At 66.0% G+C, this 56,976-nt stretch carries 47 protein-coding genes and 2 pseudogenes (1 of these 49 only partly in view); 26 read left to right on the forward strand and 23 right to left on the reverse strand.

The genetic code is table 11. The features are described 5' to 3' along the window. Positions 1-231: 231 nt before the first annotated feature. Positions 232-1,416: an acyltransferase family protein gene (locus AB3X99_RS19000; protein ID WP_368617776.1), complete on the reverse strand. Its 1,185-nt coding sequence runs from the start codon at positions 1,414-1,416 to the stop codon at positions 232-234. Between the two features lie 199 nt (positions 1,417-1,615). Here AB3X99_RS19000 and AB3X99_RS19005 point away from each other — a divergent pair, with 199 nt between their 5' ends. From AB3X99_RS19005 to AB3X99_RS19020, 4 genes are all read left to right on the forward strand, one after another. After that, complete coding sequence (locus AB3X99_RS19005; RefSeq protein WP_165979327.1) at positions 1,616-1,759, forward strand: hypothetical protein; 144 nt, start codon at positions 1,616-1,618, stop codon at positions 1,757-1,759. 266 nt (positions 1,760-2,025) lie between these two features. Continuing rightward, complete coding sequence (gene galU, locus AB3X99_RS19010) at positions 2,026-2,916, forward strand: UTP--glucose-1-phosphate uridylyltransferase GalU (protein ID WP_069266176.1); 891 nt, start codon at positions 2,026-2,028, stop codon at positions 2,914-2,916. A gap of 362 nt (positions 2,917-3,278) precedes the next feature. Further along, positions 3,279-4,913 (forward strand): protease pro-enzyme activation domain-containing protein, encoded by a 1,635-nt coding sequence (locus AB3X99_RS19015; protein ID WP_368617777.1) that lies wholly within the window; start codon positions 3,279-3,281, stop codon positions 4,911-4,913. A 136-nt stretch (positions 4,914-5,049) separates the two neighbouring features. Next, positions 5,050-6,723 carry a S10 family peptidase gene (locus AB3X99_RS19020; RefSeq protein ID WP_368617778.1) on the forward strand — a complete coding sequence of 558 codons (1,674 nt, stop codon included), beginning with the start codon at positions 5,050-5,052 and terminating at the stop codon, positions 6,721-6,723. A gap of 37 nt (positions 6,724-6,760) precedes the next feature. Here the strand turns inward: AB3X99_RS19020 and AB3X99_RS19025 are convergent, their stop codons facing one another. Next, positions 6,761-7,285, reverse strand: a complete 525-nt coding sequence (locus AB3X99_RS19025; RefSeq protein WP_069266034.1) for a nucleoside 2-deoxyribosyltransferase — start codon at positions 7,283-7,285, stop codon at positions 6,761-6,763. 283 nt (positions 7,286-7,568) lie between these two features. On the opposite strand from AB3X99_RS19025, the gene AB3X99_RS19030 reads away from it, so the two are divergent. The 8 genes from AB3X99_RS19030 to recD all read left to right on the forward strand — a co-directional run bounded on the left by AB3X99_RS19030 (position 7,569) and on the right by recD (position 22,922). Continuing rightward, positions 7,569-8,477: a glutamate/aspartate ABC transporter substrate-binding protein gene (locus AB3X99_RS19030; RefSeq protein WP_069266175.1), complete on the forward strand. Its 909-nt coding sequence runs from the start codon at positions 7,569-7,571 to the stop codon at positions 8,475-8,477. 164 nt (positions 8,478-8,641) lie between these two features. After that, positions 8,642-9,883, forward strand: coding sequence for an NAD(P)/FAD-dependent oxidoreductase (locus AB3X99_RS19035; protein ID WP_368617779.1), 1,242 nt, complete (start codon positions 8,642-8,644; stop codon positions 9,881-9,883). 321 nt (positions 9,884-10,204) lie between these two features. Continuing rightward, a complete protein-coding gene (gene ugpA, locus AB3X99_RS19040; RefSeq protein WP_368617780.1) occupies positions 10,205-11,086 on the forward strand; it encodes a sn-glycerol-3-phosphate ABC transporter permease UgpA in 882 nt (293 codons plus the stop codon). Beyond that, positions 11,086-11,931, forward strand: coding sequence for a sn-glycerol-3-phosphate ABC transporter permease UgpE (gene ugpE, locus AB3X99_RS19045; protein ID WP_368617781.1), 846 nt, complete (start codon positions 11,086-11,088; stop codon positions 11,929-11,931). Before ugpA ends, ugpE begins: the two co-directional genes overlap by 1 nt. Positions 11,932-11,956: 25 nt before the next feature. Continuing rightward, on the forward strand, positions 11,957-13,033 hold the full coding sequence (locus AB3X99_RS19050) for a sn-glycerol-3-phosphate import ATP-binding protein UgpC (protein ID WP_368617782.1): 1,077 nt from the start codon (positions 11,957-11,959) through the stop codon (positions 13,031-13,033). Between the two features lie 264 nt (positions 13,034-13,297). Further along, the gene (gene recC, locus AB3X99_RS19055; protein WP_368617783.1) at positions 13,298-16,882 is read left to right on the forward strand and encodes an exodeoxyribonuclease V subunit gamma; all 3,585 of its coding nucleotides are present in this window, start codon (positions 13,298-13,300) and stop codon (positions 16,880-16,882) included. Then, complete coding sequence (recB, locus tag AB3X99_RS19060; protein ID WP_368617784.1) at positions 16,879-20,715, forward strand: exodeoxyribonuclease V subunit beta; 3,837 nt, start codon at positions 16,879-16,881, stop codon at positions 20,713-20,715. The genes recC and recB overlap by 4 nt, the downstream gene beginning before the upstream one ends. Then, complete coding sequence (gene recD, locus AB3X99_RS19065; protein ID WP_368617785.1) at positions 20,712-22,922, forward strand: exodeoxyribonuclease V subunit alpha; 2,211 nt, start codon at positions 20,712-20,714, stop codon at positions 22,920-22,922. The genes recB and recD overlap by 4 nt, the downstream gene beginning before the upstream one ends. A gap of 77 nt (positions 22,923-22,999) precedes the next feature. Here recD and AB3X99_RS19070 read toward each other — a convergent pair whose 3' ends face one another. From AB3X99_RS19070 to AB3X99_RS19085, 4 genes are all read right to left on the reverse strand, one after another. After that, positions 23,000-23,425 (reverse strand): organic hydroperoxide resistance protein, encoded by a 426-nt coding sequence (locus AB3X99_RS19070; protein WP_069266029.1) that lies wholly within the window; start codon positions 23,423-23,425, stop codon positions 23,000-23,002. Between the two features lie 279 nt (positions 23,426-23,704). Next, a complete protein-coding gene (locus tag AB3X99_RS19075; RefSeq protein WP_069266028.1) occupies positions 23,705-24,271 on the reverse strand; it encodes a TetR/AcrR family transcriptional regulator in 567 nt (188 codons plus the stop codon). Between the two features lie 101 nt (positions 24,272-24,372). Beyond that, positions 24,373-25,008: a LysE family translocator gene (locus tag AB3X99_RS19080; RefSeq protein ID WP_368617786.1), complete on the reverse strand. Its 636-nt coding sequence runs from the start codon at positions 25,006-25,008 to the stop codon at positions 24,373-24,375. 112 nt (positions 25,009-25,120) lie between these two features. Further along, positions 25,121-25,843 (reverse strand): CerR family C-terminal domain-containing protein, encoded by a 723-nt coding sequence (locus AB3X99_RS19085; protein WP_069266026.1) that lies wholly within the window; start codon positions 25,841-25,843, stop codon positions 25,121-25,123. Between the two features lie 95 nt (positions 25,844-25,938). On the opposite strand from AB3X99_RS19085, the gene AB3X99_RS19090 reads away from it, so the two are divergent. Genes AB3X99_RS19090 through AB3X99_RS19100 form a run of 3 tightly spaced genes read left to right on the forward strand, consistent with a single transcriptional unit; the run spans position 25,939 to position 30,182 of the window. Beyond that, positions 25,939-27,075, forward strand: a complete 1,137-nt coding sequence (locus tag AB3X99_RS19090) for an HlyD family secretion protein (RefSeq protein WP_368604753.1) — start codon at positions 25,939-25,941, stop codon at positions 27,073-27,075. Next, complete coding sequence (locus tag AB3X99_RS19095) at positions 27,011-28,657, forward strand: MDR family MFS transporter (RefSeq protein WP_368617787.1); 1,647 nt, start codon at positions 27,011-27,013, stop codon at positions 28,655-28,657. Before AB3X99_RS19090 ends, AB3X99_RS19095 begins: the two co-directional genes overlap by 65 nt. Positions 28,658-28,673: 16 nt before the next feature. Beyond that, a complete protein-coding gene (locus AB3X99_RS19100; RefSeq protein WP_368617788.1) occupies positions 28,674-30,182 on the forward strand; it encodes an efflux transporter outer membrane subunit in 1,509 nt (502 codons plus the stop codon). Here the strand turns inward: AB3X99_RS19100 and AB3X99_RS19105 are convergent. Continuing rightward, positions 30,179-30,334 (reverse strand): annotated as a pseudogene (locus tag AB3X99_RS19105) (DNA-binding transcriptional regulator KdgR); the annotation flags it as partial. The gene AB3X99_RS19100 and the pseudogene AB3X99_RS19105 sit on opposite strands and share 4 nt — an antisense overlap. Here AB3X99_RS19105 and AB3X99_RS19110 point away from each other — a divergent pair. After that, a pseudogene (locus tag AB3X99_RS19110) lies at positions 30,335-30,508 on the forward strand (2-keto-3-deoxygluconate permease); the annotation flags it as partial. Between the two features lie 3 nt (positions 30,509-30,511). Here the strand turns inward: AB3X99_RS19110 and AB3X99_RS19115 are convergent. After that, positions 30,512-31,057: a cytochrome b gene (locus AB3X99_RS19115; protein ID WP_368617789.1), complete on the reverse strand. Its 546-nt coding sequence runs from the start codon at positions 31,055-31,057 to the stop codon at positions 30,512-30,514. Then, a complete protein-coding gene (locus tag AB3X99_RS19120) occupies positions 31,054-32,112 on the reverse strand; it encodes a catalase family peroxidase (protein WP_368617790.1) in 1,059 nt (352 codons plus the stop codon). The genes AB3X99_RS19115 and AB3X99_RS19120 overlap by 4 nt, the downstream gene beginning before the upstream one ends. A gap of 225 nt (positions 32,113-32,337) precedes the next feature. Here AB3X99_RS19120 and AB3X99_RS19125 point away from each other — a divergent pair, with 225 nt between their 5' ends. Beyond that, entirely contained in the window at positions 32,338-32,736 is a 399-nt protein-coding gene (locus AB3X99_RS19125; RefSeq protein WP_368617791.1) for a GFA family protein, read from the forward strand. A 35-nt stretch (positions 32,737-32,771) separates the two neighbouring features. Here AB3X99_RS19125 and AB3X99_RS19130 read toward each other — a convergent pair whose 3' ends face one another. The 4 genes from AB3X99_RS19130 to AB3X99_RS19145 all read right to left on the reverse strand — a co-directional run bounded on the left by AB3X99_RS19130 (position 32,772) and on the right by AB3X99_RS19145 (position 37,665). Then, positions 32,772-34,214: an NAD-dependent succinate-semialdehyde dehydrogenase gene (locus tag AB3X99_RS19130; protein ID WP_069266019.1), complete on the reverse strand. Its 1,443-nt coding sequence runs from the start codon at positions 34,212-34,214 to the stop codon at positions 32,772-32,774. Positions 34,215-34,487: 273 nt separating this feature from the next. Continuing rightward, positions 34,488-36,617, reverse strand: coding sequence for a phosphocholine-specific phospholipase C (locus tag AB3X99_RS19135; RefSeq protein ID WP_368617792.1), 2,130 nt, complete (start codon positions 36,615-36,617; stop codon positions 34,488-34,490). Positions 36,618-36,695: 78 nt separating this feature from the next. Further along, on the reverse strand, positions 36,696-37,160 hold the full coding sequence (locus tag AB3X99_RS19140) for a hypothetical protein (protein WP_368617793.1): 465 nt from the start codon (positions 37,158-37,160) through the stop codon (positions 36,696-36,698). A 139-nt stretch (positions 37,161-37,299) separates the two neighbouring features. Next, on the reverse strand, positions 37,300-37,665 hold the full coding sequence (locus tag AB3X99_RS19145) for a DUF1330 domain-containing protein (protein ID WP_368617794.1): 366 nt from the start codon (positions 37,663-37,665) through the stop codon (positions 37,300-37,302). A gap of 312 nt (positions 37,666-37,977) precedes the next feature. On the opposite strand from AB3X99_RS19145, the gene AB3X99_RS19150 reads away from it, so the two are divergent. The 4 genes from AB3X99_RS19150 (at position 37,978) to AB3X99_RS19165 (ending at position 39,666) form a co-directional block, all read left to right on the forward strand. Further along, positions 37,978-38,460, forward strand: coding sequence for a type VI secretion system tube protein TssD (locus AB3X99_RS19150; RefSeq protein ID WP_133180138.1), 483 nt, complete (start codon positions 37,978-37,980; stop codon positions 38,458-38,460). A 19-nt stretch (positions 38,461-38,479) separates the two neighbouring features. Continuing rightward, entirely contained in the window at positions 38,480-38,998 is a 519-nt protein-coding gene (locus AB3X99_RS19155) for a DUF2778 domain-containing protein (RefSeq protein WP_342950174.1), read from the forward strand. Then, the gene (locus AB3X99_RS19160) at positions 38,979-39,260 is read left to right on the forward strand and encodes a hypothetical protein (RefSeq protein ID WP_342950173.1); all 282 of its coding nucleotides are present in this window, start codon (positions 38,979-38,981) and stop codon (positions 39,258-39,260) included. Before AB3X99_RS19155 ends, AB3X99_RS19160 begins: the two co-directional genes overlap by 20 nt. A gap of 187 nt (positions 39,261-39,447) precedes the next feature. Continuing rightward, positions 39,448-39,666: a hypothetical protein gene (locus tag AB3X99_RS19165; RefSeq protein ID WP_028206128.1), complete on the forward strand. Its 219-nt coding sequence runs from the start codon at positions 39,448-39,450 to the stop codon at positions 39,664-39,666. Between the two features lie 44 nt (positions 39,667-39,710). Here AB3X99_RS19165 and AB3X99_RS19170 read toward each other — a convergent pair whose 3' ends face one another. After that, the gene (locus AB3X99_RS19170) at positions 39,711-41,840 is read right to left on the reverse strand and encodes a tetratricopeptide repeat protein (protein ID WP_368617795.1); all 2,130 of its coding nucleotides are present in this window, start codon (positions 41,838-41,840) and stop codon (positions 39,711-39,713) included. 332 nt (positions 41,841-42,172) lie between these two features. Continuing rightward, positions 42,173-43,237 carry an alcohol dehydrogenase gene (locus tag AB3X99_RS19175; RefSeq protein ID WP_069266171.1) on the reverse strand — a complete coding sequence of 355 codons (1,065 nt, stop codon included), beginning with the start codon at positions 43,235-43,237 and terminating at the stop codon, positions 42,173-42,175. Positions 43,238-43,442: 205 nt separating this feature from the next. Here AB3X99_RS19175 and AB3X99_RS19180 point away from each other — a divergent pair, with 205 nt between their 5' ends. Both AB3X99_RS19180 and AB3X99_RS19185 read left to right on the forward strand, forming a co-directional pair. Then, the gene (locus AB3X99_RS19180; protein WP_133180547.1) at positions 43,443-43,859 is read left to right on the forward strand and encodes a MarR family winged helix-turn-helix transcriptional regulator; all 417 of its coding nucleotides are present in this window, start codon (positions 43,443-43,445) and stop codon (positions 43,857-43,859) included. An 81-nt stretch (positions 43,860-43,940) separates the two neighbouring features. Beyond that, the gene (locus tag AB3X99_RS19185) at positions 43,941-44,090 is read left to right on the forward strand and encodes a hypothetical protein (protein ID WP_176732918.1); all 150 of its coding nucleotides are present in this window, start codon (positions 43,941-43,943) and stop codon (positions 44,088-44,090) included. Between the two features lie 51 nt (positions 44,091-44,141). Here the strand turns inward: AB3X99_RS19185 and zwf are convergent, their stop codons facing one another. Then, complete coding sequence (gene zwf / locus AB3X99_RS19190) at positions 44,142-45,617, reverse strand: glucose-6-phosphate dehydrogenase (protein ID WP_368617796.1); 1,476 nt, start codon at positions 45,615-45,617, stop codon at positions 44,142-44,144. A 228-nt stretch (positions 45,618-45,845) separates the two neighbouring features. Then, entirely contained in the window at positions 45,846-47,171 is a 1,326-nt protein-coding gene (locus AB3X99_RS19195; protein ID WP_368617797.1) for an Nramp family divalent metal transporter, read from the reverse strand. A 237-nt stretch (positions 47,172-47,408) separates the two neighbouring features. Here AB3X99_RS19195 and AB3X99_RS19200 point away from each other — a divergent pair, with 237 nt between their 5' ends. From AB3X99_RS19200 to AB3X99_RS19210, 3 genes are all read left to right on the forward strand, one after another. Further along, positions 47,409-48,395 (forward strand): beta-propeller fold lactonase family protein, encoded by a 987-nt coding sequence (locus tag AB3X99_RS19200; protein WP_342950169.1) that lies wholly within the window; start codon positions 47,409-47,411, stop codon positions 48,393-48,395. A gap of 13 nt (positions 48,396-48,408) precedes the next feature. Next, entirely contained in the window at positions 48,409-49,416 is a 1,008-nt protein-coding gene (locus AB3X99_RS19205; protein WP_342950168.1) for a sterol desaturase family protein, read from the forward strand. A gap of 177 nt (positions 49,417-49,593) precedes the next feature. Then, on the forward strand, positions 49,594-50,715 hold the full coding sequence (locus AB3X99_RS19210) for a 3-deoxy-7-phosphoheptulonate synthase (RefSeq protein WP_368617798.1): 1,122 nt from the start codon (positions 49,594-49,596) through the stop codon (positions 50,713-50,715). Positions 50,716-50,720: 5 nt separating this feature from the next. Here AB3X99_RS19210 and AB3X99_RS19215 read toward each other — a convergent pair whose 3' ends face one another. From AB3X99_RS19215 to dbpA, 6 genes are all read right to left on the reverse strand, one after another. Further along, positions 50,721-51,368, reverse strand: coding sequence for a DUF2894 domain-containing protein (locus AB3X99_RS19215; RefSeq protein ID WP_368617799.1), 648 nt, complete (start codon positions 51,366-51,368; stop codon positions 50,721-50,723). Then, on the reverse strand, positions 51,358-52,005 hold the full coding sequence (locus AB3X99_RS19220; protein ID WP_368617800.1) for an OmpA family protein: 648 nt from the start codon (positions 52,003-52,005) through the stop codon (positions 51,358-51,360). Before AB3X99_RS19220 ends, AB3X99_RS19215 begins: the two co-directional genes overlap by 11 nt. Continuing rightward, on the reverse strand, positions 52,002-54,620 hold the full coding sequence (locus tag AB3X99_RS19225) for a DUF802 domain-containing protein (RefSeq protein ID WP_368617801.1): 2,619 nt from the start codon (positions 54,618-54,620) through the stop codon (positions 52,002-52,004). The genes AB3X99_RS19220 and AB3X99_RS19225 overlap by 4 nt, the downstream gene beginning before the upstream one ends. Before the next feature lie 22 nt (positions 54,621-54,642). Further along, positions 54,643-55,353: a DUF3348 domain-containing protein gene (locus AB3X99_RS19230; RefSeq protein WP_368617802.1), complete on the reverse strand. Its 711-nt coding sequence runs from the start codon at positions 55,351-55,353 to the stop codon at positions 54,643-54,645. 164 nt (positions 55,354-55,517) lie between these two features. Beyond that, the gene (locus tag AB3X99_RS19235; protein ID WP_069266005.1) at positions 55,518-56,168 is read right to left on the reverse strand and encodes a DsbA family oxidoreductase; all 651 of its coding nucleotides are present in this window, start codon (positions 56,166-56,168) and stop codon (positions 55,518-55,520) included. Positions 56,169-56,263: 95 nt separating this feature from the next. Next, positions 56,264-56,976: the 3' portion of an ATP-dependent RNA helicase DbpA gene (gene dbpA / locus AB3X99_RS19240; protein ID WP_069266004.1), read on the reverse strand. 694 nt of this gene lie beyond the right edge of the window; only the last 713 of its 1,407 coding nucleotides appear in the window; its start codon lies off the right edge, out of view; it ends in the stop codon at positions 56,264-56,266.

A 56,976-nucleotide genomic window follows, 5' to 3' on the forward strand; every position in this document is an offset into this window, starting at 1 on the left:
CTCCGGAGCCATTCACCATTTACGTCGAGATGTGAACTGTGGCAGGCGCTAGCGGTTTGAGCGGCTTTCTTTGCCTACTTTCTTTGCCGCCGCAAAGAAAGTAGGTGCCGCCCCGCACAGGGGCAACCCAGGCATACCGACGCGAAAACAAGGAAAGGCCAAAGTGGCCAAAGTGGCCAAAGCGGCCAAAGTGGCCAAAGTGGCCAAAGCGGCCAAAGTGGCCAAAGAGGATCAAGCGACGACCCGCTTCCTAAGCCGAGCAGCAGCATGAAGCGCGGGCTTTTCGAAGAGCCGATAGAACACCCAGGCAACGGGAATCACGGCCAGCGTGAAGCCGAACGAAGGCCATATCGAAGTCTGCAGCTCCGAGCGGAACAATAGCGAGCCGAGCAATACGAAGAGCGGCAAGTGAATGAGATAGAGCGAGTAGCTGAAATCGCCGATCCTGGAGAACAGCGACTGCAGAAAGCCAGGGGAAGCAGGCGCAGGCCGCGCAAGCGCTTTGACGAGATAGCAGGCGAAAGCGCAGGCCCAAAGCTGAAACGCCCCAAACTGCCCGAAGTGAAACGCCACGCAACCGGCGACAGCGAAGAGCGCCGCAGCAGGATAGGCGAACCGAAAGCCAGAAGACCCGCGCAAACGCACTTCGGCGATCCAGGCGCCAAGCATCCACGAGAACCAGTACGAAGTGAAAACGATGATGTCATGCCGCTCGAGCGTCAACGCGGAAACGACATTGATGAGGGCCACGGCAACGAGCACGACGTTCAACCCAAACCGGCGGCGAGCAGCAAAGAGCAGCGGATACAGCAGGTAGAACTGCACCTCGAGCGAAAGAGTCCAGAGCGCGCCATTCGAGCCATACGTCTTACCAGCCACGCCTTGCAGCGAGAACAGGTTCACGAAGAAATCACGCACCCCGATCTCATTGATCTTGTGGCTCACAGGAAGCAGCGAGAGGCTGACCGAATCCACAGCCAGCGTGAGCAGCAACGCGGCGAGCAGCACCGGATAGATGCGCACGAAGCGGCGCAACCAGAACTGCCGCGCGTCGAGCCGGAAATCGGGGTTCGAGAAGAGCCGCGCGGCGCCGCTGCGGTGAATGCAATAGCCGCTGATGACGAAAAAAATCGGCACGCCCGCCGATCCCCACGCAATCGGGAACGTCAGCCACGCGGCCAGCGTCCCGGGGCTCGCGAGGCTTGCGTGCAGCTGGTGGAACGCGCCCATGCCGATCCAGGTGACCTGGCGGCAATGGAAATAGGCCACCAGCAAGGCCGCAAAGCCGCGCAGGGCTTCGATCAGATGCTCGCCGGCAAGCTCGCGGGCCGCAGCCACCGGCCGCGCTGCAGGAGCAGCAGCGGCGGGCAGGGCGGATGCAGGCGGCATGGCGGTTTGGAGTACGGGATCGCTCATCGGTGTCGGCCGGTCCTTGGGGAGAGTATCCGCCGATCTTAGGGGCGCGCGCGCGAGGGAAGTAAGCAAAAGATTTTCAAAATGTATTCATACGGAAACGATAAATGGAGAAATAAATGGATTGAAAAACAAAGCGGTTTATTTATCGAATTTGGAATGCTAGTTTGAGCGTGATCGACTATGGTCGCTGGAGAATCCGATGAACCTGCACTTGCTGGCCGGCGTGGCCGTGCTGTTGATACTCGTGGGGGTGTCCGCGTATCGCGAGGCGTTGCGCAACGAGCCCATCCGGCGCGCACGCACGCGCTCCGGCGCATTGCCGCCCGTTGACGAAGCGGAGTAGCCTGCGCCCCGAACAAGACGCGTCATTGACAGAAGACCCGAGCAGGAAATTCATGCCGATCTGCCTGGAATTATCCAGGATGAATGGTAATAATTTCCGGTTTATGCTGGAATCGCGTAATCCGAATTTATTAGCCTTTTTTTATTCCTTAAAAGGCGCTAAACAATCTTATTCAATACAAGAATCTGCCACGGCAGAACCTCGGGGAAGTCGGCTTGCCTCGCTGCGAGACCGAGACTCAAACGAACGATCTGGGAATGGACATCATGCTGAAAGTAACCAAAGCGGTATTTCCTGTTGCAGGCCTTGGGACGCGCTTCTTGCCCGCCACCAAGGCGAGCCCGAAGGAAATGCTGCCGATCGTCGACAAGCCGCTCATTCAGTACGCGGTGGAAGAGGCGATCGCTGCGGGGATTACCGAAATGATCTTCGTGACCGGCCGCAGCAAGCGCGCGATCGAAGACCATTTCGACAAGTCGTACGAGATCGAATGCGAACTCGAAGCCCGCAACAAGCAAAAGCTGCTCGACGTCGTTCGCAGCATCAAGCCAGCCAATGTGGACTGCTTCTACGTGCGCCAGGCCGAGGCGCTCGGTCTCGGCCACGCCGTGCTGTGCGCGGAAAAGCTCGTGGGCGGCGCGCCGTTCGCCGTGATTCTCGCGGACGACCTGCTCTACAGCCACACGCCGGTCATGAAGCAGCTTGTGAACACGTTCAATCACTATCACAGCTCGGTGGTGGGCGTCGAATCGATCGCGCGTGAAGACAGCGCGTCGTACGGCATCGTCGACGGCCGCGAGTGGGAAGAGGATGTGTTCAAGCTGTCGGGCATCGTCGAAAAGCCGGCGCCGGAAGTCGCGCCGTCGAATCTCGGCGTGGTGGGCCGCTACGTGCTGATGCCCACGATCTTCGAACATCTGCGCGCACTGAAGCCGGGCGCAGGCGGCGAGCTTCAACTCACCGATGGCTTGCAGTCGCTGCTCACCGAAGAACAGGTGCTCGCATACCGCTATATGGGCACGCGTTTCGACTGTGGCAGCAAGCTCGGCTACCTGAAGGCGACGGTGGAGTTCGCGCTGCGCCATCCGGAAGTCAAGGACGAGTTCGAAGCGTATCTGCAAGCGCATCTGCCGGCGGCGCTGCCCGCGGCGGCATAAAACTCCCGCGGCACAACCACGCTACGGGTACTTCATGCGCGCGGGCTCGACACCCGCGCGCGTTTCGCCCATCTCGCATTACCTCCCCAACATTCCTCCGCGACCTGGCCTTCCCGCGTCGCCGTGACAACTTTGCAATCGTCACCGGTGTATAACGGTTCTGGCGGGCATGCCGAATGCGTGCAACGCGTCGTTTGCGTTCGTGCCGCGTGGTGGGCCGCTCGTGCGGCGGCCATGCTGCGTGAATATTCCAACGATTTCGTACGGCATTCCGGGCCGGTTTGGCGCGCGGAACTCCCGTCGTTCAACGCGTGTCCGAAGACCAGAATCCAGGCACGCGCTTCAAGGAGGAGCAACCGGCCATGACCAGGCACCTACCCGTGGCAGGCAGTGAACATCCCGCGCCCGCCGGCGCGCAGTGCGTCGGCGCTTGCGACCCGGCGGAGCGCTTCAGGGTCGTGCTGATCCTGCGGCGTCAGGCGTCGGCAGAATTTCACGAGCTGGTGGACCGGCTCGCCGCGAACGACCCCGCCGCGCAGCCGGTTTCGCGCGAGGAATACGAGCGGCGCTTTGGCGCGAGCGCTGCCGACATCGAGCGCGTCAAGCAGTTCGCGAGCGCGCATGGACTCACTGTGGATCAGGCCGATGCCTCGGCGCGCCGCGTCGTGCTCTCGGGCACGGTGCAGCAGTACAACGCCGCCTTCGGCATCGACCTGCAGCGTTTCGAGCATCAGGTCGGCAAAACCACGCATCACTTTCACCAGCCGAGCGGCCCCCTGCATTTGCCGGAAGACATGCATGAGGTCGTCACCGCGGTGGTGGGGCTCGACAATCGTGCGAAGGCGCAGCCGCACTTTCGCATCATGCCGACGAGTCTGACCAACGCGCCGGCAGACGCGCCGGGCGCACCGGGCGCCTCTATCCGCCCGCCAATCCGCGCCGCGCGAGCGGTGACCAGATCGTTCACGCCGTTGCAGCTCGCGGAGCTCTACAGCTTTCCCGCGGGCGACGGCGGCGGCCAATGTATTGCCCTGATCGAAATGGGCGGCGGCTATGACACGGCGGACCTTAGCGCCTATTTCAGCGAGCTGGGCGTGAGCGCGCCGCGCGTGGAAGACGTGTCCGTCGATCAGGCGACGAACGCGCCGACCGGCGACCCCAACGGCCCCGACGCCGAAGTCACGCTCGATGTGGAGATCGCCGGTGCGCTGGCACCCGGGGCGCTCATCGCCGTCTATTTCGCGCCGAACAGCGAGGCGGGCTTCGTCGATGCGGTGAGCGCCGCGCTGCACGACAGCCAGCGTAAGCCTTCAGTCATCTCGATCAGCTGGGGCGCGCCGGAGTCGGCGTGGTCGCAGCAAACGCTCGGCGCGCTGAACGACGCGTTGCAAACGGCCGTCGCCCTCGGCGTGACCGTGTGCACGGCTTCGGGCGACAGCGGCTCGTCGGACGGCGTGAGCGACGGCGCCGATCATGTGGACTTCCCCGCGTCGAGCCCTTACGCACTCGGTTGCGGCGGCACGCACATCGCGGCGTCGAACGGACGCATCTCGCAGGAAACCGTGTGGAGCGAAGGTGATAACGGCGCGACCGGCGGCGGCGTGAGCGCGACGTTCGCGTTGCCGGACTGGCAAAAGGGCCTGCTCGTGCGTGGCAGCGGCGGGGCGGGGGCGCTGGTGCGGCGCGGCGTGCCCGACGTCTCAGCCGACGCCGATCCCGCCACGGGTTACGAAGTGCGCGTGGCGGGCGCGGATACGGTGGTGGGCGGCACGAGCGCCGTCGCGCCGCTGTGGGCGGCGCTGATCGCGCGCATCAACGCGGCGCGCGGCACGCCCGTCGGTTTCGCGAACGCGAAGCTCTATGCGCAGCCCGGCGCCTTCAACGACGTGACGAGCGGCAGCAATGGCGACTTCTCGGCGGCGCCGGGCTGGGACGCCTGCACGGGCCTCGGCACGCCGGTGGGCAGCAAGGTGGCAACCGCGCTCGGCTCGGCGTAGGATGAGCGCGGCACGCCGCCGCGACGCGCGCTGAGCACGAGAGGCAAGCGGCGGGCGCGATGCGGGTTGCATGAGAGGTTGCATTCGAAGTCGCATTCACTGTCTCGAACGCGAACACACAGAATGTGGAGACGACATGAACGACGAAGCGCAGTCCGCCAAGGGCAACGGCGGCGCTCAAGGGGCCAGCCCCGCGAGCGGCAACGGCAAGCATCGCTCCCAGGCCGATCAGCCTTGCTTCGATCCCACCGCTTACGGCAACGGTCCCGACGACTTCGTCACCGACATGACCGAGAACGCCGCGATCACGCATCACGCCATCCAGATCGGCAAGGAAGTCATCGCCTATACGGCCACGGCGGGTCACCTCGTGACGGTCGATCCGAGCAGTTCGCAGCCCGACGCCAAGATCTTCTACGTGGCGTTCACGAAGGACGGCGTGCAGGCGCAGGACCGTCCCGTCACGTTCTTTTACAACGGCGGGCCGGGCTCCTCTTCCGTGTTCGTGCTGCTCGGCTCGTTCGCGCCCAAGCGCATCAAGACCTCGATGCCGGGCTTCACGCCGCCCGCGCCCTATACGCTCGAAGACAATCCGGACAGCCTGCTCGACAAGAGCGACCTCATCTTCATCAATCCGGTGGGCACGGGCTATTCGGCCGCGATCGCGCCGCATCACAACCGCGACTTCTGGGGCGTGGATCAGGATGCGGATTCGCTCAAGCAGTTCATCAAGCGCTACCTCACGGCGAACGATCGCTGGAATTCGCCGAAGTTTCTCTATGGCGAGTCGTATGGCACGGCGCGCAGTTGCGTGCTGGCCTACCGGCTGCACGAGGACGGCGTGGATCTGAACGGCATCACGCTGCAGTCGTCGATTCTCGATTACACGCAAGCCGGCAATCCGGTGGGCGCGCTGCCCACGGCGGCCGCCGACGCGTGGTACCACAAGCGCCTCGGCGTGACGCCCGCGCCGAAGGACTTGCAGGCGTTCGCTGCGCAAGTCGCGCAATTCGCGCGCACCGATTATCTGCAGGCGCTGTCGAAGTTTCCCGATCCGAACGACAAGAGCATTCCGGCCACGCTCAAGACCTTGTCGCAATACACGGGCATCGACACGCAAACGCTGGAGTCGTGGAATCTCGACATCGCCTCGTACGACAGCCATGGCAATTCGCTTTTTCTGATCTCCCTCCTGAAGGACAAGGGCGTGGCGCTCGGCTCGTACGACGGCCGCGTGACCGCCATCGACACGGGCATTGCCGGCAACATCGACCCCAACTCGGGCGGCAACGATCCCACCATGACGGCGGTGAGCGGGGTCTATACGGCGATGTGGAACAGCTATCTGAACGAGCAGCTCAAGTTCCGCACGAACTCGTCGTTCACGGACCTGAACGATCAGGCATTCAAGAACTGGAACTTCGGCCATATCGACCCGACGGGTGCGCAAAAGGGCGTGGACGCGCAGGGCAATATCGTGCTTTACACGGCCGGCGATCTCGCGGCGGTGATGGCGCTGAATCCGGATTTGCGCGTGCTCTCGGCAAACGGCTACTACGACTTCGTCACGCCGTTCTACCAGACCGTGATCGACCTGCAGAAGATGCCGCTGCTCGACCAGAAGGTGCGCGATAACCTGAGCGCGCGTTTCTATCCATCGGGGCACATGGTGTATCTCGACGCCGGCTCACGCACGGCGCTCAAGGCCGATGTCGCGAAGCTCTATCAAGTCGCCGTGACGGACCGCCCCGCGGTGGCGCGCATTCGCGCGCTCCAGCGCATGAGCACGATGAGCACCATGCATCATTGAATTTTTTGCCGGCGCCGGCGCACGCATTTGCACGCGGTTATGGCGTGCGCCCCTGCGCCATGGCTTCGAGACACGCGCGCGCGTCGCCCTGCACGAGGCGCGCCGCGCACGCGATCATCAGGTTCTTCGCCAGGCCGAAATCTTCCACCAGATAGCCGCGTTCGCACACGCGCCCTTGCGCGTCGGGTACGGAGGGCACGCGTTCGATGAGCGTGCCTTCGTCGGATGAGTAAGCCCAGATTTCCTTGCCCAGCGCGGCCGCATAGCCGATCTCGAAGGCGGTGCCGGAGTCGGGCTCGCCGGGGCCACGAAAGTCGTTGACGTTTGCCATCACGATATCGGCGGCGCGGATCGATTCGACGTTCGCGCGATAGATCCACGCGGCCTGGCGCGGGCCGTCGAGGTCCGCGGGCGCTTGCGCGTCGAGCGGATAGACGCCTTCGAAGCCGAATTCCGCACACGCGGCGACGAGGCGTGCGCCGTGCTCGAGCGCGTCGCGCCGGAAGACGTCGAAGCCGGCGAGATACACGCGCGGGCGGCGGGGCAGCAGGGTCGAATTCATGGCGCGCGGTCCTCCAGTACAAGGGGGTCGTCGAGACCCCCGGTTCGACGATTCTAGCGCCGGGTCCCGGGCCGGTGAGGTTTCGTCTATCTTCCTGTTGCTTACAGACGATTGACAACATTTGTTGCCTCTCGCTACGATCATCTTCCTGATCGAAGCGCTGCCTTCGCTCGTACCCCTGGTATTTCCCGCATGTTGCGCGATGGTCGATTGTGGCGACAAATGGATGCTTCGACCGCGCAAGATGATCCCCGCAGACGAAGCGAACGACGAGGACCGACCCATGAACCGACTGAAGCGGCTGTCGCCGGCTTGCTGGGCCATCGTGCCGTGCCTCTGTCTGCTGCAGCCCGCGGCCGCGCAGGTCGCGCAGCCTACGCTCGAGAAGATCCGCTCGGCGAATATCATCGCCATTGGTCATCGCGAGACCTCGGTGCCGTTCTCGTACGTGGTCGGCGACCACCAGGTGATCGGCTTTTCGCAGGACATCTGCGACAAGGTCATCGACGCAGTCAAGCTCAGGACGAAGCGCCCGAACTTGCAGGTGCATTTCATTCCCGTCACTTCGCAAAACCGCATTCCGCTCGTGCAGAACGGCACCGTGGACCTCGAATGCGGCGTCACGACGAACCTGAAGGCGCGCCAGGCCCAGGTGAGTTTCTCCGATACGTTCTTCGTCGCGACCACGCGCCTGCTCACGCGCAAGGACTCGCGCATTCACGACTTCGCCGATCTCGCGGGCAAGACGGTGCTCACGAACCAGGGCACGACGTCCGAGCGTATCTTGCGGCGCATGAACATCGACAAGCAGATGAACATGCGCATCATCAGCGCGCGCGATTATGGCGAGGGGCGCGCCACGCTCGAGTCGGGCCGCGCAGTGGCCTACATGATGGACGACGTGCTGCTCGCCGGCACGCGCTCGCTCACGGCGAAGCCTTCCGAATGGGTGATCGTGGGCACGCCGCAATCGTCGGAGGCCTATGCCTTCATGATGCGCAACGGCGACCCTGAGTTCCGGCAACTCGTGAACGACACGATGGCGGGGCTCATGAAGAGTGGCGAAATCAATGCGATGTACGCGAAGTGGTTCGAGAAGCCGGTGCCACCCCAGCGCGTGAATTTCGAGTTTCCGATGAGCGAACAACTGCGCGCGCTCTATGCCGCGCCGAACGACCGCGCCTTCGACTGATTGCCTTGTGCAAGCGCGAACCATGAGATGATCTCGTTCCTGACGCGGCGGACGGCGCGGGCGGCCCATAGGCGCGAGGCTTCCAGCGCGCCTGTGAGTCGCGGCCGCCGCTGCGCGCAATGAATCAATTAACGGGTAGAAAGCGGAAAAAGGCGGGAGCGGACATGCAGGAAGACGGCAGCGCGGTGGTGATCGTTGGGGCAGGGCACGCGGGCGGCAACGCCGCGGCGCTGCTGCGGCAATATGGGTTTGGCGGCCGCGTGGTGCTGGTCGGCGAAGAACCGGTGCCGCCTTATCACCGGCCGCCGCTCAGCAAGGCGTATTTGAAGGGCGAGGCCGACGTCGAGCGCCTGTGGCTCAAACCGCGCGCGTTTTACGACGAGCAGCGCATAGAACTGAAGCTCGGCGCGAGCGCGCAGTCGCTCGACCGCGCGAGCCGCACGCTCACGCTCGCCGACGGCAGCCAGCTGCAATACGACCAGCTGATTTTCGCCACCGGCTCGACACCGCGCGCGTTGACGGTGCCGGGCCACGATCTCGCGGGCGTGATCGCGTTGCGCTCGCTCGCCGACGCCGACGTGCTGCGCGAGCGCGTGAAGCCGGGCGAGAAGCTCGTGGTGATCGGCGCCGGTTATATCGGCCTCGAAGCGGCCGCGGCGGCGCGCCAGCTCGGCCACGAGGTCACCGTGCTCGAAGCCGCGCCGCGCGTGCTGGGCCGCGTGACGGGCGAGACCGTTTCCACGTTCTATGCGAACGAGCATCGCGCGCAGGGCGTGGAACTGCGCCTGAACGCGAAGATCGAGGCGCTCGTGGGCGAGGACGGCAAGCTCACCGGCGTGAAGCTGGCGGACGGCGAGATCGTCCCCGCCACGCTCGCGCTAGTCGGCATCGGCATCCTGCCGAACGAGGCGCTCGCGAAAGCGGCGGGCATCACATGCGCCAACGGTATTCAGGTGGACGACGACACGCGCACGAGCGACCCGGAGGTCTTCGCGATCGGCGATTGCGCGCATCGGCCGCTTGCGCACTATGGCCGTGCGGGGCGCCTGGAAAGCGTGCACAACGCGGTGGAGCAGGCGAAGCTCGCGGCCGCCGCGATCGTCGGCAAGCCGCGTCCTGCCTGCGACGCGCCGTGGTTCTGGTCCGATCAGTACGACCTCAAGCTGCAGACGGTGGGCCTGCTCGAAGGCTATGACGAGGCCATCGTGCGCGGCGACCCGGCAGCGCGGCGCTTCGCGGTGTACTACCTGAAGGACCGTGTGCTGCTCGCGGTCGACGCCGTCAATTCAATGCCCGATTTCCTGTGCGGCAAGAAGCTCGTTGGCAAGGGCGTAAAGCTCGATCTCGACGCGCTGCGCGATCCCGCCACCGACATGGGCAAATTCGCAGCGGCGGCGCTCGCCTGAGCGGCGAGTCGAACGATGAAGTCAGGGGGCGGCGACGTCCCCGCTATTTTCGCGATCGGGAGACGCTGTGCGCCGGATCAACCTCCGCGCAGCCCGCTCGCCCCATACCTTCCCGCGTCAATCCCGCTCCCGGCGCCCGAGCGCGGCCTCCAGTCCCGTGCTTTCCCACGCGCTTTGACCCGCGCTTTGGCCCGTATTGTCACGAGTCTCGGCTAGAATGCGAACGCGGCGCCGCCCATGAAGCGGCTCAATTCGATCAACAAGCCGCGTCAACCGGTGTTCGCGCCCGTCCGAACGCCGCCACTCGAGGAGAGTGACGCAATGGAACAACGCTCCCGTTTTGGGGCGAGCCTGCTGCCGTACCTGCTCGTCGGGCCGCAACTGGCGGTGACCGTGATCTTTTTCCTGTGGCCGGCCGGGGTAGCGCTCCTGCAGTCCACCCAGGCCCAGGACGCCTTCGGCACGTCGTCGGTCTTCGTCGGCTTCGCCAACTTCACGCGGCTCCTGCACGATCCGCTCTATCTGGCCTCGGTCCAGACGACGCTCGTGTTCACGGCGCTCGTCACGTTCGGCGGCCTCGCCATTTCGCTGCTGCTGGCAGCCATGGCGCACCACGTGACGCGCGGCAAGCGCTTTTATCAAACGTTTCTGATCTGGCCGTATGCGGTCGCGCCGGTCATTGCCGCCGTGTTGTGGGGCTTTCTGTTCAACCCGAGCATCGGTCTCGTGACCTTCGCGCTCGCACGCTTCGGCGTGACGTGGAATCACGCGCTCAACCCCGGCCAGGCCATGACGCTCGTTGTGATCGCATCGGTCTGGCAGCAGATCAGCTATAACTTTCTGTTCTTCTACGCGGGCCTGCAGTCGATTCCGCAGTCCCTCTTCGAGGCGGCCGCCATCGACGGCGCGGGTCCCGTGCGGCGCTTCTTCGGCATTGCGTTCCCGCTGCTCTCGCCCACGAGCTTCTTTCTGCTCGTGGTGAACGTGGTCTACGCGCTCTTCGACACCTTCCCCGTGATCGACGCGGCAACGGGCGGCGGGCCTGGCCAGGCCACGCGCACGCTCGTCTACAAGATCTTCGACGAAGGTTTCCGGGGCCTCGACATCGGCAGTTCGGGCGCGCAGTCAGTCGTGCTGATGGTGATCGTGACCGCGCTCACGATCTTCCAGTTCCGCTTTATCGAACGACGGGTGCAGTACTGATGGTCGAGAACCGCAAATACTTCAACCTGTTCTGCCACGTCATGCTGCTGCTCGGTGTGGCGGTGGTGGCCTTTCCCGTGTACGTGGCGTTTTGCGCCGCCACGATGAACGAGAAAGAAGTCTTCTCGGTGCCGCTCTCGCTCGTGCCGGGCACCCATCTGTTCGCGAACATGGCCACCGTGTGGAACGTGGGCACGGGCAGCGCGGCGAGCCCGTTCGGCGTGATGCTCATGAACAGCGTCATCACCGCGCTCGTGATTTCGGTGGGCAAGATCGCCATATCGATCATCTCGGCCTATGCGATCGTGTTTTTCCGCTTTCCGTTCCGGCGTCTCGCGTTCTGGCTGATCTTCGTGACGCTCATGCTGCCCGTGGAAGTGCGCATTTTCCCCACGGTGCAGGTCGCGGCCACACTGCATCTCACGAACACTTACGCGGGCCTCACGCTGCCGCTCATCGCTTCGGCCACGGCCACGTTTCTGTTCCGCCAGTTCTTCCTCACGCTGCCCAACGAGCTGATCGAGGCGGCGCGTATCGACGGCGCGGGGCCGCTGCGTTTCTTCTGGGACGTCGTGCTGCCGCTTTCCAAAACGAACGTCGCGTCGCTGTTCGTCATTACGTTCATTTACGGCTGGAACCAGTATCTGTGGCCGATTCTCATGTCGAGCACGGCTTCGATGACGACCGCCGTGGTGGGCATCAAGAGCATGATTTCGAGCGGCGACGCAGCGACGCAATGGCATCTCGTGATGTGCGCGACGATGATCGCCATGCTGCCGCCGCTCGTGGTGGTGCTGGCCATGCAGCGCTGGTTCGTGCGCGGCCTCGTGGACGTGGAGAAATAAGCATGAAGGCAATTCGGGGGACGGCATGGCGGCATTGAGCATACGGGGCGTCACGAAGTCTTACGATGGCGCGCAACAGGTGTTGCACGGCATCGACGTGCAGGTGGCGGACGGCGAATTCATGGTGCTCGTCGGCCCGTCGGGCTGCGGGAAGTCCACGCTGCTGCGCATGGTCGCGGGGCTGGAAACGATCACGTCGGGCGAGATCGCCATCGGCGAGAAGGTGGTCAATCGCGTGGAGCCCAAGGATCGCGACATCGCCATGGTGTTCCAGAACTACGCGCTCTATCCGCACATGACGGTCGCGCGCAACATGGGCTACAGCCTCAAGCTGCAGGGGCTCGACCGCTCGACGATCGATTCGCGCGTGGCGGCGGCCGCCGAAATCCTCGAACTGGGCAAGCTGCTCGAGCGCAAGCCGCGCGAGCTTTCGGGCGGCCAGCGTCAGCGCGTGGCGATGGGCCGCGCGATCGTGCGCGAGCCTTCGGTGTTTCTGTTCGACGAACCGCTCTCGAACCTCGACGCGAAGCTGCGCGTGCAGATGCGCCTCGAGATCCAGCGTCTGCATGCGCGTTTGCGTACGACGAGCCTGTACGTCACGCACGACCAGATCGAGGCGATGACGCTTGCGCAGCGCGTGATGGTGCTCAACGGCGGACGCGCGGAGCAGATCGGCACGCCGAGCGACGTGTACGACCGGCCCGCTTCGATGTTCGTGGCGAGCTTCATCGGCTCGCCGGCCATGAACCTGCTGCGCGGGCGCGTGAGCGACGACGGCCGGCGCTTCGAAGTCGCGGGCAACGGGCCGCATCTGCCGCTCGGCGATGCGCCGGCCTGGCTGCCGAAGGGCGCGCAATGCGTGTTGGGCGTGCGGCCCGAGCATATGCACGCGCGCGGCGCCAACGAGCCGGTCACGCTCGAAGTCGAGACTTGTGAATTGCTCGGCGCGGACAACCTCGCGCACGGCCGCTGGGGCAGCGCGGATGTGGTGGTGCGCCTGCCGCACGAAACGCGGCCCACGCCCGGCGAGCGGCTGGCCGTGCACCTGCCGCCGGCGCGCCTGCACTTCTTCGATCCGGCTACGGGCAAGCGTCTGGGCTAGGCCGCGCCTGCCGGTGCCAACGCCGCGGCCTGCGCGCGAAAGCGGCGCTCGCCACGGCCTCGATTGTCGTAAACTGTCGCATCGCGCGGGCGCAAATGCCGCCCGCGCCATTCGTATCGGCAAGTAACGGCGCGCACCGGCATGTAGCGGTATGTACCGGCACTAAACACGAACAGGCGACATGGCCGCAATTCCTTTTCTCCGCTTCCCCGCCCCATCTGCACAACCCGCGCGTAATCTGTGTCAGGCGCGCCGGAGCCGCGCTTGAGCGCGCGCGAACTGCCCACCGGGCTGATGCTCGTTCACGGCAATCAGCCCGAGCGCATGCGCGACCTGATCGTGAGCTGGATCGGCCAGAACCCGATCGCGCCGCTCGAAAAGGAAATGTTCCTCGTGCAGAGCAACGGCATCGCGCAGTGGCTCAAGCTCGCGTTTGCCGCCGATCCCGAGGAGGGCGGCTGCGGGATCGCGGCGGCGTTCGAAATGTCGCTGCCGTCGCGCTTCCTGTGGCAGGTGTATCGCGCCGTGCTCGGCAACGACGCGGTGCCCGCGGTCTCGCCGTTCGACAAGTCGCGCCTCGTCTGGCGTCTCATGCGCATGCTGCCGGCGCTGCTCGACGAGCCGGGCTACGCGCCACTCAAGCGCTTCATGGCCAACGACGAAGATCAGCGCAAGTGCTTCCAGCTCGCGCAGCGCGTGGCGGATTTGCTCGACCAGTATCAGGTCTATCGCGCGGACTGGCTCGCTGCGTGGGCCGCGAACGAGGACGTGCTGATCGATGCGCGCAACGCGCGCACGCCGCTGCCCGAGGAGGCGCGCTGGCAGGCGGCGCTCTGGCGCGCGCTGCTCGCGGATGTGGGCGCGCAGGCGCAAGACGGCATCGGCCTGCGCGACACGGGGCGTGCCGCCGTGCACGAAGCGTTCATGGCGCGCGCGCAGTCGTGGCAGGCGGGCGACGCCCGGCCGAAAGGCCTGCCGCGCCGGCTGGTGGTGTTCGGCATTTCGAGCCTCGCACGCCAGTCGGTGGAAGTCCTCGCGGCGCTCGCGCGCTGGAGCCAGGTGCTGATGTGCGTGCATAACCCCTGCATGCACTACTGGGCCGACATCGTCGCCGATCAGGATCTGCTGCGCGCGCGCCACGCGCGTCAGCGCCGCCGCGCGGGTGCGCCCGACCGGATAGATGAGGCGCAGTTGCATCTGCATTCGCAGCCGTTGCTCGCGGCCTGGGGCAAGCAGGGACGCGACTTCATCGGCCTGCTCGACGAATACGACAGCGATGAAGCGCGCGAGACTTACACGCCGCATTTCACGCGCATTGGTCAGCGTATCGATCTGTTCGACGGCGAAGACGCGCTCACACTGCTCTCGCAGTTGCAGGACGACATTCGCGATCTGCGTCCGCTTGGCGAGACGCGCGAGCACTGGGAACCTGTCGATGTGCAGGCGGACGAATCCATTCGCTTTCACGTTGCGCACAGCGCGCAGCGCGAAGTGGAGATCCTGCACGACCGCCTGCTCGCCGCATTTGCGGCAGACCCCACGCTGCGTCCGCGCGACGTAATCGTGATGGTGCCCGACATCGAAGTCTATGCGCCGCATATCCAGGCGGTGTTCGGCCTGCTCGACGGCAACGACCCGCGCAGCATTCCGTTCAGCGTGGCCGACCGCGCACAGCGCACGTTCGACCCGCTCATCGGCGCGCTGGAAATGCTGCTTTCGCTGCCGTATTCGCGCGTGACGGTGAGCGACGTGCTCGACCTGCTCGAAGTGCCGGCCGTGCGCGCGCGCTTTGGCATCGACGCCGAAGACGTGCCCACGCTGCGCAACTGGATCGACGGCGCGAATATCCGCTGGGGCCTGCATGCGGGCCAGCGTGCGAGCCTCGGGCTCCCCCAGGCCGACGAACTCAGCGCACCCAATAGCTGGGCGTTCGGTCTGCGGCGCATGCTGCTGGGCTACGCCGCGGGCGAGCGTGCGGGCGCCTGGCGCGGCATCGAACCGTACAGCGAAATCGGTGGGCTCGACGCCGCGTTGCTGGGCCCGCTCACGCGCCTCGTGGATGCGCTCGATCACGCGTGGCGCACGCTGCGCGAACCGGCCACGGTGGAAGTGTGGTGCGAGCGTCTGCGTGCGTTGAAGGCGGCGTTTTTCGCGGCGCAGGACGAAGACGCCTACACGCTCGACCGCCTCGACGGCGCGCTCGAAACGTGGCGCGAGGCCTGTGATGAAGCCGCGCTCACGCAGAGCTTGCCGCTCGCCATCGTCGCGGAGAACTGGCTCGCGGCGCTCGAAGGCGGCGGCCTCTCGCAGCGCTTCTTCGCGGGCGCGGTGACCTTCGCCACGCTCATGCCGATGCGGGCGATTCCGTTCCGGCGCGTGTGCCTGCTCGGCATGAACGACGGCGACTATCCGCGCAGCCGCACGCCGCTCGACTTCGACCTCATGCGCCGCGACTATCGCCCCGGCGACCGCTCGCGCCGCGAAGACGACCGCTATCTGTTCCTCGAAGCGCTGCTTTCGGCGCGCGACCATCTGCATGTTTCGTGGATCGGGCGCAGCGTGACCGACAACACGCCGCGTCCGCCTTCGGTGCTGGTCGGACAGTTGCGCGATCATCTCAAGGCCGGCTGGCGGCTCGAAGGCGACGAAAACGACAACGGCGAAGCGCTGCTCGACGCGTTGACCATCGAGCATCGCCTGCAGCCGTTCAGCCCGGACTATTTCCCGCCGCGGCCGGAAGAGGCGACGCTGTACACGTATGCGCACGAGTGGGGCAAGCCCGCCCAGGTGCGGCCCGCGGCTGAAGCGAACGCCGACGTCCTCGCGCCGACTGAACGCGACGAGCCGCTGTCGATTCGCGAGCTCGGCGAATTCCTGCGCGAGCCGGTTCGCAGCTTCTTCCGGCAGCGTCTGCGCGTGGCTTTCGAAAGCGAGGACGCGGCGAGCGAAAATCACGAGCCCTTCGAGGTGGACGCGTTGCAGGCGTGGCAGCTCCAGGGCGAGTTGATCCGCGCGCAGGTTCTGGCAATGGAACGCGGCGAAGACGATCTCGAACCGGCCGCGCTTGCGCGCCTCGAGCGCATGCATCGCAGCGGCGACCTCGCGACCGGCGGCTTTGGCGAGGTGATCGGCGAAGAACTGCTCGCGCCCATGCCCGAGCTGTTCGCCGAATATCGCAAGGCGCTCGCGCGCTGGCCCGAGCCGCTCGAGCATCAATACGAAATCCGTCTCGATGCGACGCGGGAAGGCCGCATCGTCTCGCTCGACGACTGGCTCGACGATTTGCGCGCGGGCCCGGACGGCGCGCTCGGCCGCGTGATTCTGGAGCCGGGCACGCTCGTGAAGGACAGCCGCTATCGCAGCGACCGTCTCGTGCCTTATTGGGTCGCGCATGTGGCCGCGCAGATCGCGGCCGGGCCGGTGACCACGGTGATCGTGAGCAAGGTGGGCGTGGTGGAGTTCGCGCCGCTCGCCGCGCAGGTTGCGCGCGACTATCTGGTGGCGCTGCTGGCCGCGTGGGACGACGGTGCGCGCCGGCCTTTGCCGCTCGCGGTGAAGACCGCGTTCGCATGGCTGCGCAAGCTGCCTGATCCATTCGACGGCACGCGCGCGATGGTGCCTGCCGAAGCGTGGGAAGCCGCACGCGCGGCCTACGAGGGAAATGCCCGCACGCCGGGCGAGCGCGAGACGAACGCGTATTTGCGCCGCGCTTTCCCCGATTTCGACGCGCTCGTTGCCCACGACGAGTTCATTACGCTCGCCACGACGCTGCTGCTGCCGGTGAGCCGCGCGCCGCTCGCGTCGTCGCGTGCGAAGCGGGCCTCGAGCGAGGCAGGAGGGGCGGCATGAATCCGCTCGGGAACATGGACGCCCAAGTCCTGGAGCCACTGCGCTTCCCGCTTTACGGCAGCCGCCTGATCGAAGCGAGCGCAGGCACGGGCAAGACCTTCACGATCGCCATGCTGTACGTGCGCCTCGTGCTGGGGCACGGCGCGCTCAACGCAGCAAGCGACGAAGCGGATTTCGATGACGAGGCGCGCATGTCAGGCCGCGCGCTCACGCCGCCCGAAATTCTCGTCGTGACCTTCACCGACGCGGCCACGAAGGAGCTGCGCGAGCGCATTCGCGCGCGCCTCATCGAAGCCGCCGAATGCTTCCGCGTCGAGCCTGAAGACGTGCCCGACCGCGAGCCGGGAGAAGACCTGTTGCACGATCTGCGCGAGGACTACGCGCCAGAGCAGTGGCCCGCGTGCGCGCGCCGCCTGCAACTGGCGGCCGAATGGATGGACGAAGCCGCGGTCTCGACGATTCACGGCTGGTGCAATCGCATGCTGAGCGAGCACGCGTTCGACAGCGACAGCCTCTTTTCGCAGACGCTCGAAACCGACCAGACGGAATTGCGCGCCGAAGTCGTGCGCGACTACTGGCGCACCTTCATGGCGCCCCTCGACGCGGTGAGCGCCGCCGAAGTGAGGGCATGGTTCGCGAGTCCCGACGAATTGCACGACGCGATACGCGGGCTGCTCGCGCACGCCGATCTTTTGCCCGACGCATGCGACCCCGGCGCGGCACTGGCAGACGCCCGCCGGCGCGCACGCGACGAACTCGAAACGCTGAAGGCGCCGTGGCGCATCTGGATCGACGAGGTCGAGGCGTTGCTCAACGCGGCGCGCGCCGCGAAACAGTTCGACGCCAGAAAGCTCAATTCGAAGCACAGCGAAACATGGATCGGCAAGCTGCGCGACTGGGCCAACGATCCCGAATCCGCGCATCCCGGTTTCGACGACAAGGCGGCCGTGTGGACGCGCCTCACGCCCGCGGGCCTCGCCGAGATCTGGGTGAAGGGCGAGCCGCCCGGGCATGCGGCCTTCGTGGCGATGGAAAGCTTGCGCGAATCGCTGGCTGCGCCGCCCGCGGCGAAGCAAGACCTGCTGTGCCATGCGGCACGCTGGGTGGCGAAGCGCTTCGAGGAAGAAGAGGCGCGCCGCTCGCAAATGGGCTTCGACGATCTGCTCACGCGGCTGCGCGCGGCGCTGCAGCGCGAGAACGGGCCACGTCTCGCGGAAATCATCCGCAAGCAGTATCCGGTCGCGCTGATCGACGAGTTTCAGGACACCGACCCGGTTCAGTATCAGATCTTCGATGCGGTCTATCGCATCGCCGAACACGACGCCGAAACGGCCATCGTCTTGATCGGCGACCCGAAGCAGGCGATCTACGCGTTTCGCGGCGCGGACATCTACACCTACCTGCGTGCGCGTCGTGCCTGCGAGGGGCGGCTCTACACGCTCAAGAAGAATTTCCGCTCGACGCGCGCGATGGTCGAGGCGGTGAATCGTTGCTTCGAGGCGGCGGAATCGCGGCCAGAGGGTAGCGGCGCGTTTTTGTTTCGCAGCCCTGATGGACGCGAAAACGCACTGCCGTTCGTGGCTGCCGATGCGCATGGACGCCCCGAGAGGCTGGTTGCCGCCGGCGCGGCGCTGCCCGCGCTCAACGTCTGGTGGATGCCGCCTGCCGCAGATGGCAAGCCGCTCAGCAAGGGCGCGTATCTCGCGGGCATGGCCGGCAGCTGCGCGACCGAGATGGTGCGCCTGCTCAATCTCGGCCAGGAGCAGGCAGCGGGTTTCTCGGGCGAGCGCGGCATGCGGCCGTTGCAGCCCGCGGACATGGCGGTGCTCGTCAACAACCGCAGCGAGGCGCAGGCGATACGCGAAGCGCTGGCCGCGCGCGGCGTGCGCAGCGTCTATCTGTCGGATCGCGACTCGGTGTACCAGACGCCGCAGGCCGAAGAGCTGCGCTTCTGGCTCGCGGCCTGTGCCGAGCCCGACGACGGCCGCCTCGTGCGCACGGCGCTCGCCACCCCCACCCTCGGGCTCGCGTGGGCAGAACTCGACCGGCTCGGGCACGACGAGATCGCGTGGGAGTCGCGCGTGCTGCAGTTCCGCGAGTACCGCGAATGCTGGCGCAGGAAGGGCGTGCTGCCGATGTTGCGCCGCTTGTTCAACGACTTTCACGTGCCGCAGCGCCTGCTTGGCGAAACCGCTGGTGCCGGGCTCAATGGCGAGCGCGCGCTCACGAACCTGCTGCATCTCGCCGAACTGCTGCAACAGGCGAGCACGCAGCTCGATGGCGAGCACGCGCTGATCCGCTATCTCGACGAGCAGCGCGAAGACGAAAGCGCGGGCGGCGGAGGCGACGCGCGCCAGTTGCGTCTGGAAAGCGATGCGGGACTCGTGCAGGTGGTCACGATCCACAAGTCGAAGGGCCTGGAATATCCGCTCGTGTTTTTGCCGTTCGCGTGCGCGCACCGCGCCGTCAAACCCGACGACGTGCCGTTCAAGTGGCACGACGACGAAGGCGAATTGCGCGTCACGCTCGAGGCCGACGCGCGCGTGCTGCGTCAGGCCGATCGCGAGCGCCTCGGCGAAGACCTGCGCAAGCTCTACGTCGCGCTGACGCGCGCGCGTTACGCCACGTGGGTCGGCTATGGGCCGGTGCAGGGCGTCGAGGCGAGCGCGTTCGGGTATTTGCTCGGCGGCGGCGCGGCCATTCCTGCTCAGGAAACCGAAGCATGGCTCGACATGTTGCGCGGCCAGTGCACGGACATTGCCGTCGCGCCCGCTCCGGTAGCGCGCCGCGATCTGCTCGCGCTGCGCGACACCGGCGCCGTGCGCGGTAAGGCGCGCACGCTCGCGCATCGCGAGCGCGAACGCTGGTGGATCGCGAGCTATTCGAGCCTGAAGACGCTCGAAACGTCGATCGGTTCGGGCGTGCCCGTCGAAGCGGACGATGCGCGCGGCGCGCCCGACACGCGCAGCGAGGACGTGTTCCTCGAACTGCTCGACGCGAGCGTGCCGCCTGAAGACGACGATGCATTCGCAAGCGCCGGCCAGACGCTCGTCGCACCCGCGCTTGCGCCGATGCACGGGTTCGAACGCGGCGCGGACGCGGGCACGTTTCTGCACGAACTGATGGAATGGGCCGCCAACGAAGGCTTCGCCGAAATCGCGCAGGACGAAGCGCGCGTGCGCGACATGGTCGCGCGGCGCTGCAGCGTGCGCGGCTGGTCGCAGTGGATCGAGACGCTCACGGCGTGGATGCTCGAACTCGTGCGCACGCCGCTGCGTCTGCCGGACATCGAAGGCGAGAGCGTGGCGCCCGTGGCGCTCGCGGCGTTCGAACCCGGCGCGTATATGGCCGAACTGGAGTTCTGGGTCACGGCGCATGCCGTCGATACGCTCGCAATCGACGCGCTCGTCACCGAATTCACGCTGGACGGCGAAGCGCGCCCCGCGCTCGACGCCGCCACGCTCAACGGCATGCTCAAGGGCTTCATGGATCTCGTGTTCGAACACGAAGGCCGCTATTACGTGGCCGACTACAAGTCGAACTGGCTCGGCCCCGACGATGCGTCCTATACGCCCGCGAAAATGCGCGCGCAGATCCTGCATTCGCGATACGAACTGCAATACGTGCTCTATCTGTTCGCGCTGCATCGGCTGCTCAAGTCGCGCCTGCCCGATTACGACTACGACCGCCATGTGGGCGGCGCCGTGTATCTGTTCCTGCGCGGCGGCCGCGCCCCGGGACAGGGGCTGCATTGCGAACGGCCGCCGCGCGAGCTGATCGAACGACTCGACGCGCTCTTCGCGCGTCGCAACACGCTGGAGGATGTGGCATGACGAGGCGCCGCACGAAAGGGCAGGACGGCCTCACCGGCGATCTGTTCGAGCATCTGGAGATGCCGGACGCCGCGCCGGAACCGAGGCCCGGCGCCGCGCGCGGAACGGCCGGGCAAATGCTCGGCGTGCTCGACAATTGGGTCGAGCGCGGCTGGCTCCGCACGCTCGATGCCGCCTTCGCACGCTTTTTGTGGACGGAAGCGCCGCACAGTCCGCCGTTGCTGCTGCTGGCGGCCGCGCTTGCGAGCCATCAGCTTGGGCGTGGTCATGTGTGTCTCGACCTGAAGGCCACGCTGGAAGATCCGGCGTTCGCGCTTTCCCTGCCACCGGACGGGCCGCAAATGCTGGCCGCGGTGCCGGCGCAGCCGCCTGCCGAAGTGCTCGCGGGCGTGACACTCGCGCAGTGGCGCGCGGCGCTTACGGTGCCCGATCTCGTGAGCGAGGAGACGGCGATTGCCGACGCTGCACAAGGCAATGCGCCGCTCGTGCTAACGGGCACGCGGCTCTACTTGCGGCGCTATTGGCAATACGAGCAGGACGTGCGCGAGGGCATCGAGCGCCGGCTCACACGCGCGGCACAGCTCGAAGCCGCGTTGCCGCTCGACATCGCACGCGCGGCGCTCGATGCGCTGTTTGCGCCACGCGCCGGTCAAGTTGCGCGCGCCGCCGACTGGCAGAAGCTCGCCTGCGCGCTCGCCGCGCGCAGCGCGTTCAGCATCGTCACGGGCGGGCCGGGCACGGGCAAGACGACGACGGTGGTGAGATTGTTGGCACTCCTGCAGACACTCGCGCTCGGCCGTGCAGGGCAGGGAGCGCATGCCGCGCGGCCCTTGCGCATTCGGCTTGCCGCGCCCACCGGCAAGGCCGCGGCGCGTTTGAACGAATCGATTGCAGGCGCGGTCGAGCGGCTGCCGTTCGATGCGCTGCAGGCGCATGTCGACGCCGTGGCGCTGCGCAACGCGATTCCAACCGTCGTGACGACGCTGCATCGCGTGCTCGGCACGCGGCCCGGCAGCCGGCGCTTCAGGCACGACGCCGCGAATCCGCTGCCCGTGGACGTGCTCGTGATCGACGAGGCCTCGATGGTCGACCTCGAAATGATGGCCGCCGTGCTCGACGCGCTGCCGCCCTTCGCGCGGCTCATCCTGCTTGGCGACAAGGACCAGCTCGCTTCGGTCGAGGCCGGGGCGGTGCTGGGCGAGTTGTGCGACCGCGCGCGCGAAGGGCACTACACGCAGGCGTCGCGGGCATGGCTCGAAGCGGCCACGGGCGAGCGCATCGACGCGGCCATGCTCGACGCGCACGGCCTGCCGCTCGACCAGGCCATCGCGATGCTGCGCGAGAGCCATCGTTTCGCATCGGAGAGCGGCATCGGCGCGCTGGCCGAACTCGTCAATCTGGGCGATGCAGTGGGAGTCGCGAAGATCTGGTCGCGCGGCTACGAGGATCTCGCGCGCCTCGTGTGTCCCGCCGACGATGACGGCCCGTTGCGCTCGCTGATCGTCGATGGCCGCGTGGGCGAACACAGCGACGCACATGCGCGGCGCCAGGGCTACCGCCACTACCTCGAAACGATGCGCACGACCCGGCCCGCGCCCGGCGCGACGCCCGAGGCGCTTGCCGGCTGGGCCGCTGGCGTGCTCAAGGCGCACGGCGCGTTTCAGCTGCTGTGCGCGCTGCGGCGCGGTCCGTGGGGCGTCGAAGGCCTGAACCGCCGGGCAGCGCGTCTGCTGCACGAAGAGGGGCTCATCGACCCGCACGGCGACTGGTACGCGGGCCGGCCCGTGCTCGTCATGCACAACGACTACGAGCTTGGGCTTATGAACGGCGATATCGGCATCGCGCTGGAGCTGCCCGTTGCGGCGGGGGAGCCGCCCGTGTTGCGCGTGGCCTTCCCGGCCGGCGACGGCTCGGGCGGCGTGAAGTGGGTCTCGCCGAGCCGGTTGCAGGGGGTGGAGACGGTGTTCGCGCTCACCGTCCACAAATCGCAGGGCTCGGAGTTCACCCACGCCGCGCTCGTGCTGCCCGACACATACAGCCCCATTCTCACGCGCGAACTCGTCTACACCGGCATTACGCGTGCGCGCTCGTTTCTCACGCTCGCGGTGCCCGAGGGGCGCTCCGTGCTCGATCGCGCCGTGCTCGCCAAAGTGCAGCGCGCCAGCGGCCTCATGGCGGGACTCGCGCGCGACGCTCAGGCTGCGTGAACCTGCGTGAGCGGCCGGCACATAGGCCGAGGGCCGCTTTTGGCGGCCCTCGGCGCGTGCTGCATGCGGCTCGCGGCTTAGACGATCGTGAGCGTCACGTCGATGTTGCCGCGCGTGGCGTTCGAGTACGGGCACACGATATGGGCCTTGTCGACGAGCGCCTGGGCGGCTGCGCGATCCATGCCGGGCAACGAAATCTTCAGTTCGACTTCGATGCCGAAGCCATTCGGAATCTGGCCGATGCCGACATTGCCGGTGATCGAGACATCGGCGGGCAGGGCAATCTTGTCGCGCGCCGAGACGAACTTCATTGCGCCGATGAAGCATGCGCTGTAGCCCGCGGCGAACAGCTGCTCGGGGTTCGTGCCGTCGCCGCCCGCGCCGCCGAGTTCGCGCGGCGTGGTGAGCTTGAGGTCCAGGTTGCTGGCGGGAATGACGGCACGGCCGTCGCGGCCGCCGGTGACGTTGGCTTCGGCGCGGTAGAGGACTTTTTCGATCGACATGACAGGCTCCTTTGAGCAAAGACGGTTCGTTGAAGGTACGGCGGAGTACGGCATTCAATTTACTGATGCAAGGCGACAGCCATGTGCACCAGGGTCCAGCAGAAGAGCGGCGCTTGCGAATTTCCGGTCGTCAGTTTTTGTATTCTATCTATTGCCAGATAGATTTCCGGCCGTCGAAACACGTTCATGATGCTCCTCTTTCTAGCTATCTATCAGAAGATAGAATTCGCGGCCCGATAAAGGGGCGCTGAGCCGCCCCGTGTTTCAGGCCAGAGTACGTTACTGAGCCACGCGCCACATGGCTTCGACATCTTCGAGGCGCGACTTCGTATGGAACAGCCGGCTCGCCAGGACGCTGCCCTGCAAGGCAGCGAACAACGTACGGGCCGAGCTTTCCGGCTTGCCCCGCACGACCAGCGTGCCTTCTTTCGCGCCTTGAGCCAGCACCTCGGCCAGCCAGCTTTCGTTGGCGCGGAAGAACGCCTGCACAGCGTGACGCACAGTTTCCGGCAGTGATTCGATGTCGGCGGCCAGCATGCCGCACAGACAGATCTGATTGCCGTCGCCCAGCGTCTTGCCGAAGAGCCGCGTGTACGTAGCGAGCTTTTCGCGCGCCGGCAGCGCCGCGTCGATCGACTGCAATCCCGCCATGACTTCGCCGCTGTACTGGCTCACCGCTTCGAGCACCAGGTCGTCTTTCGACGGGAAGTAATAGTGGATGCTCGACGTTTTCACGCCCACCAGCTCTGACAGGTCGCGGTAGCTGAACCCGTTGTAGCCGCGCAGCATCATGAGGGTGATGGCGTGGTCGAGAACCTGCTCCCGCACTGTCAGCTTCGTGTTCATGGGCTCCAATTTATCTACTGGAAGATAGATTGTCAAGCGCCTCACGAAATAAATTCCAGTGCGCCGGGCGCGACCTTGTGGCCGCGTCCGGCGGGGCGGCGTCAGATCCCGCGATGCCCGGCGCTGAAAATGAGGCGCAGGCCCAAGGCCCCGATCGCGCCGGCCGCAACGCGGTCGATCCAGCTCTTGGCGCGCAGATAGAGATCGCGCGGACGCTGACTCGAAAAGCACAGCGCGACGACGGTGTACCAGCCGGTTTCGATCGCGAAGACGAGCGGTGGCAACGCGAAGTAGCACCACAGCGGCGGGTTATGCGGCAGCAGCGCGACGAAGATGCCGCCGTAGGCAATGGCCGTTTTCGGGTTGCTGAGCTGGGTGGTGAGGCCGCTCCAGTACGACGTGCCGGGGCGCTCGCCGGGTGCGGCCGTCCTGCTCACCGTGACGGGCGAGCCCGCGCCGCGCCAGATGCGCGAAGCGATATAGAGCAGATAGGCGCCGCCTGCGATCTTGAGCGCGGCGTACAGCCAGGCCACGGTGGCAAGCAGGGTGTAGAGCCCGGCGAGTGCGATGCCCGCGAAGCAGATCGCACCCGTGCCCATGCCGAGCGCGGTGGCGACGCCGTCGCGGCGCGAGAGACCGATCGAGTTGCGCGCGACGAGCACGAAGCTCGGCCCGGGGCTCATGGCCCCGATCAGGACAGCGAGGAGAATGCTGGCAACGGCGGCGAGGGGAGACATGCTGGCGGCTCCATGCGGGTGGGCATTTCGAACACTAACACGCGCGCAGATGCGCCGCGGGGATTCCTCACTGGCGCCGGGGGATCGTGCCGGCCGCCCGAATAGTGCTTAGTTATCTTGAGCGATTGGGCTTGTCGCGCTCGCGATTCCAGTGGCGCAGCAGCACGCGCGTTTGTTCCGCGATGCTCTCTTTCAGAAAATCGGCCTTCGCCCTGTCGATGTCGTCCCAGCCGAGCATCGAGAGCGTGGAGCGGCGGGCGATGAAGAAAAGCAGAAACTGCCCATACAGGCTGAACATGCGCACCACGGTGAGCGGATCGCGGGCCGGCATGCCGGTAATGCGTTCGAGCAGTTCCACGTTGATGGTGTTCAGCGGCGAGCGCACGCGCTCACGCAGGATTTCCGAGCCGATCTCCGGTTCGCCGCCGCCCTGTTCGCGCGCGAAGAAGAGACGCTGGTCCGGCCCGTGCTGCTTGACGAAGGAACGGTCGGCCACGGCCGACTGGATGTCGATGAAGGCGTCGATCAGCGCTTCGACGTCCGCGTTGTGCTCGAGCGCTTCGCGTGCACGCAGCACGGCCGGCGCGAACGATTGCCACGATTCGTCGGCGATCGACTCCGCGCAGGCGCGATAGAGGCCTTCCTTGTTCTCGAAGTAATACTGCAGCGCCGGCGCGTTCACGCCCGCGCGCGCGGCGATGTCGCGCGTGGAGGCGCCGTCGAAGCCGTGCTGCCCGAACAGGCTGATGGCCGCCTCGATGATCTTGCGACGTGTCTCGTCGCCACGCGCATAGCCTCCGTCGGGCGAGCGTCGCAGTTTCTTACCTTCGCTCATGCATTTCCTTTCGTATCCCTGCGAAATATAACACTTGACACAATTTTTCCAGGTGGAATAATTTTGCCGACTGGAATAAATTGAGAATCAACAACATGTCTACGACTGCAGGCGCGCCCGGACGCGACGTGCCGGACGCCACCGCTGCACCTGCGCGCAGCGGCGCGAAACGAACCCTTCTGATCCTGCTGGGACTGGCGGCGCTCATCGCCGCTGCGGTGTGGCTGGGCCACTGGTGGGTCGTCGGGCGCTTCATCGAATCCACTGACGACGCCTATCTGCAGGCCGACAGCGTGACGATCGCCCCGAAGGTGAGCGGCTATGTGACGGACGTCTACGTGGCCGACAACCAGGCCGTGAAAATGGGCGACCCGCTCGTGAAGCTCGACGCGCGCCAGTATCAGGTGGCGCTCGACCAGGCGCAGGCCACCGTCGATGCGCGCACAGCGGACATCGAGCATGCGCAGGCGCAGATCGAGCAGCAGCGGGCGAACGTCGCTCAGGCACAGGCGCAGCAGGAAGTCGCCCAGGTGAGCCTGCGCCACGCGAACGACGAAGTGGCGCGCTACGCGCCGCTCGCGGCCACGGGTGCAGAAACGACCGAACGGCTTGCCGAACTGAAGAGCGAACGCGACAAGGCGCAGGCCACGCTCGCCGCCGACGCAGCCGCCGTCACGTCCGCGCGCTCGCAGATCTCGGCGCTGAACGCGCAGCTCTCGCAGGCGCGCGCGCAGCTCGAGGCGGCGCGTGCGAACGCCGCGCAGTCGCAACTCGACCTCGACAATACCGTGGTGAAGAGCGCACTGGCGGGCCGCGTGGGCGACCGGACCGTCCGTGTGGGCCAGTACGTGCAGCCGGGCACGCGCATGCTGACCGTCGTGCCGGTGCAACGCACCTACCTCACGGCGAACTTCAAGGAAACGCAGATCGGCCGCATGCGTGCGGGCCAGCCCGTGGAGCTGCATGTCGACGCGCTGCCTGGCCACACGCTGCACGGCGTGGTGGACAGCTTCTCGCCGGGTACCGGCGCGCAGTTCGCGCTCTTGCCGCCCGAGAACGCCACCGGCAACTTCACGAAGATCGTGCAGCGCGTGCCGGTGCGCATCCGCCTCGATACCGGGCCCGAAACGCGCAGCGTGCTGCTGCCGGGCATGTCGGTGACCGTCGATGTCGACACGCGCTCCGCGCGTGAGGACGACCGCCGTATCGACCAAGAGAACCACCGTGGCTAATACGGCTCGCGCAGCGGTGCCGCATCCGCACGGCGAGCGCGCGAGCGCGGCCGACTGGATCGCCGTCGCGGCGGGTGCGCTGGGCGCATTGATGGCCACGCTCGACATTTCCATCACGAACTCGGCGCTGCCGCAGATCCAGGGGCAGATTGGCGCGACCGGCACCGAGGGTACGTGGATCTCCACGGGCTATCTGATGTCCGAGATCGTGATGATTCCGCTCGCCGCGTGGCTCACGCGGGTGTTCGGACTGCGAAATTTCCTGCTCGCGAACTCGGCGCTCTTCATCGCCTTTTCGATGATGTGCGGCTGGTCGACTACGCTCGGCATGATGATCGCCGGGCGTATCGGCCAGGGCTTCACGGGCGGCGCGATGATTCCGACCGGGCAGACCATCATCCGCACGCGCCTGCCGCTTTCGCAACTGCCCGTGGGCATGACGGTGTTCGGCCTGATCGTGCTGCTCGGCCCGCTGCTCGGGCCCGTGGTGGGCGGCTGGCTGGCGGAGAACATCAGCTGGAGCTGGTGCTTCTTCATCAATTTGCCGGTGTGTCTCGCACTCATCACGCTGCTTATCGTCGGCCTCGAGCCCGACCGGCCGCACTGGGAAGCCTTTCTCAAGGCGGACTGGCTCGGCATTGCCGGACTGGCAGTGGGCCTGAGTTCGCTGACCGTCGTGCTCGAGGAAGGCCAGCGCGAACGCTGGTTCGAGTCGAGCTTCATCGTCACGCTCACGTGGGTCTCGCTCGGGGGCATGGTGCTCATCGCGCTTTCGCAGTTCACCGCGAAAAAGCCGATTCTGCGTCTGTCGCTCATGCGCAATCCGCGCTATGCGAGCGTCATCATCATCGTGTTTGCAGTCGGCGCCGGGCTTTACGGTATTTCGTATCTGCTGCCGCAGTTTCTGAGCCTCGTCGCCGGCTACAACGCGCAGCAGTCCGGCGCGATCATGCTGCTTTCGGGGCTGCCCGCTTTCCTCGTGATGCCGATTCTGCCGCGCTTGCTAGCCAAGGTGGACTTTCGCATCCTGGTGGTGTCCGGGCTGCTGCTCTTCACGTTGAGTTGCATGCTCGACATTTCGCTCACGGCGCAGAGCGTCGGTCACGATTTCGTCTGGTCGCAGCTCGTACGCGGCGTCGCGCAAATGCTCGCGATGATGCCGCTGAACCAGGCGTCGATGGCGGCGGTGTCGCGCGAAGATTCCGGCGACGCGGCCGGCCTCTACAACATGGCGCGCAATCTGGGCGGCTCGGTGGGTCTTGCGATCATCGGCACGCTCATCGACCGGCGCGAGACGTTCCATACCGCCGTGCTGCGCGAATCGCTCAGCGCCAATTCGGTCATCGGCCAGGAGCGCGTGGCCGGGAGCGCGGCCAACTGGTTCACGCAGACGGGCGACATGGCGCATTCGCAAATGCAGGCGCTCGGCCAGATCGCGGCGCAGATCACGCAGCAATCGATGGTCATCACGTACTCCGAAACATTCTGGGTGCTCGGCATCGCGCTGGCGGCGTGCGTGCCGCTCGCGCTCCTGCTCAAGAAGCCGCAGCCTGGCGCACAAACGCCGTCTGGCGGCCACTGAAGATTATCACTGACTCATGACGGCAACCCGTTACTCCCGAATCTCCTACGCCGCGCTGAGCGCGTTCGCGGCCGCCTGCTCGCTGGCCGCCTGCACCGTCGGCCCCGACTATCACGGCGCACCGGCCGTCGCGCCGGAAGCGGCGAACGCCGCTTCGTTCCTGCGCACGCCCGCGCGAGGCGTGACGCCCGCGCGTGCACCGAGCCAATGGTGGCTTGCGCTGAACGACCCGCAACTGAACACGCTGATCGAAGCGGCGCTTGCCCACAATCCCGATGTGCGCGCGGCGCAGGCGCGTCTGCGCGCCTCGCGCGCGCAGCTGCAGCAGCAACGCGCCGCCGAATTGCCGAAGGTCGGCGCGAGCGCGGCGGCGATCCGCATGCGTGAGCCCAACCTGGGCGCCTTGACGTCGTCGAGCAGCAGCTCGGGTCAGGGCGGCTCTTCGGGCGGCGGCCCGATCACGTTCTACACGGCGGGCTTCGATGCCTCGTGGGAAATCGACCTGTTCGGCGGCACGCGCCGCGCCGTGGAAGCAGCGAGCGACGAGGCCGATGCCGTGGACGCCGATCTTGCGGATACCCAGGTATCGCTCGCGGCCGAAGTCGCGCAGGCCTATATCGACCTGCGCGACGAGCAGCAGCGCCTGACCATCGCGCAGCGCACGGCGCAACTGCAGCAGGAGATGCTCACGCTCACCGAGCAGCGCCGCGCGGGCGGTACGGCGGCCGAGGTGGACGTGGAGCGGCTCACCACCCAGGTGGAGAACACGCGCTCCACGATTACGCCGCTCGCGGCGCAAGTGGAAATATCGCTGGATCAACTGGCCGTGCTCACCGGCAAGGCGCCCGGCGCGCTGGATGCGGAACTGGCGACGGCGCAGCCGCTGCCCACGCTGCCCGCCAGCGTGCCCGTGAGCGATCCCACCACGATGCTCGCGCAGCGTCCCGATATTCGCGCGGCGGAGCGCCGCCTCGCCTCGAGCAACGCGCAGATCGGCGAGCACGTGGCGGATTTTCTGCCCAAGCTCACGCTGTTCGGCGACCTCGGCTTTACGGCTGCTGAGCCGGGGCACTTGTTCCGTAAAAGCAATTTCAGCTGGGTTGGGGCGCCGTATCTGCAGTGGAACGTGTTCGACTTCGGGCGCACGCTGGGCGCGGTGCACGGCGCGCAAGCGTCGCGCGACGAAGCCGAAGCGCATTACGAGAAGGCCGTGCTCGCGGCGTTGCAGGACGCCAACGCGTCGCTCTCGCGCTATGGCTATCAGCGCGAGCATCTGGTGACTTTGCAGAAGGTGCAGGTTTCTGCCGAGCGTTCCGCGACGCTCATGCGCCAGCGCTACCGCGCAGGGGCGTCGAGCCTCGTCGACCTGCTCGACACGCAGCGCACGGAATTCGCCGCGCAGCAGAACGTGGTGTCGGGCCAGGCCGATTTGCTCAAGGACTACGTGTCGCTGCAGAAGAGCCTCGGTCTCGGCTGGCAGACCACTGCGGCAGCCACGGTCGCGACAGCCGCCCCTCCGGGCTAACCGGGTTCGGCAGGCGCATGCTCGTGCACGGCCGGCTCACGATAGCCGAGCCGCGCCGAGATTGCCGCGCCCGCGCGCTTGAGCAGGGCGATGTAGCGCGCTTTCGTATCCGCGCCGCAGCGCATGGTCGGAAACGAGATCGAGAGGCCGGCGTTGCGGGCGGCAACGGTGCTGCGGGCCTCGCGGCATCGTCAACGGCGGGCGCGGCGGTGGCGAATCCGGCCATCATCGGCGAGATGATTCCGCGTTTCGAACCGCTCGTGCCGGCGGCGACGGCGATGGTCGCCATCGCCTGCCTCGTGACCGCGATCCTCGTGCCGATGCTCGCGTCAGCTGCGTGCCTCGCCGCGTGCCATGCTGGCGAGTACGCCGTCACGGCGAATGAGCGCGTGAAAAAGCGCGGCGCCCAGATGCAGCAGCACAGTCGCGTAGAGCGCCATCGCAAGCCACGTATGCGCGGCGCGCAGCCATGCATAGAGCGTGACGTTATGCGGCACGATGGGCGGCAGGTGCACGCCGCCGAACATCACGATGGGATAGCCGCCCGCGGATAGCATCGACCAGCCGATCAGCGGCATGGCGATCATCAACGCATAGAGGACGAGATGCGAGGCGTGCGCGCCGAGGCGCTGCCAGACGGGCAGATCGGCCGGCAGGGGCGGTACGCCGCGCGTGAGCCGCACGGCCAGGCGCAGCAGCACGAGCGCGAGCAGCGCGATGCCCAGCGGCCGGTGGAGCGCGATCAAGGTGTCATGCAGCCTCGAGACGGTCGAGACCATCCCTACGCCGACGAACAGCATCGTAACGATCAGGACTGCCATCGACCAGTGAAGCAGGCGCTGGAGTGCGCTGAAGTGTTGGCGCGGTTGTTTCATGGCTGCACGTCTCCATGCGTTTGCGTGAGGTCGGCCTCTTCACGCGTGCGTCGATTGAACGAAACGGCATACGCTGCCGAACGGGCGGCGAGCAAGGGGTCGTCCGAAGGCTTCAGGCCGTTGGGCAGGATGGTCGGATCGTAGTTCACGTCGCGGCACATGCCGTTGGCTTGCGGCTCGGCGCGCTGCAAGACCAGCGTGCCGGCGTCGATCTGCTGGCGGTCCGCGGGCCATGACAGCGTGGCGTCGTTCGTGGGGTCGCCCGGTGCGGCGACCGTGAGCACCAGATGCCAGCGTAGCGGTCCTCCGGCGAAACGCGTGGAGAAGTCGCCGGCGAGGAAGTTCGGATCGGCTCTTTCTGCCGCGGTTTGCGGTGCATAAGCCACTTCGGGCACGGTCTGCCAGCGCACGGCGTGCTGGTTGCCCGCGGCATCGGTCGCGATGAACGCGTTGACGCTGTAGAACGCCGTATTCGCGAAACTGGAGGAGGGCGGGTGCGCCTTGAGCCACTGGCGGAACGGCAGCGTTTCCGGGTTCGCCTGGAAGAAGGCGTCGAGCTTCGCGGGGTCGGGCTTGCCCGTCGCCGGGTCCGGCTTCGAGGCGACTAGCTGGCTATAGAACTGCTTCGGGGTGCGAACGACGAAGATGGGCACGGAATTCATGCCGGTGCGCCATTGCTCGCCGTCCTGCAGCTGGAACAGCAATGCCATGCTGCGCACGGGCGTGCTCGCGTCCGGCGCGCCGGGGTTGCTGCCGGGAATGGCCAAGCGTCCGTTCACGGGTGTGCGTCCTGGCGCGAACACCGCTGCTCGCGAGACCTGCGCGCCGTTGCCGTTGCTTTCGAACCAGCCTTCCACGCAAAGCCCCTTGGCGTGGTTGCGCCGATAGCCCGAGTGGATGCCGTAGTTCGACTCGAACGTATTGATGATATGTGGCGCGGTGATGCGCTTCGGCGTGAGCCAGCCGGCCGTCCATGCAAATGCCGCGCCAGCGCACCCCACCACCACCGCAATGGCCGCGAGCCGGCACGGCACGCAGATCGAGGCGCGGTTCACGGGCGGGCTCCGGTGCGCATGCGCCGCAACGCATGCGAAAGCGAAATGTGTGCGAGTGTATGCATGATGGATCCAGTCGATGGGGTCCGAGGGTCGTTACTGGCGTCAACAACACGTCGCCGCGTTTTATTCCATGCGCGAAGCGAATTCGTGCAACCATGCCCGGGCGGTCGTGGTTACCGTGCCGAAAGCGTTGAGCAGGCGTGGTGTGCGAAGGAGAGAGCGATGCTGACTGGCGGCTGTTCATGCGGCAAGGTCCGCTACCAGATTTCGGCTGCGCCGGTCGGCAGCACGGTATGCCATTGCGCGGATTGCCGGCGTGCAACAGGTGCGCCGTTCGTCGGCTGGCTCAGCGTGCCGTGGAGTGCGTTCCGGCTCGTTGCGGGCGCAACGAAAACGCATGCGTCGAGTCCGGGTGTCGAGCGCGCGTTCTGCGCCGATTGTGGCACGCCGCTCACGTACCGGCACGCGGCGTTCGTGGGCGAGATCGACATCGCGACCGGCACGCTCGATCGTCCCGACGACGCGCCGCCCGACAATCACAGCTGGACCTCGCAAAAGCTGGCCTGGGTGCAGATCGCGGACGGCTTGCCGCAATATCCGCGTGCGCTTCCCGGGCCGTAAGCCGGAGAAGCGCGCGCGTTTTCAGCGTGAAGCGATCAACGATGCTCGGTCACAAACTTCGTGACGAGATAGGCTTCCATCGCTTCGCTGCCGCCTTCCGAGCCGTAACCCGAGTCCTTCACGCCGCCGAACGGCGTTTCCGGCAGAGCGAGGCCGTGGTGGTTGATCGACAGCATGCCGGTTTCCACGTCGTCGGAGAGAGCGGCCGAAGTCGCGCTCGAACGTGTGTAGGCATACGCGGCGAGGCCGTACGGCAGCCGGTTCGCTTCGACGATCGCGTCCTTGTAGCTCGAGAAACGCGAGATCGGCGCGATCGGGCCGAACGGCTCTTCGTTCATGATGCGCGCGGAAAGCGGCACGTCGGTGAGCACGGTCGGTGCGAAGAAGTAGCCTTCGCGGCCCACGCGTTCGCCGCCCGTCAGCACCTTCGCGCCCTGTTCGCGCGCGTCGGCGACGAGGCGTTCCATGGCGGCGAGGCGGCGGTCGTTCGCGAGCGGGCCCATCTGCACGCCGTCTTCGAGACCGTTGCCCACCTTGATCGCGCGCGTCGTCGCGACGAAGTGCTCGACGAACTCGTCGTATGCGGCGTCTTCCACCATGAAGCGCGTGGGGGAGATGCACACCTGGCCCGCGTTGCGGAACTTCGCGCTCGCGAGCAGCTTGGCGGCGCGCGGCACGTCGGCGTCGGCGAAGACGATGGCGGGGGCGTGGCCGCCCAGTTCCATCGTGGCGCGCTTCATGTGCTCGCCGGCCTTCGAGGCGAGCAGCTTGCCCACCGGCGTCGAGCCCGTGAACGAGATCTTGCGGATCGCCGGATGCGCGATCAGGTACGACGACACTTCCGCGGGCACGCCGAACACGAGGTTCAGCACGCCTGCGGGCAGGCCCGCGTCGGTGAACACCTTCACGAGTTCGGCGCAGCTGGCCGGCGTTTCTTCCGGTCCCTTAAGCACGACGGTACAGCCCGAGGCGAGCGCGGCCGACACCTTGCGCACGGCCTGATTGAGCGGAAAGTTCCAGGGCGTGAACGCGGCGACCGGACCCACCGGCTCGCGCGTGACGATCTGGCGAACGGCGTCAGTACGCGAGGGAATCACGCGGCCATAGGTGCGGCGGCCTTCTTCGGCGAACCAGTCGATCGTGTCGCCGCCCGCGAGCGTTTCGAGCTTCGCTTCGCCAAACGGCTTGCCCTGCTCGCGCGTCATGATCGCGGCGATGTCGTCTGCGCGATCGCGCAGCAATTGCGCGGCGCGGCGCATGAGCTTGCTGCGCTCGAGCGGCGAGACCTTGCGCCATTCGCGGAAGGCGCGCTCGGCCGCGCTGGCCGCATCCGAAAGGTCCTGCTCGCTCGCGAGGCTCAGGCGGCCGATTTCCGCTTCGGTCGCGGGGTCGATCACGGCAATCGTCTTCGCGCCGGCGCGCCATGCGCCGTCGATGTAGATCTGGGTGTCGGGATAGGGCTTCACGCTGGAACTCATGATGGGACGATCCTTGTCAACGGTTCAACGACAGGCGCCCGCCTGCGCGCACGGCATTGCGCGCGGCGGGCGCCGGAAAATGCGGAGCGCCCATTGTGCCACTGCTTCGCCGAGGCTGCAGGGCGTGCCATTGCGAAGGGTGCGTTGGCCCCTTTTACCCACACTTTGAGACGCAGTGCATCCGCTGCGCGAGGGCAAAAAAAACGGCGCCTGAAGGCGCCGCAACCAGAGAAACAGAAAAGCAATCGTCAGACCTTCGTTCTGTGCTGGGCTTCAGCTCAGCTTCGTGACCGGCGCAACGGCCGCCGGATCGCTGATGCTCGGCCGGCCGTTCTCGATGTGTCCGGCGAAGCGCCAGGCAAACGTCGCGTCGTCGCGGCTCGTGACCGTGAGGTCGTACCAGTGATGGCTCGAGGCAAGAACCCAGACTTCGTCGATTTGCGCGCCGGCCGGCACGACGACGTTGCGCTCGTGCGCGCCATAGGCGTTGTCGGTCACGTTCAGGTGCGCGACGCTGCTGCCCGCGTTCGAGAACCTGAGGAAGAGGTTGCCGTTGGCCACGTCGTAATGCGCCGTCACGGCAGGCGCCGGTGCGCGGCCCGACTTGCCCGGACCCGATTGCGCGGCCGTACCCGCAAAGCGGCGCAAGAAGCCGTTCGGGCCATGCACCTCGAACGCATAGACGCCGTTCGTCACGGTGAGGTCCCACGTGTCGTCGAGCGACTTGCCCGCTTCGACCGTATAGCGCGACGGGCCGTCACTGCGGTTCGTGCCGTACACGTAGAAGTGCGCGCCCTGGCGGCCCTTGTTCGCGAACGTGATCGACAGCGTGTTGTTCTGCGCTTCGGCCTTCCCGTTCACATGAAGCTCGTAGGGCAGCGCACGCGCGTAGCGCACGCCGGGCTCCTGCGCGTCGATCGGCAGCGGCGTGGCCGGCACCGTGGGCGCCGAGTTGGCCGAGCACTGCTTGTCGGCGAGCGCCATGTAGTTGCTCGTGTCGGGCAGCGCGGGCATCGTGGCGTCGGGCGTGCGGAAGTCGAAGCACGTGGTGAGGTCGCCGCACACCGCGCGGCGCCACGCCGTGATGTTGGGCTCCTGCACACCGAAACGCGCCTCGATGAAGCGGATCACCGACGTGTGGTCGAACACCTGCGAGCAGACGAAGCCGCCCTTGGTCCACGGCGAGACGACCGTCATCGGCACGCGCGGTCCGAGACCATAGGGCAGGCCGTCGGCAGTGTACTTGCCGCCGCGCAGCGGGTTGACCACGTTGTGGATCTCGCCGTCCACGCTCACCGTCGACTTGCCCTGCGCGGACGTCGTGGGCGGCTGCGGCGGCACGATGTGGTCGAAGAAGCCGTCGTTCTCGTCATACATGATGAAGAGCACGGTCTTGCTCCACACATCGGGATTCGAAGTCAGCGCTTCGATGATCTGCGAAGTGTATTCGGCGCCATAGGCCGGGGTGTACTTCGGATGCTCCGAAAAGGCCGCGGGGGGCAGCAGCCATGAGACTTGCGGCAAATTGTTCTGGAGTACGTCGTTTTTGAGGTCGGCGATGGTGCGCACCGTTTGCGCGCGCTGGTAGAGGGCCGAGCCGGGTTGCGCGTTGATGAAGTTCGCGAAGTTCTGCAGGATGTTCGTGCCGTAGTTGCCGTTCAGCGGGTCGCTGCCGTTCGTGCCCTGCTGGTAGATCTGCCAGGAGATGCCGGCGGCCTGCAGGCGCTCGGGGTAGGTCGTCCACGAAAGCAATTGGTACGTGGGCGGCACGTCGCCGTCCACGAAGTCGTTGTTGTCGAGTAGCGGGCCGCCCATCGTACCGGTCGGATCGACCATGCCGGTCATGAGATACGAGCGGTTCGGGTGCGTTGGGCCAGGCAGCGAGCAGAAGTAGTTGTCGCACACCGTGAAGGCGTCGGCCAGCGCGTAGTGGAACGGAATGTCCGCGCGAAGGTAATAACCCATCGTCATGTCGGTCTTGTACTGCGGCCACTGGTTGTACAGACCGTTGTTGATTGCGTACTGCGTCGGGTACCACGAGTGGTCGAGGTCGCCCACGCATTGCGCGCTCGTCTTGAACGTGTCGAGGTGGAACGGCAGCACGGGCTTCGTGGCGTCTTCTTTCGACGGCTGGTACCACACCGGCAGGCCGCCCGGCAGCGCAATGGGCAGGCGGTCGTTATAGCCGCGTACGCCGCGCATATGGCCGAAGTAGTGGTCGAACGAACGGTTCTCCTGCATGAACACGACGATGTGCTCGACATCGCGGATCGTGCCGGTGCGCGAATTGGCCGGAATGGCCAGCGCATTGCGGATCGATTCGGGAAGAACGGTCATCGCTGCGGCGGCGGCGCCCGATTGCGCGACGGTCTGCAGGAAACGGCGACGGCTGTTTGACGTCATTGTTGCTCACCTTTCTGCTTGGGGTTGGAGTGTCGTGCCCGACGGCGTACTCGCACAAGGGCACGCAGGTGCAATGCTTCAATGGCTGGATGTTGCGGGACTGCCGGAATCGTTGCCGTTGCTGGCCTGGGTCTGCGCGCTGTCTCCCGGCGCGTAGCTCAAGACCGGCGTGACCTGGTCGCTGTCGGCGGCGAGGCTGGCCTGTGCGCCTTGCACGGGGTCGCTCGCGTTGTTCGTGGCGGTGGCCGCGTTCGCGCCGTAAGCGGGTATGGCGCTCGGGTTCGCCGAAGTGTCGGTCGAGGCGTTCGCCGACGCATTCGCCGCCGTGTTCGTGTCGGTCGGCAGTGGCGATATGCGCGCACTATTCGCCAATGGCGATTGCGATGGCGTTGCGGCGCTCTGGCTTTCCGATGGATCAGCCATCGACGAAGCTGCCGACGAGCCGTCGCCCGGGCCGCATGCATCGAGCATGATGGTTGCGAGTACAACGATCGCCGCGGTCGACAGGGTCGTCGACACGCGGTTGGTAAGGCGTATTCTCATGTGCGCATCCGTTCTGTGGGGATGGGTCGCGCACAGTTTCGCCGTCGATGAAGAAAGAATTGTGAAATGCACGAAAACGTTTGCACACGATGAATTTTCTTTGCAAACGTGCCGTGCGATAACCAATCGCTGCCGATCGCTAGTTAACGAAATCCTTTCGCTTTCCAGAGCCGTTTTCGTGAGCGGGACGCAGCACGTCGGTCGCGCGATGCGGCATCTCGACTTGATCGATCAGGAACACTTCGCCGCGCGAGTGCTCCGCGCGCAGCGGCAGGATCGCCTGATAGGCGCTCGAGCGATACCAGGCGCGCGCGATCTCGCGGTTCGCGAATTCGATCATGATGAGGTCGCCGGAAAACTTGCCCTCGAGCCGCTCCACGCGTCCTCCGTGAATGATGAAGCGGCCGGCGAAAGGGGCGAGCGTGGCGTCGATCTTCTCCAGATATTCGACGATGGCGGGGCAAGGTTCGACGTCGCGCAGATGGGCAATGGCGTAGGCGGTCATGGCAGGTCTCGTGAGCGTGAAAGGGTGGGGCCACGCTTGCGAGAATAGGGCGCGCCGGGCAGGGAATCGATTACCTGGGAGGTAAAGACCGCGGGAGCGGCGGCCCTTCCTCTCGATTAAGCCTCTCTCGAAAGGCTTTTTCTTGACCTGTATCGGGCTAAGGCACTATTTACCCAATTCCCATTGCACCTTCATTGCGCAGGAGAGATCCCTCGGGTAGAAGTGTGGGTTCACCGTTCTAATCGCGCATGGCTGTTCAAATGGCCCCGTTGTGGCGCGAGGCTCATTCGCTTTTCGAGGGAGTATTTCGATATGCCAATTCCTGCTCATTTATGGCTTAAAGATGATGGTGGCGCCGATATCAGGGGCTCGTCGACGGTCGAAAGTCGTGAAGGGAGTATCGAAATCATCAGCTTCAGTCACGGAGTCAACCTTCCCGTGGACAGCATCGCCGGAAAAGTTACCGGTGCGCGCACGCATGCGCCGATGGTGATAGAGAAGGAATTTGATGCCTCGAGCCCTTATCTTTATAAAGCAGTATCAAGAGGGCAAACGCTGAAATCAGCGGAAATAAAGTGGTATCGCATCAATGACGCCGGAAAGGAAGAGGTGTATTTCATCATGCTCCTGGAGGGTGTGAAAATCACTGGTGTCAATCCCGGTATGGTTAATATCAAGCTGGCACAAGCATCGGCGCTGAATCACGTTGAATGTGTTTCCATGATGTACGATCGCATCACGTGGCACTACACGGATGGAAACATAAAACACACCGACGCATGGACTGAGCGCTGATTATTGGGAGAAGCGTCAAATGGCCCTGCAAGGAAAATTCTTCGTGAACAACGCGCCTTTCTCACCTTTGGCGATTTGCGGAGTCGGAACGTTTAGTGCGTTCTCGGGTAACGGTATATATCGCAATCAGGGAGGGTGTACAGCAATTCCGGACAACGGTCCGATCCCTTCCGGTCGATACTGGATAGTGGACCGACCTAAAGGTGGTATCGGGTCGCAGGCCTGGACCTGGACGAAAGACGCGTGGAATACCGTCACTGGTATCCCTTCCCATCATTCGGAGTGGTTCGCGCTCTACCGCGACGACGGAAAGATTGACGATTTCACGTGGGTTAAAGGCGTAGAGCGCGGACACTTCCGCTTGCATCCGGCTGGAGGCCGCGGTATCTCGTTAGGCTGCATCACCTTGCCGAGTTATGCCGATTTCGCGAGGATCCGGCAGGCTCTGTTGCACACGCCTGCCGTCTCGGCTCGTGACTCGGGACTTCGCGCGTATGGAACCATCGAGGTAATAGCATATGGCGACACTTGCCCGTAGGCTCGCTAAAGCGACATTGTTCGTCGGATTGTTTTTGCTTTCCGTTCGCTACGTCCATACGTATCCGCTGCGGATGCCTGAGAGCCAGCTTTCCATGTGGCTATCTGTTTCAAACCGCATGGGTATCCGGGATCCGGACGATCTCTACATTCCAGTGATGCTAATTGCAGAACTCGTCGTTACGCTTTTTCTATATGCGACGATCGTCAAATTCTGGCGCTACTACTGGACAAAGCGCCGGGGCATGACGGCCCGAGGCTAACCGTAATGCCGTCGGAGTGCGATGTTGGTGAGCGGAGCGTCGAGCGCTGTGATCTGCTCAGGTTCGAGCGGCGCTGTCCATGCAAATGTCTATTGTGGCGCGGGTCAATCGCCTGGCATCTCTGAGAGTAAAATACCCACCATCCGCACTCCGGATCGAGACGCTTTCGTTTTCCGCCACCGCCGCCATGAACCCGTCACCCGAGAATAAACCCGCGCGCAAGCAGCCGCCCACGTGGCTGCTGAACACCCTCACTGCGCTCGTGGGCGTACTCACGCTCGCGCTGGGTATCGGCTGGATCGTCTACAAGTGGGTCGTCGATCTGGAGATTCCGTACTTCGCCATTCCGCTCGTCATGTGCGTGCCGGTGATCGCCGCCGTGGCGTTCCGCAACATCTGGGATTGAGGCGCGCGAGCGCCTCCCTCATCCCCCCGAAATCCCGCGCATTTTCAAACGCCGAAGCGCTCCGCGCACGCCGCGCGCACGCGCTCCACAACAGCGCTCCACGCCTCGTTCATGCGCTGGCGGAACAGGCGCATCGTGCCCGGATACCACGGCGAGTCTTCGCGCTCGTGCATCCAGCGCCAGTCGAGGTCGTACTGCGGCAGCAGCACCCAGCACGGTTTGCCGAGGGACGCCGTCAGATGCGCCGTGGACGTATCCACGCAAATCACGAGATCGAGCTGCGCGATGATCGCCGCGGTATCGACGAAATCGCGCACGTCGGTGCCGAGGTGGAGCAGCGGCAGGCTCGCGGGCGGATTCTGCGCCTCGTCTTCTCCCTGACCTTTTTGCAGGCTCACGAACTGCACGCCCGGCAGGTTCCAGAGCGGGGCGAGCGCGGCCAGCGAGGGCAGCGAGCGGTGCGCGTCGTTGAAATGCTTCGGATTGCCCTTCCAGATGATGCCGATGCGCGGGCCCGGCGCGAGCGTGGCGAGGCGCGCCCTCCAGTGATCGACGAGCGCGGGCTCGGGCGTATAGATGAGCGGCGCGGGGATGGTCTCCAGCGTCGTGCCCAGGCGATGGGGCACGCTGATCGGGCTCACCCAGTAGTCGAACTGGCCGGCTGCCGCTGCGCCGGCTTCATGGCCCAGCACGGCGTCGATGCCGTCCACGCTGCGAAAGAGCCGCTGCAGGGGCGGCTGGCAGGCGAACGCGACGTGCGTCGCGCCCTGTTCCTTGAGCAGGCGCGCGTAGCGCCCGAATTGCAGCATGTCGCCGAGGCCGTCCTCCTGCCATAGCAGCAGCGATTTGCCGGCGAGCGGCTCGCCTTGCCAGGCGGGACACTGGAGCAGACGTTGCGTCGCGTGATGCACGAAGCCGGGCATGGTGTAGCGGCATTCGTAGCGCGAGAAGCCTTCTTCGAAGCGGCCCATGCTGATGAGTAGCGTGGCGAGGCGGAACTTCGCGTCGCCGTATTCCGGGTTCGCGTCGAGCGCGCGGCGGTAGCCGGCCTCGGCTTCGTCGAGCCGGCCGTATTCCTTGTGCAGGCTCGCGATATTGAAGTGCGCCTCGGCGAAATCGGGCCGCACGGCGATGGCTTCCTGGAGCACGTCGAGCGCTTCGGCGCGGCGCCCGAGCGCCATCAGCACACAGGCGAGATTGTTATAAGCCTCGACGCGGCTCGGCAGGCGGCGCAGCGTCTCGCGATACGCCGCTTCGGCCTCGGGCATCCGTTCGAGCGTATGCAGCGCGACGCCGAGGTTGTACTGCGCTTCGGCGTGATTCGGCGCGAGTGCGAGCGTCTGGCGAAAAGCCGTCTCCGCCTCGGTTACACGCTCGAGGTCGGTGAGCACGCAACCCAGGTTGTTCAGCGCATCGACGAAATTGGGGCGAATCTGCAGCGCGAGGCGCACCGCGAGTTCCGCTTCGGCGAGCTTGCCGGACGCCTTGAGCAGCGTGGCGAGATTGTTGAGCGCCTCCGGATACTGCGGGTGGATCAGCAGGGCCTGGCGAAAAGCTTCGGCGGCTTCGTCGCCGCGTGCCTGATCCCGCAGCAGTGTGCCCAGCGCGTTGTACGCCTTCGCATGACGCGCATTCGCCGCGACGGCGCCGCGAAACGCGCTTTCGGCTTCTGCGTGGCGGCCTTGTCCCTGCAGCAGGAGGCCGAGGTTGTAGTGGGCGTCGGCGTGATCTGGGCGGTCCACGAGCACGGCGCGAAAGGCGGCTTCCGCTTCGGCGTGGCGCGTCTGGCGCTGCAGGACGACGCCCAGGTTGCTGCGTGCGTCGGCGTCGGCGGGCGTGAGGCTCAGCAGCCGTTCATAGAGCGACTGGGCCTGATCGAGGACGCCGAGCGCCGCAAAGAGTGCGGCGAGGCCGCTGTACGCCTGCTCGAAGTCGGGTTTTGCCGCGAGGCAGCGCTGCCACAACGCCTGGGCGCGCGCCGCGTCGCCCGTACCCATGGCGCTCAGGGCCGCGAGATGGAGCGCCGGCGCGAGCGCGGCGTCGTCCATTGCATCGGGTTGGCCGCCGACATGCGGTTCGAGCAACGCGAGTGCGTCGGCGAAGCGATGCGCTTCGCAATGCGCATTGGCTTCGCACAGGATGTCGTCGGGGGCGGGCGCGAGGGGCGTCGACATGGTCACAGTGAAAATCGTAAGAGACGGGGCGCGACGCGTGGGCGACACGGACAATGCGGCAGTGTCGAGATTACGACAGCTCGTGCTCAGTCAACGGCGCGAATTGAGCGCATCCGGTGCGCTTATTCGGGCGATAAGCGCATCCGGCCCGCAAAAGCTTGCAGGTGGCTTGCAAAATGGAGCGAGCGCAGGGGTAGGCCGTAAGGGAGCGTTCGGGGCGCTTGCGCGCGCGGAAGGGGAATCGACGCCGTGGGCCGATCTCCCCGGTTGATTCGAATTCCGAACGATTTGCTATCGCGCGCGCCGAACCAGGCCGCGCGCGATGAAATGCATCAGGGCACCAGTATTTGCCGCCCGACCACCTTGCCCTGCACGAGCGCTTCGAACGCCGCGTTGATTTCCGTGAGCGGCCGCGTGGAGACGGGCGAGGGCTGCATCTTGCCTTCGCGCATCAGCGTCACGAGTTCGCGCAACTCGGGCAGCGTGCCCACGTAGCTGCCCTCGATCCTCAGCGGCCGCATCGGGATGACGGGCAGCGAGAGCGTGAGGTCGCCGCCCATCAGCCCGACGATCACCACGTGGCCGCCGCGCGCGCAGGAGTCGAGCGCGAGCTTGACGGTGGGCGTCGCGCCGACGAGGTCGAGCACCGCGCGTGCGCCGCCGCCCGTTGCCGCGATAATTTGCTGCACGGCGTCGTCCGCGCGCGCATCGATTGCCGCGAGCGCGCCCGCCGCAAGCGCGGCTTCGCGCTTCGCGGGGTCCACGTCCACGACGATCGCGCCCTGTGCGCCCATCGCCTTGAGCACTTCGAGCGCCATCATGCCGAGGCCGCCCGCGCCGATCACGACCACGGGGCCTTCATGGATGCGCGCGCCGAACTTCTTCACCGCCGAATACGTCGTCACGCCCGCGCAGGCGAGCGGCGCGGCCTTGACGGGATCGAGGCCGGCGAGATCCACGAGATAGCGCGGATGCGGCACGATCACGTAATCGGCAAAGCCGCCGTCGCGCAGCACGCCAAGCGATTGCGGCTTCGCGCAGATGTTCTCTTCGCCGCGCTCGCAGGCCGCGCATGCGCCGCAGCCGATCCACGGATGCACCACTACCGACGTGCCCGCCGCGAGCGCTTCCGGTGCGCCTTGCGCGTCGGGGCCGAGCGCCGCAACCTCGCCGCAGATTTCATGACTCGGCGTGAGCGGCAGCTTGATGCCGCGGTCGGCGAGCGAGAGCTTCTTGCCGCCGCCCAGGTCGTAATAGCCCTCCCAGATGTGCAGATCGGAGTGGCACAGGCCCGCGGCCTTCACACGCAGCAATACCTCGGTGCCCTTGGGTTCGGGCACGTCGCGCTCGACCAGTTCGAGCGGCTTGCCGTGATGGATAACGCAGTAACAGCGCATTTGCATCGATGTCTCCGTGAGTGTTGTATACGGCGGCCATGCCCGGCCAGACGATTGCGGCGTCTTTGCATCATAGCCGATGCCGTCTAAATTCGTCCGATCGTTCTATTTTCTGCTGCTGCGCGCTTTGATTTGTCAGAAGGCCCGGCACATGCGTTCGGAGTAGATCGTTGCATAGCTAACTATATTCGGTTATCCTGTGTGCATGTTCGATCATTGCCTTTACTTCAACACCACGGCGCTCGCGCGGCGCCTCGAGCGCGAATGGGCGCAAGCCTTCGAGTGCTTCGAGCTCACGCCGCCGCAGGGTTTCATGCTGCGCGCCGTGCTGGAGCGTCCCGGTTTGCCGCAGCGCGAACTGGCCGATCTGCTCTCCATCGCGCGCCCCACGGCCACGCGCGTGCTCGACGGCTTGGAGGCGCGCGGCTACGTTGAGCGCCAGCGCACGGATGGCGACGGCCGCGAAGTGGCGATCGTGCCCACGGCCCAGGCCATCGCGATTCGCGAAGCGCTCAATGCGGCGAGCGCGACGGTCGCGAGCCGCCTGAAGCGCACGCTCGGCGGGGAGGCGTTCGTGGATACGGTGTCGCGTCTGCGCACGGCGCGGGCCACGTTGGGCTGATGTCGGGCTGCAAACGTGCGGCACGCGTCATGCGCCGCCACGCTTCATTCAAAAGGGCATTAAAGAGTAGGGAGTGGCATCATGCGGCGCATTGGCGCTTTCTGTATTTCAACGTGGCTTGCGGCCGCGGTTCTTTTTCTCGGCCGCCATTCGGTGCCGTTGATGGCGCTCAGCGGTGTGATCGTATTTGCCGGCTTCGATCTTTTTCGTCCGGATTCGGGCGACCGGTAAAGCCGTGCTGCGAGCGCCCCGCATGATGCGCGGCGCTCGCGGTCCTTCACATTACATCTCTTCGGCCCACGACATGTTCTCGCGCGCGAGCAGCGCCGACGATGCCGCCGGCCCGAACGTGCCCGCCGTGTAAGTGCGCGGGCGGTCGTTCAGCTCCTTCCAGCCGTCGAGAATCGGCTCGACCCACGTCCATGCGGCTTCCAGTTCGTCGCGACGCATGAAGTGCGTGAGGCGGCCGCGAATCACGTCGATCAGCAGGCGCTCGTAAGCTTCTGCGCGGCGCTCGGGGATGGCCTGCTGCAGGTCGAGATTCAGGCTCACGGGCAGCATGTTCATGCCGCTGCCCGGCTCCTTCGCGAGCATCTGCAGCTGGATCGACTCTTCCGGCTGCAGCTGGATCACGAGGCGGTTGCCGTAATTGCGCGGGCCGCTCGGGAAGATGGAGAACGGCAGGTCCGCGAATTCGATCACGATTTCCGACTGGCGCTTCTGCATGCGCTTGCCCGTGCGCAGGAAAAACGGCACGTTGGCCCAACGCCAGTTGTTGATGTGCGCGCGCAGCGCGACGAACGTTTCCGCCTTGCTGTCGGCCGGCACGTTGTCTTCCTGCAGATAACCCTTCACCGGCTGGCCGTCCACGGCGCCTGCCGCGTACTGGCCGCGCACGGTGTCGCGTGCGATATCGGCGAGCGACATGGGGCGCAACGAGCGCAGCACCTTGAGCTTTTCGTCGCGCACGGCGTCCGGGTCGAGCGAGAGGGGCGGTTCCATCGCCACGATGCACAGCAGTTGCAGCAGGTGGTTCTGCACCATGTCGCGCAGCGCGCCGGTGTGATCGTAGAAGCCCGCGCGGCTGCCCACGCCCACCGTTTCCGCCACCGTGATCTGCACGCTGCGGATATACGGCGCTTGCCATAGCGGCCCGAAGATCGGGTTGCCGAAGCGCAGCACCATCAGGTTCTGCACCGTTTCCTTGCCCAGATAGTGGTCGATCCGGTAGATCTGCGATTCGGAGAAGTGCCGGCCCACCGATTCGTTGATCTCCTGCGCCGAGGCGAGATCGTGGCCGAGCGGCTTTTCGAGCACCACACGCGAGCTGCCGTCGATCAGGCCGCCCGCCGTGAGGTTGTCGCAAATCGTCGTGAACAGTTCCGGCGAAGTCGAGAGATAGAACACGCGCAGGGCATGCTCGCGCGACGCCGCCTTCAGGTTCGCGTAATTGACGGGGTCGTTCACGTCGATGATCACGTACTGGAACAGATTCAGATAGCGGTCCCACGCTTGCGCATCGAACGCTTTCGCGTCGATGAACGGACGCGACTGCTCTTCCATGAACTTGCGATAGTCGTCGATCGTCCAGTTCTTGCGGCCCACGGCGATGATGCGCGTTTCCGGCGGCAGGTTGCCGTGCAGGTGCGCCATGTAGAGCGCGGGCAGCAGTTTGCGCGCGGCCAGGTCGCCTCCGCCGCCGAAAATGATCATGTCGACGGGCTGTTCGGGCAAGGCTTGGGCAGGCTGATTCGTCATGGCAGGTCGGAGGTGACGCGCGCTCGGGCAACGTTGTTGAGCACGACCGCTAGCGCGCGGTTACAGAACCCGCACCCGGCGCAAGAGCGGGGTGCGGCGAAAACGCTAATGGTGCATGGTTTCGCGCGAGTTTGCACGCATGGCGCGAACGAGGCGTCGCGCGAGACGCCTGTCGTCGATAAACCGACCGGCCGTTCATGCATCCATCGCCTGGCAGCGAGCCGATCCTTACCCGAGCCCCGGCACCGCCACGCCGAAGGTCGTGAGCACCAGCACGACATTGAGCGAGAGCACCGCGGCCGCGCCCGCCACGGCTGCCGCAGCCGTGAGCGCGCGGTTGCGATGGGACCCCATCACGTCGGCGCGACCCGTGAACCAGACGAGCGCGGCCATCGGGAACGGCAAGGCGAGGCTCAGCACGACCTGGCTCATGACGAGCGCGTCGGTGGCGTTCACGCCCAGCGCCACCACGATGAAACTCGGCACCATCGTCACCGCGCGGCGCAGCCACAGCGGAATGCGAAAGTTCACGAAGCCTTGCATGATCATCTGCCCCGCAAGCGTGCCGACCACCGAGCTCGAAATGCCCGAGGCGATCAGCGAAACGAGGAAGATGCTGGCGGCCGCCGCGCCCAGCAGCGGCGCGAGCGTGCGGTAGGCGGTCTCGATTTCGGCGACATCCGCGTAGCCCTGGTGGAACGCGCCGGAGGCCATCACCACCATCGCCATGTTGATGAGCCCGGCCACCGAAAGCGCGACCACGACCTCGACGTTAGAAAACTTCACGAGGCGCTTGCGCTCGGCGTCGTTGCGCGCAAGCACACGCGCCTGGGTGAGCCCCGAGTGCAGAAAGAGCGCATGCGGCATGACCGTGGCGCCGATGATGCCCACCGCGATCGTCACGGCTTGCGCGTCGGGCAGGCGTGGCGTGGCGAGGTGGCGCAGCAGGGTCTGCCACTCGATCGGCGTAATGAAAAGCTCCAGAACATAGCAAATGCCGATCACGCCCACGAGCGCGCCGATCAGCAATTCGAGCGGCCGGAAGCCCGCGCGCTGTAGAAACAGCAGCGCATAGGTCACGACAGCCGTGACTGCCATGCCCGCGAGCAGCGGCAGACGAAAGAGCAGCGCAAGGCCGATCGCGCCGCCGAGGAATTCGGCGAGATCGGTGGCCATGGCCGCGATCTCGCTCACGCCCCACATGAGCCACACGAGCGGCGCGGGCAGGCTGTCGCGGCACAGCTCGGCGAGATTGCGTCCCGTGGCGATGCCGAGCTTCGCGGAAAGCCCCTGAAACAGCATGGCGATGACGTTGGCGAGCAGCACGACCCAGAGTAGCGCGTAGCCGTAGCGCGCACCGGCCTGGATGTTGGTCGCGATATTGCCGGGGTCGATATACGCCACCGAGATGACCACGGCCGGACCCGCAAGCGGCAGCAGAAGGGCGACGCCGCGGCGGCGTCCTTCGAGCGCTTCGCGTACCGCGGCGGCCGTGTTGCGGGTGAGGCCGTCGGGGGCGCGCTGCACCTCGTCATCGCGGGCGCGATGATCCATGCAACTTCTCGCGCGGGCCGGGGTCAGAAGCCGCAGCCCATCGCTCTGTGGCACGCATCGAGCATGTGTGAATACGTTGAAAGTGCGTCATCGGAATCGGGCCCTCACGCGTTAAGCAGGCAGTGCGCACGCCTGTCTTGGCGCTATCTCAGCACAAACCGGCGCGCCGCGCCTTCGCTGCTCTCTTTCCCTTACGAAATGCCTGAATTCCCGATCTTTTCGTTTACACCGGTCCGTATGAAGAAACCGTTCGCGACTGCGCTGCTGATAAGCGGCCTCGCATGGGGCGCGCTCGCGCACGCCGACGACAAGGTCATCGTGCTCGACTCGGGCGAGGCGAAGCTCTCGCTCATCGACCAGGCAAGCCGCACCGTGGTCGGCACCGAGCCCACGGGCAAGGAACCGCACCACCTGATGATCACGCCCGACGGCAAGTCGCTCATCGTCGCCGATTCGGTGTCGAACGACCTGCTGTTCCTCGATCCGCATACGGGTCAGGTGCAAAGCCGCCTGGAAGGGATCGAAGACCCGTACCAGCTCGGCTTTTCGCCCGACCGTAAATGGTTCGTGACCGCGGGCCTGCGACTCGACCGCGTGGACGTCTATCACTACGACGGCAAGAACCTCACGATCGCCAAGCGCATTCCGCTCGGGAAAACGCCGAGCCACATCACGTTCGCCTCCGACAACAAAACGGCATTCGTTACGCTGCAGGACACGGGCGAAGTGGCCGCCATCGACCTGCCGACGCAAACGGTGCTCTGGAAGCTGCAGGTGGGCACCACGCCCGCGGGTCTGTGGATGACGCCGGGCGACAAGTACCTGCTCGTGGGCATGACGGGTGAGGACAACGTGGCCGTGGTGGACTGGCACAACCGCACGGTCGTGAAAAAGATCCAGACCGGCCGCGGCGCGCATAACTTTCGCAATCTGGACGATGGCAAACATATTGCCGTGTCGAATCGCGTCGAGAGCACGATCAGCATTCTCGACTACACGACGCTCACGAAAGTCGCCGACATCACGGGCCTGCGCCCCGGTCCCGACGACATGGAACTTTCGGCGGACAAGCGTTACCTATGGGTGACGTTCCGTTTCGCGAAGCACGTGGGCATCATCGACCTGAACACGCGCAAGCTGATCGACACGATCGCGGTGGGCCGCTCGCCGCACGGCATCTACTTCGCGAACAGCGCGCCGGTGTACGCGCCGAACCCGGACTGATTGAGGAGTCTCGATGCTCGATACGCTGATTTCGCAGGCCGACAACCTCGTTTCGTGGCTGCAGACGCTCGTCTACGTGGACGTGGTGCAGCCGGTCTTCTACAAGGTCGGCCTGATGGGCTACGACGAGGACACCTATGACGCGCTCTACTGGGTGATCGTCGGCGTGCTGCAGATCTGCGCCTCGTATGTGCTGCTGCGCCCGCTCGAAGCGCTGCGGCCCGCGGAAGACTGGGGCGATCGCCGGGCGCTGCGCGCCGACGTCTGGTACACGTGGATCGCGAAACTCGGCATTCTGAACATCGCGTTCTTCTTCCTGCTCACGCCCGTGTTCAATCACTGGCAGAGCCTGATGGCGATCCACAACATACCGAACATCGAAGTGGATAGCCTCTGGCCCGGCGTGACCGACAAGCCGATCGTGTCGTTCCTCATCTATCTCGTCGTGCTCGATTTCGCGGGCTACTGGTATCACCGATGGCAGCACCGCTTCGGCGTGTGGTGGGAACTGCACGCCGTGCATCACAGCCAGCAGCAGATGTCGCTGTGGTGCGACGATCGCAATCACTTCCTCGACGATATCGTGCAGGCCGCGTTCTTTGCGGGCATCTCGCTCCTTATCGGCGTGCCGCCCGCGCAGTTCGTCGTGCTCGTGGCCGTGAGCAACTTCATGCAGAGCGTGCAGCACGTGAACGCGCGAATCGACTTCGGCTGGCTGCTCGAGCGCATCGTCGTGAGCCCGGCGTTTCATCGCCGCCATCATGCGATCGGCTATGGCCACGAGGGCACGCGCTACGGCTGCAACTTCGGCGTGCTGTTTCCGTGGTGGGACGTGATGTTCCGCACGGCGTCGTGGAACAAGCAGCATGAGCCGACCGGCATTCGCGACCAGTTGCCCGCGCCGTACGGCCGGGGCGCGAACTATGGCGAAGGGCTGCTCGCGCAGCAGTGGTTCGCGCTCGTGCGCATCGCGCGGCGCCTCGCGGGCAAGGGGTATCCGATGGGGGACGCGGCGCGCTGAGCGTTGCGGTGTTCGTTGGGGTTCCTCGTGCGAGGCGGTCTTCGGGCCGCCTCGTTTCGTTTCAGGACGACGTGTCATGCTGTTTCGGGATGCCGGCGGCGCGCCGGATGCGATAATCGCGCGTTCGTCCACCACACATGCATGATGCGCGCGTCAAAAGCGCAGTCGGAGAACATCTTGAGCCGTATCGACAATCCGCAGCACGACCAGGAAGTCGGCGTGGCCGACGCCACCCAGGACACGACCCGCATCGACGACACGCGCATCGGCGCCGTGCGCCCGCTCATCTCGCCCGCGCTGCTGCTCGACGAGCTGCCGGTGCCTCAGGAGACGCAAACGCTCGTCGAAACGAGCCGCAGCGAGATCGCGGATGTGCTCGCGCAGCGCGACGACCGGCTCGTGGTGGTGGTGGGCCCATGTTCGATCCACGACCACGACCAGGCGATCGAATACGCGAAGCTGCTCAAGGCGAAGGCCGATACGCTCGAGGACGACCTGCTGATCGTCATGCGCGTGTACTTCGAGAAGCCGCGCACCACGGTGGGCTGGAAGGGCTATATCAACGACCCGCGTCTGGACGGCAGCTTCCGCATCAACGAGGGCCTGCGCGCCGCGCGCCAGTTGCTGCTCGACATCAACGCGCTCGGTCTGCCCACGGCCACGGAATTCCTCGATCTGCTGAGCCCGCAATTCATTGCCGACCTCGTGGCGTGGGGCGCGATCGGCGCGCGCACGACCGAGAGCCAGAGCCACCGGCAGCTCGCCTCGGGCCTCTCGTGCCCGATCGGCTTCAAGAACGGCACCGACGGCGGCGTGCAGGTCGCCGCCGACGCCATCGTCGCGGCGCGCGCGAGCCACGCGTTCATGGGCATGACGAAGATGGGCATGGCCGCAATCTTCGAAACGCGCGGCAACGACGACTGCCACGTGATCCTGCGCGGCGGCAAGAGCGGCCCGAACTACGATGCGGCTTCCGTGGCGGCATGCTGCGCGGCGCTCGCGAAGGCGGGGCTGCGCGAGCAGGTCATGATCGACTGCTCGCACGCGAACTCGAACAAGGCGCATCAGCGCCAGATCGACGTGGCGCGCGATATCGGCGAGCAGTTGGCGGGCGGCGACAAGCGCATTGTCGGCGTGATGATCGAGAGCCATCTCGAAGAGGGGCGCCAGGACCAGAAGCCGGGCGTTCCGCTCAAGCACGGCGTGTCGATCACCGACGCGTGCATCAGCTGGGCGCAGACGGCGCCGGTGCTCGATGGGCTGGCGCAGGCGGTGCGGGAGCGGCGCAAGGCGGCCTGAGGGCGCTAACGCCCCTTGCGCGAGCCTTTCTTCGCAGACGTTGTTCGCGGCGCCTCCTTGACCGGCGCCGCCACTCCCACACTCGCATTCAGCTGCTCGAGCCACGAAAGCGCATCGGCATAGGCGAGAAATTGCTGCAGATAGCCCGGCGACACTTCTCGCATCAGCGAGAGCGCGCGATGCACGAGGCTGCTCGAATTGAGCGGCCCTGCGTTTCTGGGCACCTGGTCCAGCGACTGCCGCAACTGCTTTTCGGAGCGCACGCGCAACCACGTTTGCCGGAAGTATTCGACCAGTTCCGGGTCCGGCTCGTGCCGCACGCGCGTCGCCGGTTGAGCGGGTTCCGCGCGCACTAGCGAATCGACGAGGCGGCCCAGCTCGCTTCTCGGCGTATCGCCGTCGAACTGGTGCGTGATTTTCGATGTCTCGCGTGCGAGGTCGTCTGAAAAGGCATTAAGTAGTTGTGCGAGTCGCGCGTCGAGGAGCCGGCGCGCTTCACCCGCGTGTGCGGCGGCGCGGCGTTCCAGCGCCTCGATGAAGTGAAAGCGCACCGGGTCGAGCTGATCCGCCCCGCGGGCGCGCCAGGCGTCGAGCAGCGCGCGGGCGGCGGGCGCAGCGGTTCGTTCGACCTCCAGGCCCGCATCATTGAGCATGCTTGCCCTCGCCGACGGTCGGCCGCGGCACCGGCGCAATCTCCACGCGGCGGTTCTTCGCGCGGCCGGCTTCATCCGTGTTGGCGCTCACCGGCTGCTCGGAGCCGAACGCAGCCGCGAACACCGACGACGCGGGAACGCCCGCGTCGATGAACGAGCGCGTGACCGTCAGCGCGCGTTCGGCCGAAAGCTCCCAGTTGTCGGCGAAGCGGCGGTTGCCTGCGTGCACCTGCTGGTCGTCGGCGAAACCGCTCACCATCAGGATTTCGTCGCGGCTCTTCAGATACGCCGTGAGCGGCCCGGCGAGGCTCTTGAGCAGATCGTGGCCTTGCGGCGTCAACTGGTCCGAGTTCAGCGCGAACAGCACGCTGCCGCTAATGCCGATGCGTCCGTTCACGAGCGTCACGCGCCCCGCCGCGAGCGGGCCCGCGAGCGCCTCTTCGAGCGTCTTGCGGCGCTCGGTTTCGGCCTTGCGCTGTTTCACCTCGTTCGCGAGCCGGCTCGACAGTTCGAGCTGCATGCCGACCACACCGACGAGGATCAGCAGGAACGCGCCCAGCAGCACCGACATCAGGTCGGCGAACGCGGGCCAGACCGGCGCAGCGGGGGCCGCGCCGCCGTCGATTTCGTCGCTCATGCCGCATCCACTCCAGCGGTGGCGCGCTGGCTCGCGAGCTGCTGCAGGTTCTCGACGATCTGCTTCTGCGACAGCATGCTCAGGTCGATGACCTCACGCGCCTGCGCCACATAGTAGGCGAGCTGGTCGTCGCTGCGCGCGAGCGACTTGTCGAGCGCGGCTTCGATGCGCTCCAGGTGCGCCACGAGCTTGTCGTTCGATTCGCCGAACACGCTCACGGCCGCGCCGAACGCGTCGCCGAGGCTCGCCACTTCCACGGCGCTGCCGCTGACCTGCGCGGCGATCGCGCCGAGCTTGCCGCTCCCGGCTTCGACGCTCGCGCTGAACTGGCCACCCACGCGCTCGAGCAGATCCGACGACGTGGAGACGAGCGCGTCGATCGCCGAGCGCTGCTCGGTGGAGGCACGGTTCACGGCGTCGAGCAGCGTTTCGAGCGTGGCGAGCAGGCGGTTGCGTTCGTCGAGCATCGCGGTGTCGCGGACCATGCTGTCCGACAGTTTCTGGCGTAGCTCGGCGATGACTTCGGCTGCCGCCTGCGGCGCGGCCGATGCGGCCTGCACGAGGCTGCCGATTTCGGCGATCGTGCTGGCGTTATGGGCCTGCGATTGCGTGGTGATGTCGCTGGCGGCCTGGGCGAGCGTTGCGCAGATTTCCTGCTGGCGCTGCGCGGTGGCCGCGCTCGTGGCTTCCCATTGCGTGCGCAATGCAGCCGACATTGCGGCAAGCGACGCGCTCCATGCTTCGAGGCGTTGCTCGTCGCGCGAGGAGATTTCCGCGTGCAGATTCGCTGCGGCCTTCGGCGCGTCGGCGGCGGCATCGACGAGACGATCGATCTCGGCAATCGTCTTGCTCGCCTGCTGCTGCGATTGCGTAGCGATTTCGTTCGCGGTCTGTGCGAGCGTGGCGCAGATTTCCTGCTGACGTTGCGCGGTGGCGGCGCTCGTCGCTTCCCACTCCGTGCGCAACGTGGCGGCCATCGCCGCGAGCGATGCGGTCCATGTTGCGATGCGCTGATCGTCGCGCGCGGAAATTTCCGCGTGCAGGTTTGCTGCGGCCTTCGGCGCTTGCGAGGCGGCATCGACCAAACGATCGATTTCGGCGATCGTCTTGCTGGCGTGCTGCTGCGCTTGCGCGGCGATGTCGTTCGCGGTTTGCGCGAGCATCGCGCAGATTTCCTGCTGACGCTGCGCCGAAACCGCGCTGGTCGCTTCCCACTCCGTGCGCAAGGTGGCGGCCATCGCCGCGAGCGCTTCGGCCCAGCTTGCGAGCCGCGCTTCGTCGCGCGCGCCGAGCTTCGTCTGCAGGTCCGCATGGGATGCATCGACCGCGCGCAGCAGCGACGCCGAATGCTGCTCGAACGCCGCCGCTGCCGTCGCGAGCGCCTGCTGGTTGCCTGCGGCGAGCTTCTCGCCGGCGCGTTCTTGCTGTTCGAGCGCCGCCTGCCATGCCTGCGACATTGTTCCCGATGCACTTTCGAAGCGCGTCGACACCCCATCGAGCAGGCCCGAGGCGCGTTGCTCGAAGCTTGCGTTGAAGCGCTCCAGGGCGCCGCCCAGGTCGGCGGCAAGCGCCTCGTTGGACTCGCGGTGCTGCGCGAGCGCGCGGTTCCAGATGTCGGCCACGTTCGCCGTCGACGCCTCGAAGCCGCGCGCGAACCCGTCGAGCTGTTGCTGCACGGCCTGCGTGAGCGCGCCCTGCATCGACGCCGATTCGCGCGCGAGGCCCGCCATGGTCGCTTCGACCACGGGCTGCAGCGCCGCGCCCGCGGCGCGTGCGCTTTCGGCGGCGCTCGACTTGAGCGACTGGCCCACGGAAGCCGCAAGGCGGCTCCAGGCGGCTTCGGCGTTGGCGGCAAAGGCCTGTTGGGTCGCGATCTGCTGTTCGTGTTGCGCGGCGCCCTGGCGTTCGATCAGCGTCATCAGCGCGCCCAGCTTGTCGACCAGCGCTGGCATGGCGTCGGCCTGGCGCTGCAGCAGCTTGAACGAGGCTTCGCGCTGATGGGCCGGCGAGAAGGCGCGCAGCGTCGTCGCGATCTTCACGTCGAGCTGTTGCGCGGCTTCGATGCGGTCACGGCGGCAAAGCGCGGAGAGCAGGCCGAGCATGGCGGAGGTGGCCACACCGGCGATCGAGGTGCCGAACGCGAAGCCGAGGCCGTTCACAGGCGCGGCGAGCGAGGCGCGGATGGCGTCGAGGTCGGTGGCGCTTTCCAGCGCCGCGCCCGTGCCCTTGAGCGTGACGACCATGCCGAGCAGCGTGCCGAGCATGCCGAGCAGCACGAGCAGGCCCGTGAGGTAGGGCGCGAGCGCCGGGCCCGGCAGGGCCACGCGCTCGCCTTCGATACGCGCGCGCACGGCGTTGCGCAGGCCCGGATGCAGCGTGTCGAGCCAGCCCGCGAGGCGCGCGGGCGGCGTGTTCAGTTGCGCGATGGCCTGGGCGAGCGTGGTCGTGGCCTGGTGGAAGCGATAAAGCTCCCAGGCGCCCGTGACATAGCACGCGCCGATCAACAGCGTGACGGCGCTCGCAAGCGGGTTCGTGACCGCGTAGCCGGCGCCGATCCAGCACACGGCGGCGAGACCGACGACGAAGACAACGGGTTCAATGCGAAAACGGGACATAGCTCGGGACATAGCGTTTGGGTTAGCTGGTGCGAAGGGCGGCAAGCAGCCCCTCCACCGGTTGAAACCGAATCTCAAGTTCGGCGAGCAACACGCTCTGCATATCTTTGCGAAAGCCGGCGAGCCAGGCGTGAGGCGCGCCGCTTTCTCCGGCGGATTCCAACGCGGCCGCTGCGCGCTGCCGCTCGAAATGCGCGCCGAGCAGCGCGGGCACGCCGGCGAGCAGGCTGCGCTCGCGCGCGCCGAGTGCCTGTTCCATCACGGCGTCCACCGTCGCGAGGCGCGCGAGCGCAGGCGCACGGGCGGCCAGCGTGGCGCGCAGACGGGCGCGCAGCGTGGCGATGTCAGTCTCCATCGCCTGCTGCAGGGCGAGGTAGCGCTGGCGGAAATCCGCGAAATCGGCTTCCACATCGGCAGGCTGGCTGGCGGCCTGCGTGCGTCGTCCGTCGCGCCGCGCAGGCGCGCCTTCGCCCACGATGGCCTTTCTCAGCGTCGCGCGCACGCGCTCGCTCTGGCTTTGTTCGGCGCTGGCGCCTATGCGCGTGGCTGGCTCGCCGCCCGGCGTCTGGACGCTCAGCGCCGTCGAAAGCGCGATCGCGTCCGTCCAGCCGAGCCACTGGCTCAGATGGTCCGAGATCGATTGCCGGGATTCGGGCACTTCGGCGTCGCCGAAGCGGGCAAGTAAGCGAACGAGCGTCGGGCCGCTCAACGCGAGGCGCTGCGGGGCTAGCACTTTTCCACCTGGGCAAAAAACCCGCTAGTTTACACGCCCGCGAGGGGGCGGCCGGCATCGGCCGTCTGCCGGGCGTCTGAATGTGATGGCGCAGCGGGCCGTGAAAGCGGGGCGCCCGCGGGCGCGAGGCCGCGCCACACGGGGGCTTCAGGCGCCTGAGCGGTTCAGGCCTTGGCGCTCTCGGCCAGGATCTGCTGGATCGCCTGCTCGAAGGTTTCGACGGGCTGGCCGCCGCTGACCAGATACTGCTGGTTGAAGACGATCGCCGGCACGGACTGGACACCGGCCGCCTGGTATTCGTGCTCTTCTGCATGCACCTCGTCGGCATACTGGCCGCTTTCCAGGACTGCACGCGCTTTATCTGCGTCGAGCCCCACGGACTGCGCCGCCGCGACGAGCACCGCGTGGTCGCTCGTGTCCTTGCCCTCGCCGTGATACGCGCGCAGCAGCGCGAGCTTGAGCGGCAGCTGCTTGCCTTCGATGCCGGCCCAGTGCAGCAGACGATGCGCGTCGAAGGTGTTGTAGATGCGCTCGCGCGGCCCGAACGTGAAGCCGACGCTCGCGCCGCGCTCGCGGATCATGTCCTGCGTCTCGGCGATCTGCTCGGGCGTTCGGCCGTACTTCTTGCCGAGATACTCGAGCACGGATTCGCCGCCCGGGCCCATCTGCGGATTCAGTTCGAAGGGGTGCACGACGATCTGTGCGTCGACGGTGTCGCGCAGCCGTTCGAGCGCGAGGTTCAGCGAAGAGAGGCCGATTGCGCACCACGGGCACGCGATGTCGGAGACGAAATCGATTCTGAGCGGTTGTTTCATGGCTTTCCTGATCCGGTTGAACGCCGGGCAACTGAGGCGCGGTGCAGCGGGGGTGCGCAAGCAGCGTGCGCACCCGGCGCGGATGATTCGTCAGTTCATTCGTCCATCATACGGGCTTTGACCTTCTTGCCCTTGACCTTGCCCGCGTTGAGCTTGCGCAGCGCGTCGCGCGCGATGCTGCGCTCCACGGCCACGTAGGTCGAAAAGTCTGTCACGTTGATCTTGCCGATCTGCGAGCCGCTGAAGCCGGCTTCGCCGGTGAGCGCGCCCAGCACGTCGCCGGGGCGGATCTTCTCCTTGCGGCCGCCAAGGATCTGCAGCGTTTCCATCGGCGGCAACAGCGGCTCGTTGCTGGCGGGCTTCAGTTCTGCGAGCGGGCTCCACTCGACTTCGCGCTTGAGCGCCTGCTCGATGCCGCCCACGCGGCCCATCTCGTCCATGCTCGCGAGGCTGAGCGCCCAGCCGTCCTGGTCGGCGCGGCCCGTGCGGCCGATACGGTGCACGTACACCTCCGGGTCGGGCGTGACGTCCACGTTGATCACGGCTTCCAGCTGCGCGATGTCGAGGCCGCGCGCGGCCACGTCGGTTGCCACGAGCACCGAGCAGCTGCGATTGGCGAACTGGATCAGCACCTGGTCGCGCTCGCGCTGGTCGAGCTCGCCATGCAGCGCGAGCGCGTGAAAGCCCTGCGCGCGCAGCACGTCGAGCAGGTCGCGGCATTGCTGCTTGGTGTTGCAGAACGCGAGCGTGCTCACGGGGCGGTAGTGGTTGAGCAGCATGCCCACGGCGTGCAGACGCTCGTCTTCCG

It is taken from the genome of Paraburkholderia sp. BR10882, from assembly GCF_040948855.1.
GTDB lineage: Bacteria > Pseudomonadota > Gammaproteobacteria > Burkholderiales > Burkholderiaceae > Paraburkholderia > Paraburkholderia nodosa_A.

What these genes read in the sequence shown, in the direction of transcription:
- AB3X99_RS19000 (WP_368617776.1), bottom strand. Translation starts at nt 1,416, where the DNA reads ATGAGCGATCCCGTACTCCAAACCGCCATGCCGCCTGCATCCGCCCTG.
- AB3X99_RS19005 (WP_165979327.1), top strand. Translation starts at nt 1,616, where the DNA reads ATGAACCTGCACTTGCTGGCCGGCGTGGCCGTGCTGTTGATACTCGTG.
- galU (WP_069266176.1), top strand. Translation starts at nt 2,026, where the DNA reads ATGCTGAAAGTAACCAAAGCGGTATTTCCTGTTGCAGGCCTTGGGACG.
- AB3X99_RS19015 (WP_368617777.1), top strand. Translation starts at nt 3,279, where the DNA reads ATGACCAGGCACCTACCCGTGGCAGGCAGTGAACATCCCGCGCCCGCC.
- AB3X99_RS19020 (WP_368617778.1), top strand. Translation starts at nt 5,050, where the DNA reads ATGAACGACGAAGCGCAGTCCGCCAAGGGCAACGGCGGCGCTCAAGGG.
- AB3X99_RS19025 (WP_069266034.1), bottom strand. Translation starts at nt 7,285, where the DNA reads ATGAATTCGACCCTGCTGCCCCGCCGCCCGCGCGTGTATCTCGCCGGC.
- AB3X99_RS19030 (WP_069266175.1), top strand. Translation starts at nt 7,569, where the DNA reads ATGAACCGACTGAAGCGGCTGTCGCCGGCTTGCTGGGCCATCGTGCCG.
- AB3X99_RS19035 (WP_368617779.1), top strand. Translation starts at nt 8,642, where the DNA reads ATGCAGGAAGACGGCAGCGCGGTGGTGATCGTTGGGGCAGGGCACGCG.
- ugpA (WP_368617780.1), top strand. Translation starts at nt 10,205, where the DNA reads ATGGAACAACGCTCCCGTTTTGGGGCGAGCCTGCTGCCGTACCTGCTC.
- ugpE (WP_368617781.1), top strand. Translation starts at nt 11,086, where the DNA reads ATGGTCGAGAACCGCAAATACTTCAACCTGTTCTGCCACGTCATGCTG.
- AB3X99_RS19050 (WP_368617782.1), top strand. Translation starts at nt 11,957, where the DNA reads ATGGCGGCATTGAGCATACGGGGCGTCACGAAGTCTTACGATGGCGCG.
- recB (WP_368617784.1), top strand. Translation starts at nt 16,879, where the DNA reads ATGAATCCGCTCGGGAACATGGACGCCCAAGTCCTGGAGCCACTGCGC.
- recD (WP_368617785.1), top strand. Translation starts at nt 20,712, where the DNA reads ATGACGAGGCGCCGCACGAAAGGGCAGGACGGCCTCACCGGCGATCTG.
- AB3X99_RS19070 (WP_069266029.1), bottom strand. Translation starts at nt 23,425, where the DNA reads ATGTCGATCGAAAAAGTCCTCTACCGCGCCGAAGCCAACGTCACCGGC.
- AB3X99_RS19075 (WP_069266028.1), bottom strand. Translation starts at nt 24,271, where the DNA reads ATGAACACGAAGCTGACAGTGCGGGAGCAGGTTCTCGACCACGCCATC.
- AB3X99_RS19080 (WP_368617786.1), bottom strand. Translation starts at nt 25,008, where the DNA reads ATGTCTCCCCTCGCCGCCGTTGCCAGCATTCTCCTCGCTGTCCTGATC.
- AB3X99_RS19085 (WP_069266026.1), bottom strand. Translation starts at nt 25,843, where the DNA reads ATGAGCGAAGGTAAGAAACTGCGACGCTCGCCCGACGGAGGCTATGCG.
- AB3X99_RS19090 (WP_368604753.1), top strand. Translation starts at nt 25,939, where the DNA reads ATGTCTACGACTGCAGGCGCGCCCGGACGCGACGTGCCGGACGCCACC.
- AB3X99_RS19095 (WP_368617787.1), top strand. Translation starts at nt 27,011, where the DNA reads ATGTCGACACGCGCTCCGCGCGTGAGGACGACCGCCGTATCGACCAAG.
- AB3X99_RS19100 (WP_368617788.1), top strand. Translation starts at nt 28,674, where the DNA reads ATGACGGCAACCCGTTACTCCCGAATCTCCTACGCCGCGCTGAGCGCG.
- AB3X99_RS19115 (WP_368617789.1), bottom strand. Translation starts at nt 31,057, where the DNA reads ATGAAACAACCGCGCCAACACTTCAGCGCACTCCAGCGCCTGCTTCAC.
- AB3X99_RS19125 (WP_368617791.1), top strand. Translation starts at nt 32,338, where the DNA reads ATGCTGACTGGCGGCTGTTCATGCGGCAAGGTCCGCTACCAGATTTCG.
- AB3X99_RS19130 (WP_069266019.1), bottom strand. Translation starts at nt 34,214, where the DNA reads ATGAGTTCCAGCGTGAAGCCCTATCCCGACACCCAGATCTACATCGAC.
- AB3X99_RS19135 (WP_368617792.1), bottom strand. Translation starts at nt 36,617, where the DNA reads ATGACGTCAAACAGCCGTCGCCGTTTCCTGCAGACCGTCGCGCAATCG.
- AB3X99_RS19140 (WP_368617793.1), bottom strand. Translation starts at nt 37,160, where the DNA reads ATGAGAATACGCCTTACCAACCGCGTGTCGACGACCCTGTCGACCGCG.
- AB3X99_RS19145 (WP_368617794.1), bottom strand. Translation starts at nt 37,665, where the DNA reads ATGACCGCCTACGCCATTGCCCATCTGCGCGACGTCGAACCTTGCCCC.
- AB3X99_RS19150 (WP_133180138.1), top strand. Translation starts at nt 37,978, where the DNA reads ATGCCAATTCCTGCTCATTTATGGCTTAAAGATGATGGTGGCGCCGAT.
- AB3X99_RS19155 (WP_342950174.1), top strand. Translation starts at nt 38,480, where the DNA reads ATGGCCCTGCAAGGAAAATTCTTCGTGAACAACGCGCCTTTCTCACCT.
- AB3X99_RS19160 (WP_342950173.1), top strand. Translation starts at nt 38,979, where the DNA reads ATGGCGACACTTGCCCGTAGGCTCGCTAAAGCGACATTGTTCGTCGGA.
- AB3X99_RS19165 (WP_028206128.1), top strand. Translation starts at nt 39,448, where the DNA reads ATGAACCCGTCACCCGAGAATAAACCCGCGCGCAAGCAGCCGCCCACG.
- AB3X99_RS19170 (WP_368617795.1), bottom strand. Translation starts at nt 41,840, where the DNA reads ATGTCGACGCCCCTCGCGCCCGCCCCCGACGACATCCTGTGCGAAGCC.
- AB3X99_RS19175 (WP_069266171.1), bottom strand. Translation starts at nt 43,237, where the DNA reads ATGCGCTGTTACTGCGTTATCCATCACGGCAAGCCGCTCGAACTGGTC.
- AB3X99_RS19180 (WP_133180547.1), top strand. Translation starts at nt 43,443, where the DNA reads ATGTTCGATCATTGCCTTTACTTCAACACCACGGCGCTCGCGCGGCGC.
- AB3X99_RS19185 (WP_176732918.1), top strand. Translation starts at nt 43,941, where the DNA reads ATGCGGCGCATTGGCGCTTTCTGTATTTCAACGTGGCTTGCGGCCGCG.
- zwf (WP_368617796.1), bottom strand. Translation starts at nt 45,617, where the DNA reads ATGACGAATCAGCCTGCCCAAGCCTTGCCCGAACAGCCCGTCGACATG.
- AB3X99_RS19195 (WP_368617797.1), bottom strand. Translation starts at nt 47,171, where the DNA reads ATGGATCATCGCGCCCGCGATGACGAGGTGCAGCGCGCCCCCGACGGC.
- AB3X99_RS19200 (WP_342950169.1), top strand. Translation starts at nt 47,409, where the DNA reads ATGAAGAAACCGTTCGCGACTGCGCTGCTGATAAGCGGCCTCGCATGG.
- AB3X99_RS19205 (WP_342950168.1), top strand. Translation starts at nt 48,409, where the DNA reads ATGCTCGATACGCTGATTTCGCAGGCCGACAACCTCGTTTCGTGGCTG.
- AB3X99_RS19215 (WP_368617799.1), bottom strand. Translation starts at nt 51,368, where the DNA reads ATGCTCAATGATGCGGGCCTGGAGGTCGAACGAACCGCTGCGCCCGCC.
- AB3X99_RS19220 (WP_368617800.1), bottom strand. Translation starts at nt 52,005, where the DNA reads ATGAGCGACGAAATCGACGGCGGCGCGGCCCCCGCTGCGCCGGTCTGG.
- AB3X99_RS19225 (WP_368617801.1), bottom strand. Translation starts at nt 54,620, where the DNA reads ATGTCCCGTTTTCGCATTGAACCCGTTGTCTTCGTCGTCGGTCTCGCC.
- AB3X99_RS19235 (WP_069266005.1), bottom strand. Translation starts at nt 56,168, where the DNA reads ATGAAACAACCGCTCAGAATCGATTTCGTCTCCGACATCGCGTGCCCG.